At 67.9% G+C, this 55,080-nt stretch carries 60 protein-coding genes, 3 tRNA genes and 2 pseudogenes (1 of these 65 only partly in view); 39 read left to right on the top strand and 26 right to left on the bottom strand.

Going from position 1 to position 55,080, the window contains the following annotated elements; all coding sequences use genetic code 11:
- The 4 genes from FS507_RS09095 to FS507_RS09080 form a co-directional block, all read left to right on the top strand.
- Positions 1-538: the final stretch of an ABC transporter permease gene (locus FS507_RS09095; RefSeq protein WP_145942468.1), read on the top strand. 1,100 nt of this gene lie to the left of the window's left edge; 538 of the gene's 1,638 nt are visible here — the last part of the coding sequence; the start codon falls outside the window, past its left edge; it ends in the stop codon at positions 536-538.
- A gap of 192 nt (positions 539-730) precedes the next feature.
- Complete coding sequence (locus FS507_RS09090; RefSeq protein ID WP_145942467.1) at positions 731-2,365, top strand: ATP-binding cassette domain-containing protein; 1,635 nt, start codon at positions 731-733, stop codon at positions 2,363-2,365.
- Between the two features lie 50 nt (positions 2,366-2,415).
- Entirely contained in the window at positions 2,416-2,850 is a 435-nt protein-coding gene (locus FS507_RS09085) for a hypothetical protein (protein WP_260853259.1), read from the top strand.
- Positions 2,847-3,035, top strand: a complete 189-nt coding sequence (locus FS507_RS09080) for a hypothetical protein (protein ID WP_145942466.1) — start codon at positions 2,847-2,849, stop codon at positions 3,033-3,035. Before FS507_RS09085 ends, FS507_RS09080 begins: the two co-directional genes overlap by 4 nt.
- A 120-nt stretch (positions 3,036-3,155) precedes the next feature.
- Here the strand turns inward: FS507_RS09080 and FS507_RS09075 are convergent, their stop codons facing one another.
- Entirely contained in the window at positions 3,156-4,370 is a 1,215-nt protein-coding gene (locus FS507_RS09075; RefSeq protein WP_145942580.1) for a Dyp-type peroxidase, read from the bottom strand.
- Positions 4,357-4,947, bottom strand: a complete 591-nt coding sequence (locus FS507_RS09070) for a copper chaperone PCu(A)C (RefSeq protein WP_145942465.1) — start codon at positions 4,945-4,947, stop codon at positions 4,357-4,359. Before FS507_RS09070 ends, FS507_RS09075 begins: the two co-directional genes overlap by 14 nt.
- 168 nt (positions 4,948-5,115) lie before the next feature.
- Between FS507_RS09070 and FS507_RS09065 the strand changes: the two genes are divergently transcribed.
- Complete coding sequence (locus tag FS507_RS09065) at positions 5,116-6,594, top strand: PepSY-associated TM helix domain-containing protein (RefSeq protein WP_145942579.1); 1,479 nt, start codon at positions 5,116-5,118, stop codon at positions 6,592-6,594.
- Here FS507_RS09065 and FS507_RS09060 read toward each other — a convergent pair.
- Positions 6,575-7,936, bottom strand: a complete 1,362-nt coding sequence (locus FS507_RS09060; RefSeq protein WP_145942464.1) for an L-serine ammonia-lyase — start codon at positions 7,934-7,936, stop codon at positions 6,575-6,577. The two genes, FS507_RS09065 and FS507_RS09060, sit on opposite strands and share 20 nt — an antisense overlap.
- Before the next feature lie 2 nt (positions 7,937-7,938).
- Positions 7,939-9,156 (bottom strand): M20 family metallopeptidase, encoded by a 1,218-nt coding sequence (locus FS507_RS09055; RefSeq protein WP_145942463.1) that lies wholly within the window; start codon positions 9,154-9,156, stop codon positions 7,939-7,941.
- A gap of 130 nt (positions 9,157-9,286) precedes the next feature.
- Here FS507_RS09055 and FS507_RS09050 point away from each other — a divergent pair, with 130 nt between their 5' ends.
- Both FS507_RS09050 and FS507_RS18485 read left to right on the top strand, forming a co-directional pair.
- On the top strand, positions 9,287-10,216 hold the full coding sequence (locus FS507_RS09050; RefSeq protein WP_145942462.1) for an Lrp/AsnC family transcriptional regulator: 930 nt from the start codon (positions 9,287-9,289) through the stop codon (positions 10,214-10,216).
- Positions 10,217-10,411: 195 nt separating this feature from the next.
- Positions 10,412-11,785, top strand: a complete 1,374-nt coding sequence (locus FS507_RS18485; protein ID WP_145942461.1) for a DUF3100 domain-containing protein — start codon at positions 10,412-10,414, stop codon at positions 11,783-11,785.
- A gap of 54 nt (positions 11,786-11,839) precedes the next feature.
- Here FS507_RS18485 and FS507_RS09040 read toward each other — a convergent pair.
- From FS507_RS09040 to FS507_RS09015, 6 genes and pseudogenes are all read right to left on the bottom strand, one after another.
- Positions 11,840-12,595: pseudogene (locus FS507_RS09040) on the bottom strand (ABC transporter ATP-binding protein); the annotation flags it as partial.
- Positions 12,592-13,578, bottom strand: a complete 987-nt coding sequence (locus FS507_RS09035) for an ABC transporter substrate-binding protein (RefSeq protein ID WP_145942460.1) — start codon at positions 13,576-13,578, stop codon at positions 12,592-12,594. The pseudogene FS507_RS09040 and the gene FS507_RS09035, both read right to left, overlap by 4 nt.
- Positions 13,575-14,693, bottom strand: a complete 1,119-nt coding sequence (locus FS507_RS09030) for a FecCD family ABC transporter permease (protein ID WP_260853256.1) — start codon at positions 14,691-14,693, stop codon at positions 13,575-13,577. Before FS507_RS09030 ends, FS507_RS09035 begins: the two co-directional genes overlap by 4 nt.
- Positions 14,694-14,758: 65 nt before the next feature.
- A complete protein-coding gene (locus FS507_RS09025; protein ID WP_186314625.1) occupies positions 14,759-15,388 on the bottom strand; it encodes a TetR/AcrR family transcriptional regulator in 630 nt (209 codons plus the stop codon).
- Entirely contained in the window at positions 15,385-16,113 is a 729-nt protein-coding gene (locus FS507_RS09020; protein ID WP_145942458.1) for an ABC transporter permease, read from the bottom strand. The genes FS507_RS09025 and FS507_RS09020 overlap by 4 nt, the downstream gene beginning before the upstream one ends.
- Complete coding sequence (locus tag FS507_RS09015; RefSeq protein ID WP_145942457.1) at positions 16,110-16,829, bottom strand: ABC transporter ATP-binding protein; 720 nt, start codon at positions 16,827-16,829, stop codon at positions 16,110-16,112. Before FS507_RS09015 ends, FS507_RS09020 begins: the two co-directional genes overlap by 4 nt.
- Positions 16,830-16,920: 91 nt before the next feature.
- Between FS507_RS09015 and FS507_RS09010 the strand changes: the two genes are divergently transcribed.
- Positions 16,921-17,268, top strand: coding sequence for an ArsR/SmtB family transcription factor (locus FS507_RS09010; protein ID WP_440130344.1), 348 nt, complete (start codon positions 16,921-16,923; stop codon positions 17,266-17,268).
- A 78-nt stretch (positions 17,269-17,346) separates the two neighbouring features.
- A complete protein-coding gene (locus tag FS507_RS09005; RefSeq protein ID WP_145942456.1) occupies positions 17,347-18,180 on the top strand; it encodes an alpha/beta fold hydrolase in 834 nt (277 codons plus the stop codon).
- 113 nt (positions 18,181-18,293) lie between these two features.
- On the opposite strand, the gene FS507_RS09000 is transcribed toward FS507_RS09005, so the two are convergent.
- Positions 18,294-18,563, bottom strand: a complete 270-nt coding sequence (locus tag FS507_RS09000; protein WP_145942455.1) for a hypothetical protein — start codon at positions 18,561-18,563, stop codon at positions 18,294-18,296.
- Between the two features lie 267 nt (positions 18,564-18,830).
- Here FS507_RS09000 and FS507_RS08995 point away from each other — a divergent pair, with 267 nt between their 5' ends.
- The 8 genes and pseudogenes from FS507_RS08995 (at position 18,831) to rhuM (ending at position 25,548) form a co-directional block, all read left to right on the top strand.
- Positions 18,831-19,136 (top strand): urease subunit gamma, encoded by a 306-nt coding sequence (locus FS507_RS08995; protein ID WP_145942454.1) that lies wholly within the window; start codon positions 18,831-18,833, stop codon positions 19,134-19,136.
- Between the two features lie 8 nt (positions 19,137-19,144).
- Positions 19,145-19,873 (top strand): hypothetical protein, encoded by a 729-nt coding sequence (locus FS507_RS08990; protein ID WP_145942576.1) that lies wholly within the window; start codon positions 19,145-19,147, stop codon positions 19,871-19,873.
- Positions 19,874-19,882: 9 nt separating this feature from the next.
- Positions 19,883-20,281, top strand: coding sequence for an urease subunit beta (locus FS507_RS08985; RefSeq protein WP_145942453.1), 399 nt, complete (start codon positions 19,883-19,885; stop codon positions 20,279-20,281).
- Positions 20,278-21,999 (top strand): urease subunit alpha, encoded by a 1,722-nt coding sequence (gene ureC, locus FS507_RS08980; RefSeq protein WP_145942452.1) that lies wholly within the window; start codon positions 20,278-20,280, stop codon positions 21,997-21,999. Before FS507_RS08985 ends, ureC begins: the two co-directional genes overlap by 4 nt.
- Complete coding sequence (locus FS507_RS08975) at positions 21,999-22,715, top strand: urease accessory protein UreF (RefSeq protein ID WP_145942451.1); 717 nt, start codon at positions 21,999-22,001, stop codon at positions 22,713-22,715. The genes ureC and FS507_RS08975 overlap by 1 nt, the downstream gene beginning before the upstream one ends.
- 15 nt (positions 22,716-22,730) lie before the next feature.
- Positions 22,731-23,375, top strand: coding sequence for an urease accessory protein UreG (gene ureG / locus FS507_RS08970; RefSeq protein ID WP_145942450.1), 645 nt, complete (start codon positions 22,731-22,733; stop codon positions 23,373-23,375).
- The gene (locus FS507_RS08965; RefSeq protein WP_145942449.1) at positions 23,372-24,394 is read left to right on the top strand and encodes an urease accessory protein UreD; all 1,023 of its coding nucleotides are present in this window, start codon (positions 23,372-23,374) and stop codon (positions 24,392-24,394) included. Before ureG ends, FS507_RS08965 begins: the two co-directional genes overlap by 4 nt.
- Before the next feature lie 56 nt (positions 24,395-24,450).
- Positions 24,451-25,548, top strand: a pseudogene (gene rhuM / locus FS507_RS18480) (RhuM family protein).
- A gap of 74 nt (positions 25,549-25,622) precedes the next feature.
- Here the strand turns inward: rhuM and FS507_RS08955 are convergent.
- Positions 25,623-26,042 carry a type II toxin-antitoxin system VapC family toxin gene (locus FS507_RS08955; RefSeq protein WP_145942448.1) on the bottom strand — a complete coding sequence of 140 codons (420 nt, stop codon included), beginning with the start codon at positions 26,040-26,042 and terminating at the stop codon, positions 25,623-25,625.
- A complete protein-coding gene (locus tag FS507_RS08950; RefSeq protein WP_145942447.1) occupies positions 26,039-26,290 on the bottom strand; it encodes a type II toxin-antitoxin system Phd/YefM family antitoxin in 252 nt (83 codons plus the stop codon). The genes FS507_RS08955 and FS507_RS08950 overlap by 4 nt, the downstream gene beginning before the upstream one ends.
- A gap of 53 nt (positions 26,291-26,343) precedes the next feature.
- On the opposite strand from FS507_RS08950, the gene FS507_RS08945 reads away from it, so the two are divergent.
- The 3 genes from FS507_RS08945 to FS507_RS08935 all read left to right on the top strand — a co-directional run bounded on the left by FS507_RS08945 (position 26,344) and on the right by FS507_RS08935 (position 27,177).
- Complete coding sequence (locus FS507_RS08945) at positions 26,344-26,541, top strand: helix-turn-helix transcriptional regulator (protein WP_145942446.1); 198 nt, start codon at positions 26,344-26,346, stop codon at positions 26,539-26,541.
- 100 nt (positions 26,542-26,641) lie between these two features.
- Positions 26,642-26,911 carry a hypothetical protein gene (locus FS507_RS08940; protein ID WP_145942445.1) on the top strand — a complete coding sequence of 90 codons (270 nt, stop codon included), beginning with the start codon at positions 26,642-26,644 and terminating at the stop codon, positions 26,909-26,911.
- On the top strand, positions 26,902-27,177 hold the full coding sequence (locus tag FS507_RS08935; protein ID WP_145942444.1) for a hypothetical protein: 276 nt from the start codon (positions 26,902-26,904) through the stop codon (positions 27,175-27,177). The genes FS507_RS08940 and FS507_RS08935 overlap by 10 nt, the downstream gene beginning before the upstream one ends.
- A gap of 144 nt (positions 27,178-27,321) precedes the next feature.
- On the opposite strand, the gene FS507_RS08930 is transcribed toward FS507_RS08935, so the two are convergent.
- Complete coding sequence (locus tag FS507_RS08930; RefSeq protein WP_145942443.1) at positions 27,322-28,503, bottom strand: aminotransferase class I/II-fold pyridoxal phosphate-dependent enzyme; 1,182 nt, start codon at positions 28,501-28,503, stop codon at positions 27,322-27,324.
- Between the two features lie 37 nt (positions 28,504-28,540).
- Between FS507_RS08930 and FS507_RS08925 the strand changes: the two genes are divergently transcribed.
- Genes FS507_RS08925 through FS507_RS08910 form a run of 4 tightly spaced genes read left to right on the top strand, consistent with a single transcriptional unit; the run spans position 28,541 to position 33,096 of the window.
- Entirely contained in the window at positions 28,541-29,869 is a 1,329-nt protein-coding gene (locus FS507_RS08925) for an adenosylmethionine--8-amino-7-oxononanoate transaminase (protein ID WP_145942442.1), read from the top strand.
- Positions 29,866-30,528: a dethiobiotin synthase gene (gene bioD / locus FS507_RS08920; protein ID WP_145942441.1), complete on the top strand. Its 663-nt coding sequence runs from the start codon at positions 29,866-29,868 to the stop codon at positions 30,526-30,528. Before FS507_RS08925 ends, bioD begins: the two co-directional genes overlap by 4 nt.
- A 59-nt stretch (positions 30,529-30,587) precedes the next feature.
- Entirely contained in the window at positions 30,588-32,294 is a 1,707-nt protein-coding gene (locus tag FS507_RS08915; RefSeq protein ID WP_222121400.1) for a purine-cytosine permease family protein, read from the top strand.
- The gene (locus FS507_RS08910) at positions 32,266-33,096 is read left to right on the top strand and encodes an NAD-dependent deacylase (RefSeq protein WP_145942440.1); all 831 of its coding nucleotides are present in this window, start codon (positions 32,266-32,268) and stop codon (positions 33,094-33,096) included. Before FS507_RS08915 ends, FS507_RS08910 begins: the two co-directional genes overlap by 29 nt.
- On the opposite strand, the gene FS507_RS08905 is transcribed toward FS507_RS08910, so the two are convergent.
- Complete coding sequence (locus tag FS507_RS08905; protein WP_145942439.1) at positions 33,024-33,602, bottom strand: gamma carbonic anhydrase family protein; 579 nt, start codon at positions 33,600-33,602, stop codon at positions 33,024-33,026. The genes FS507_RS08910 and FS507_RS08905 overlap by 73 nt on opposite strands.
- Before the next feature lie 30 nt (positions 33,603-33,632).
- On the bottom strand, positions 33,633-34,346 hold the full coding sequence (locus tag FS507_RS08900; RefSeq protein WP_145942438.1) for a glutamine amidotransferase-related protein: 714 nt from the start codon (positions 34,344-34,346) through the stop codon (positions 33,633-33,635).
- A gap of 29 nt (positions 34,347-34,375) precedes the next feature.
- On the opposite strand from FS507_RS08900, the gene FS507_RS08895 reads away from it, so the two are divergent.
- On the top strand, positions 34,376-34,852 hold the full coding sequence (locus FS507_RS08895; RefSeq protein ID WP_145942437.1) for a flavodoxin family protein: 477 nt from the start codon (positions 34,376-34,378) through the stop codon (positions 34,850-34,852).
- Here FS507_RS08895 and FS507_RS08890 read toward each other — a convergent pair.
- Positions 34,828-35,148, bottom strand: a complete 321-nt coding sequence (locus tag FS507_RS08890) for a hypothetical protein (protein WP_075815324.1) — start codon at positions 35,146-35,148, stop codon at positions 34,828-34,830. The genes FS507_RS08895 and FS507_RS08890 overlap by 25 nt on opposite strands.
- 67 nt (positions 35,149-35,215) lie before the next feature.
- Between FS507_RS08890 and FS507_RS08885 the strand changes: the two genes are divergently transcribed.
- Positions 35,216-36,169, top strand: coding sequence for an NAD(P)H-dependent flavin oxidoreductase (locus FS507_RS08885; protein ID WP_145942436.1), 954 nt, complete (start codon positions 35,216-35,218; stop codon positions 36,167-36,169).
- Positions 36,170-36,187: 18 nt separating this feature from the next.
- On the opposite strand, the gene FS507_RS08880 is transcribed toward FS507_RS08885, so the two are convergent.
- On the bottom strand, positions 36,188-36,757 hold the full coding sequence (locus FS507_RS08880; protein ID WP_145942435.1) for a TetR/AcrR family transcriptional regulator: 570 nt from the start codon (positions 36,755-36,757) through the stop codon (positions 36,188-36,190).
- 64 nt (positions 36,758-36,821) lie between these two features.
- Between FS507_RS08880 and FS507_RS08875 the strand changes: the two genes are divergently transcribed.
- Positions 36,822-37,562 carry a hypothetical protein gene (locus tag FS507_RS08875; protein ID WP_145942434.1) on the top strand — a complete coding sequence of 247 codons (741 nt, stop codon included), beginning with the start codon at positions 36,822-36,824 and terminating at the stop codon, positions 37,560-37,562.
- A gap of 47 nt (positions 37,563-37,609) precedes the next feature.
- The gene (locus FS507_RS08870) at positions 37,610-37,915 is read left to right on the top strand and encodes a GlsB/YeaQ/YmgE family stress response membrane protein (RefSeq protein ID WP_145942433.1); all 306 of its coding nucleotides are present in this window, start codon (positions 37,610-37,612) and stop codon (positions 37,913-37,915) included.
- 76 nt (positions 37,916-37,991) lie between these two features.
- On the opposite strand, the gene FS507_RS08865 is transcribed toward FS507_RS08870, so the two are convergent.
- Positions 37,992-39,227 (bottom strand): HNH endonuclease signature motif containing protein, encoded by a 1,236-nt coding sequence (locus FS507_RS08865; protein ID WP_260853253.1) that lies wholly within the window; start codon positions 39,225-39,227, stop codon positions 37,992-37,994.
- A gap of 72 nt (positions 39,228-39,299) precedes the next feature.
- Between FS507_RS08865 and FS507_RS08860 the strand changes: the two genes are divergently transcribed.
- A complete protein-coding gene (locus FS507_RS08860) occupies positions 39,300-39,701 on the top strand; it encodes a DUF488 domain-containing protein (RefSeq protein WP_260853252.1) in 402 nt (133 codons plus the stop codon).
- Between the two features lie 3 nt (positions 39,702-39,704).
- Here FS507_RS08860 and FS507_RS08855 read toward each other — a convergent pair whose 3' ends face one another.
- Positions 39,705-42,131 carry an ATP-dependent RNA helicase gene (locus tag FS507_RS08855; protein WP_145942432.1) on the bottom strand — a complete coding sequence of 809 codons (2,427 nt, stop codon included), beginning with the start codon at positions 42,129-42,131 and terminating at the stop codon, positions 39,705-39,707.
- The gene (locus FS507_RS08850; RefSeq protein WP_186314623.1) at positions 42,124-42,816 is read right to left on the bottom strand and encodes a DUF805 domain-containing protein; all 693 of its coding nucleotides are present in this window, start codon (positions 42,814-42,816) and stop codon (positions 42,124-42,126) included. Before FS507_RS08850 ends, FS507_RS08855 begins: the two co-directional genes overlap by 8 nt.
- A 115-nt stretch (positions 42,817-42,931) precedes the next feature.
- Between FS507_RS08850 and FS507_RS08845 the strand changes: the two genes are divergently transcribed.
- From FS507_RS08845 to FS507_RS08835, 3 genes are read left to right on the top strand one after another with little or no spacing between them, the layout of a single operon-like run.
- Positions 42,932-44,410: an FAD-binding oxidoreductase gene (locus FS507_RS08845; RefSeq protein ID WP_145942430.1), complete on the top strand. Its 1,479-nt coding sequence runs from the start codon at positions 42,932-42,934 to the stop codon at positions 44,408-44,410.
- Between the two features lie 58 nt (positions 44,411-44,468).
- On the top strand, positions 44,469-45,836 hold the full coding sequence (locus tag FS507_RS08840; protein WP_145942572.1) for a class I SAM-dependent methyltransferase: 1,368 nt from the start codon (positions 44,469-44,471) through the stop codon (positions 45,834-45,836).
- Positions 45,837-45,852: 16 nt separating this feature from the next.
- The gene (locus FS507_RS08835; RefSeq protein ID WP_186314622.1) at positions 45,853-46,455 is read left to right on the top strand and encodes a septum formation family protein; all 603 of its coding nucleotides are present in this window, start codon (positions 45,853-45,855) and stop codon (positions 46,453-46,455) included.
- Here the strand turns inward: FS507_RS08835 and FS507_RS08830 are convergent.
- Together FS507_RS08830 and FS507_RS08825 are read right to left on the bottom strand one after the other, a co-directional pair.
- Positions 46,452-47,039, bottom strand: a complete 588-nt coding sequence (locus tag FS507_RS08830) for a hypothetical protein (RefSeq protein WP_260853251.1) — start codon at positions 47,037-47,039, stop codon at positions 46,452-46,454. The genes FS507_RS08835 and FS507_RS08830 overlap by 4 nt on opposite strands.
- A 35-nt stretch (positions 47,040-47,074) precedes the next feature.
- Complete coding sequence (locus FS507_RS08825) at positions 47,075-48,157, bottom strand: histidinol-phosphate transaminase (RefSeq protein WP_145942427.1); 1,083 nt, start codon at positions 48,155-48,157, stop codon at positions 47,075-47,077.
- A gap of 84 nt (positions 48,158-48,241) precedes the next feature.
- Here FS507_RS08825 and FS507_RS08820 point away from each other — a divergent pair.
- The 4 genes from FS507_RS08820 (at position 48,242) to FS507_RS08805 (ending at position 49,601) form a co-directional block, all read left to right on the top strand.
- Positions 48,242-48,333, top strand: a tRNA-Ser gene (locus tag FS507_RS08820).
- 178 nt (positions 48,334-48,511) lie between these two features.
- A tRNA-Arg gene (locus FS507_RS08815) sits at positions 48,512-48,584 on the top strand.
- A 106-nt stretch (positions 48,585-48,690) separates the two neighbouring features.
- On the top strand, positions 48,691-49,452 hold the full coding sequence (locus FS507_RS08810; RefSeq protein ID WP_186314621.1) for an SDR family oxidoreductase: 762 nt from the start codon (positions 48,691-48,693) through the stop codon (positions 49,450-49,452).
- Between the two features lie 76 nt (positions 49,453-49,528).
- Positions 49,529-49,601, top strand: a tRNA-Arg gene (locus FS507_RS08805).
- Positions 49,602-49,722: 121 nt separating this feature from the next.
- On the opposite strand, the gene FS507_RS08800 is transcribed toward FS507_RS08805, so the two are convergent.
- Positions 49,723-50,517 carry an alpha/beta fold hydrolase gene (locus FS507_RS08800; RefSeq protein WP_145942425.1) on the bottom strand — a complete coding sequence of 265 codons (795 nt, stop codon included), beginning with the start codon at positions 50,515-50,517 and terminating at the stop codon, positions 49,723-49,725.
- A 44-nt stretch (positions 50,518-50,561) separates the two neighbouring features.
- On the opposite strand from FS507_RS08800, the gene FS507_RS08795 reads away from it, so the two are divergent.
- On the top strand, positions 50,562-51,908 hold the full coding sequence (locus tag FS507_RS08795) for a hypothetical protein (RefSeq protein WP_145942424.1): 1,347 nt from the start codon (positions 50,562-50,564) through the stop codon (positions 51,906-51,908).
- On the opposite strand, the gene FS507_RS08790 is transcribed toward FS507_RS08795, so the two are convergent.
- A complete protein-coding gene (locus tag FS507_RS08790) occupies positions 51,855-52,526 on the bottom strand; it encodes a response regulator (protein ID WP_145942423.1) in 672 nt (223 codons plus the stop codon). The genes FS507_RS08795 and FS507_RS08790 overlap by 54 nt on opposite strands.
- 10 nt (positions 52,527-52,536) lie before the next feature.
- Complete coding sequence (locus FS507_RS08785) at positions 52,537-53,769, bottom strand: sensor histidine kinase (RefSeq protein WP_145942422.1); 1,233 nt, start codon at positions 53,767-53,769, stop codon at positions 52,537-52,539.
- Positions 53,770-53,882: 113 nt separating this feature from the next.
- On the opposite strand from FS507_RS08785, the gene FS507_RS08780 reads away from it, so the two are divergent.
- Complete coding sequence (locus FS507_RS08780; RefSeq protein WP_145942421.1) at positions 53,883-54,410, top strand: hypothetical protein; 528 nt, start codon at positions 53,883-53,885, stop codon at positions 54,408-54,410.
- Complete coding sequence (locus FS507_RS08775) at positions 54,410-55,030, top strand: alpha/beta-hydrolase family protein (RefSeq protein WP_145942420.1); 621 nt, start codon at positions 54,410-54,412, stop codon at positions 55,028-55,030. The genes FS507_RS08780 and FS507_RS08775 overlap by 1 nt, the downstream gene beginning before the upstream one ends.
- Positions 55,031-55,080 lie beyond the last annotated feature (50 nt).

Below are 55,080 nucleotides of genomic sequence, written 5' to 3'. Positions count from 1 at the left end.
GATGATCGCCGTCTACGCCCTGTTGTCCGTCCAGTCGTTGCGGAGCCAGGAACAGGGCTTCCATACCGAGACGGTACTGTCCACCGCGGTGTCCAGGCGCTCCTGGCAGCTGTCCTGGACCGGGGTGACGGCTGTCGGGGCACTCTGGCTGTCGGCGCTCGCCGGCCTGGGGGAGGGGATCGGTGCCGCCGCCGGGCTCGGCGATGCCGGTCTCATCGGACGGACCCTGCTGGGGCACATGGCTCAGGTCCCGGCGGTGTGGGTCCTGCTCGGCGTCGCCGTCCTGCTGTACGGGGCACTTCCGCGGTTCGTGGGTCTGGCGTGGGCACTGTTGGGCTACTCCACCCTGCTGGTGCTTTTCGGGGAGATGATCGAGTTGCCCGAGGGCGTCCTCGACACGTCCGTGTTCCGGCATGTCGGTCAGTACCCCGCCGAGGCGTTGTCCTGGGCCGCCGTCGGCGCGCTGACGGCACTGGCGGCGTTGTTCACGGCGCTGGGCACTCGCGCGTTCGGGCGACGGGACCTGGTCACCACCTGACCCGCCTGCTACGGTGAACGACATGACTGACATGGGATTCTCGATCGCCAGGATCTGGGGCCACCGCTGACGGCGGTGGGGACTCCTGTTCTCTGACTGACTTCTCCACCGTCGTCCCGACGATGATTCATCGCCGGGCGGCGGATCTTGTGCTGCCCGGCTCCGGACCACGACACTGGAGTACACGGACACATGTCCCGTCAGAACAACCCCGAAGAACACCAATCCCATATCCGCGCCGTTGACCTCGGCATATCCGTCGCGGGGCGCCAGATCCTCACCGGCGTCACCGCCACCGTCTCACCCGGCAACCGCCTGGTCATCGTGGGCGAGAACGGAGTCGGCAAGACCACCCTGCTGCACACCCTCGCCGGAGTGCGCGAGCCGGACGAGGGCACGCTGACACGCACCGGCACCGTCACCCTGGTGCAACAGGCCATGGACGACGAGTCCGGCCAGACCGTCGGTGACCTGATCGCCGACGCCACCGCCGAGGCCGACCGCGCCCTCACCGACCTCGACGCAGCTGCCGGCGCTCTCGCCGAGGGTACCGCTGCAGCTGAGCAGACCTACACCCGTGCCCTCGACCGCGCGACCAGTCTCGACGCCTGGGACGCCCGACGCCGTGTCGACGTCGCCCTGGCCGGCCTGGACGCCTGCACCGACCGTAGCCGCGCACTGCGCACCCTCTCCCACGGGCAGCGCTACCGCGTGCGGCTGGCCTGTGCCCTGGGACGCGACGGCACCCTGCTGCTGGACGAACCCACCAACCACCTCGACGCCGGTGCACTCGCCTTCCTCACGTCCTGCCTCCTGGAACGTCGAGGCCCGGTGGCGGTGGTGACCCACGACCGCGCCCTGCTGCGCGACCTCACCGCCGACGGACAGGGCACGTTCCTCGACCTCGACCCGACCTCCGACGGCACACCCCGGGTCACCACGGGAACCTACGACGAGTGGGTGTCCCGTCGCCGCGCCGAGCGGGAGCACTGGGAGCAGGAGTACGCCGCACAGGTCGCCGAGCACCGTCGTCTCGAATCTGCCGTCGACGATGCCCGTGGCCGCCTGATCACCGGGTGGCGTCCGGAGAAAGGACACAACAAGCACGGGCGTGCCACCCGCGCTGCAGGCACGGTCCAGACCCTGCACCGCAGGCAGGAGGCTCTGGCCGACCATGCCGTCGACATTCCCGAACCACCCCTGTCGCTCCGGTGGCCGGACGTGTCCGTCGCGCCGGGACGCACACTGCTGACCTGTGACGGGGTGTCCGTGGACGGACGGTTGCGCGGTCCGGTCTCGCTGGAGATCTCCGGCGGGGACCGGCTCGTGCTCACCGGGCCGAACGGTGCCGGAAAATCCACCCTCGTCGATGTCCTGCGGGGGCAGGTCGAGCCGACCGGTGGGTGGTGCCACATCCACGACGGGGTGCGGGTCAGCGTCCTTACCCAGCATGAACCGACATGGTCGGAGTACGCCGGGCAGCACACCCGTGCCGCCGAGGTGTACGAGCGGGTCGCCGGGTCGGGTGGCCCTGCACTGTCGTCGCTCGGGCTACTGGACCGGACGGCACGGTCCACTCCGGTGGAGCGGCTGTCGCAGGGGCAGCAACGTCGTCTCCACCTGGCGCTGTGCCTGGCGTCGCGTCCGGACCTGCTCGTCCTCGACGAGCCGACGAACCACCTGTCCGCCACCCTCGTCGACGAGATGACCGACGCACTGCGGACGACGGAGGCCGCCGTCATGGTGGTCACCCACGACCGGCAGATGCTGCGGGACCTCGTCGGGGAGACGGGGGACGGAGCGTGGCCGGTGCTCGCGCTGGAGTGATGCCTGCGCATGGTTAGGACAGCGGACCGCGGAACCGCTAGCCTGGGACCATGTCCACAATCAGCCACGCCCCGGCAGCGGAGGTCGGCACCGGTGAGGGTCGAGACACCACGGCACCGGTGTCCTCCGCTGACCGGTTCATGCTCCGGTTGCTCCGTGTCAGGGAGATCGACCGGATCGACATGGAGGCGGTGGCCGGTGCCCACCGGGCGTTCCGTTGGGCGATCGTGTTCTCCGCCGTGCGGTGCACGATCACCTACCTGCTGGTGCCCATCCTGATTCCCGTGGTCAGTGTCGCGGGCATGGTCGCCACTCCGCTGAACATCACGCTGTGCCTGTTGGCGCTGGTGAACGGGATCGTGAGCATGCGCCGCTTCTGGCGTACCGACCACCCGGGTAAGTGGATGTACACATGGTTCATGGCGGTCGTGTTCCTGATCCTCATCGGGACACTCGTCTACGAGTTCATTGGATTGGTGGCGTGATGAAACCCGAGTCAGAGGCTACTGAGGCTCTTGAAACCCCGGAGAACATGGAAAACATGGAGGCGCTGGAGGATCAGGCTGAGCAGCCGGAGATTCCCGGCTCCTCCACCGCAGACGTGGTGACGCTGCTGTTCATGGCGGCGATGATCATCGCCACGGTGGTGTGCTTCATCTTCCTGATGTGAGTGCTCAGGGCACTGCCCGTACGTGGGACGGTGCATGACAGAATCCGGCTCCTGCCGCCACCGAAAGCCGAAAAGTGTCACGCACCGTCAGCCGTGATCCACGTGGTGAGACCACATCCGTCATCCCAGCAGGTCCTCACCCCAGTAGCTGTCCCCGGACGTTCCTCCCGGGACGTGGAACACCGCCGAACCGACGTGGGTGATCCACTCATTCAACCGGTCGCCCTCGGCGAGGCGTCGCTGGACAGGAATGAAGGATGTACCCGGGTCACGCTGGAAACAGGTGAAGATCAGTCCGGTGTCGGAGAGGTCGATCAGGTCGGCGTCCTGCAGACCTGCCGCTCCGGCGGTGACGGGAAGATCGTAGTTGTAGGCGCGCCGCAGCATACGTTCCGCATTACCGTTGCGTGAGGTCGCCAGAGCCACATGTGAGTGGGCGTCGATGAGGGGTAGGCCGTCGTCGCCGATCTTGTTCACGTCGACGTCGGTGAACTCGTCGCCGCCGCTCAGTGGTGCTCCCTCGACGATGGTGCGCCCCATCGCGACTTCACGGGTGCCGCGGTCCACGGACTCCCATTCGGGCATGTCGAAGGCGATGCGACGGACGATCATGCAGGTCCCGCCGTCGTCATTCCACACCTGGGAGTCGAACTCCTTCTCCGAGCGCGGGTTGATACTGCCGTCCTTGAAACCGAAGAGGTTGCGGGGGGTGCCGTCCTGCACGTCCAGGAACCCGGTCTGGCTCCAGGACGGTCGGGCGTAGTCGGCGCCGCCGCGGACGAGGACGCGTAGCGCGTGGGAGACGGTCGTGCGGTCGTCGCCGCAGATCTGCAGGACGATGTCGCGCTCGCCCCAGGTGGCGTCGAGCCTGTCACCGGTGAAGTGTGGCAGCGGTTTCAGCCATGAGGGGGCTTTGTCGGAGATTCCGGCGGCAGCGTAGAGCCCCGGGCCGAAACCGCAGGTGACGGTGAGGTTGCCGGGGTTGGAGGCGAGTTCCGGTTCCAGGTCGGCGAGCACGGGCGTGCCGGCGCAGAGACGTCGCGCGTCTCCGGTCCAGATGCGGAGCAGGCGTTGGACGGCCCTGCGGTCGACGCCGTCACGCAGTGAGAAGGCGACGGTGGTGTTGTGTGCCTGGAGGGGCGTGGCGATGCCGGCCTGGTGGTCACCGTCGAAAGGGACGGTGGCCGCCTCCGGTTCTGTGGCGGCAGCGTCCTGTCCGTCGGAGCAGGACGTCGTGACGGCGGCGGTGCCGAGGATACCGATCGTGCCCAGTCCACCGAGGAAACCGCGGCGGGTCAGGCCCCGCGCCACCGTGTGAGGATCAGTGCCCGGCATGCTCGTCGTGCTCGCCGTCGGTGGCGTCTGCGTCGTCTGTGCTGTCACCGGTGCCGTAGTCCTCGTGGGCGGACTGCTGCACGCGGACGGGGATGTCGCTGATCTCGTAGGTGGTGCCGTCCTCGCCGGTGAGGGTGAGGGTGAGTGCGTCGCCGGCGGCGATCTCGTCGTTGTTCTCCATGATCATGATGTGGGTGCTGCCGGGTTCCATCGCGACGCTGCCGTTGGCGGGGACGACGAGGCCGTCGTCGGTCTCTTTCATGATGCCGTCGACGGTCTCGTGGAACTGGTAGACGCCGTCGAGGTCACCGGTGACGCGGGTGAGGTGGATGTCCTCGTCCGTGGAGTTGGTGAGCTCGCCGAAGACGGCGGTCATGGAGGTCTCGGTGTCCTTGGCGCCGACGTAGCCGTCGGAGAAGGCGATGGCGTCGCTGCTCTGCCCGGTGTCCTGTCCGGTGGTGGTCGCCGCGTCGCTGTCGTTGCCGTCGTTGCTCCCGCTACCGCAGGCGGTGAGGCTGAGGGCGAGGACGGAGGCGAGGGAGGCGGCGGTGAGGCGGCGCTTCATGGTGTCGGGCATCGAACACTCCTGAAAATCACGAGAGAGTCTGAATTACTGGTCAACCTACTAGTCGGTTCTATCGTCAGAAGAGTTCCGGTACGTCACCGGGATCACGTCCGGGGGTGGGGGAGCCTGCCCGGTGACACCCCCGACCGGAACCGTCCGGACCGTGGATCCGACAACTCCATCGTGACCAGCACCGTGACCACGACAGAGTCCACAGCGACTCCAGGGCCCCCAACTTCTCCGCGCGCTGCGGACCGCCAGCAGAACCATCTGCTCAGACGACTGCATTTCTTCGCGGGGGTGGTGTGCGCGCCGCTGATCCTCGTCGCGGCGGTCACCGGCCTGCTCTACGCATTCGCACCGACGGTGGAGCAGGTGACGAACCACTCGATGCTCACCGCCACGGCGCCCGACGGTACCGACGGCACAGAGAAGCTCCCCGTCAGCGAACTGGTGGCCACGGCGCAGGAGGAGCATCCCGACCTGGCCTTGTCCGGCGTGCGGATCGGCGGTGACGGCGAGACGACCCGGGTACTGTTCAACGACCCCGGCCTGCCGGAGTCCACCGTGCAGGCGGTGTTCCTGGACCCCTGGACAGGCGAGGTGAAGGGCGACACCACCCAGTACGGCAGCTCCGCCTCGCTGCCGTTGCGACAGTGGATCGCCGAGGGCCATCGCACGGCGTGGCTCGGGGAGCCCGGACGGCTGTACTCTGAGACGGCCGCGAGCTGGCTGGGAGTCCTCGCTGTCGGTGGCGTGGTGATGTGGTGGCAGCGACAGCGGAAGAGTCAGGTGGCGGCGTCGAAGCTCAGGAACATGGTGCGTACCGGCGGCCGCGGCCGGACCCGGACGATGCGTCTGCACGGGGCGACGGGGACGCTTGTCGTGGCGGGCATGGTGTTTCTGACTGTCACCGGACTGACCTGGTCGTCTGTCGCCGGTGGCACGATCGGGGACCTCCGGGAGAAGTTGAGCTGGGGGACACCGGCGGTGGAGGCCACCTTGCCGGGTGCACAGCCGGTGGCACCGTCCGGTGGTGGGGCGCACGCCGGTCACGAGGGACACGGGGGTCATGCGATGCCGGCCGGCGTCCGGGTCAGCGGGCTGAACGCAGGATCGGTCGACCGGGTGGCGACGACGGCGGAGGCGGAACTGCGTGCTCCGGTGACGATCACGCCTCCGGCTGTGGAGGGCCAGGCGTGGACGGCGTCGGAGGACCGGGCCGCCTACCGGTTGTCGAATGACGCGGTCGCGATTGACTGGGCCACCGGCCGGGTGACCGACCGGCTTGATTTCGCGGACTGGCCGCTGGCGGCGAAGCTCACGGGCTGGCTTATCCAGCTGCACATGGGCACCCTGTTCGGCCTGCCGAACCAGCTGGTGCTGGGGCTGCTGGCCGCAGCGATCATCGCGATGGTCTGCTGGGGGTACATGATGTGGTGGAAGCGTCGACCCGCCGGAGGTTTCGCGGGTCCGCCGCGGAGGGCACCGTGGTCGCGACCGACGGCGGGAACGCTGGTCCTCGTCGCTGCGCTGGTTGCCTACGGTGTCGTTGCGCCGTTGTTCGGGATCACTTGCCTGGCTTTCGTCCTGGTCAGCGTGCTCTGGGGCGCGGCGCGCCGCAGGGGTGGCACTCCACTCAGCACTCCACCACGTTGACGGCGAGGCCGCCGCGGCTGGTCTCCTTGTACTTGTCGTTCATGTCGGCTCCGGTCTCCCGCATCGTCTGGATGACGGCGTCGAGGGAGACGACGTGCGAGCCGTCGCCCGCCAACGCGAGACGTGCGGCGGTGACGGCGGTGGATGCGGCGACGGCGTTGCGTTCGATGCAGGGGATCTGCACCAGTCCGCCGATGGGGTCGCAGGTCAGACCGAGGTGGTGCTCCACGGCGATCTCGGCGGCGTTCTCCACCTGTGCTGCGGTACCGCCCCGGACGGCGCAGAAACCTGCGGCAGCCATGGCGCAGGCCGAGCCGACCTCCGCTTGGCAACCACCCTCGGCCCCGGAGATCGAGGCGTTGGCCTTGATCAGTGAGCCGACGGCCGCTGCGGTGAGCAGGAAGGTGCGCACGTCGGTGTCGGTGGCGTCGGGCGTGGTCTTCCACCAGTAGTGCAGGACGGCGGGGATGATGCCGGCGGCACCGTTGGTGGGGGCCGTGACGACGCGTCCGCCTCCGGCGTTCTCCTCGTTGACGGCCAGCGCGTAGACGTGCAGCCATTCATCGATGGCGGAGGCGGGGTCGTCCTCCAGGCGGCGACGCATGGCTGCGGCGCGGCGTCGGACGTGGAGGCGCCCGGGGAGGACGCCGTCGGTGTGCAGGCCGGCGTCGACGCAGGTGCGCATCGCCGACCAGATGGCGTCGATGCCGGCGGTCACGTCGTCGGGGGAGCGGCGCGTGCACTCGGCGGTCCAGGCGACGTCGGCGATGGTGCGGCCGTCCGTGCACAGTGCGAGGAGTTCGCTGGCGTTGCGGAAACCGGGGCCGTCCGCGCTGGTGGGAGGCTCAGTTCCACTCTCGTCCCCGACACGTTCGATGAAGCCGCCTCCGATGGAGAGGTACGTCTCTTCCACGGCCGGTGAGGGTGCGCCGTCGGTCCACGCCTGCAGGACCATGGTGTTCGGGTGACGGAGGTCGCGGGACGCAGGGTTGAAGACCACGTCGTCCCGGCTGAAGAGGACGGGGGTCCTCCCGTTGAGCAGGAGTTCTGTCGGGATCTCAGGGTGCTCCGACCATGCCCCGCGGACGTCGTCCGGGTCGCACGTCTCCGGCTGTGCGCCGCGGAGCCCGGCGACCACGGCGTCCGGGGTGCCGTGCCCGCGTCCGGTGGCGGACAGTGACCCGTAGAGTTGGACGCTGACCCGGGCGATCCCGGGCAGGTCGGCGGTGCGGCCCGCGAAATCCGCGCCCGCGCGCATCGGCCCGACCGTGTGGGACGAAGACGGCCCGATGCCGATGGAGAACAGGTCGAGGGCGGAGACGTACACCGTCGTTGACGTCATGGTCAGGACTCTACCGTGGTGGCCCCGGCGGGACGAGCGGCCTGGCGGGCGAGCAGCTCCTCCCGGGTCGCCGGGGTGAGCGCCACGGCGGCGGCGGCGAGTGCGAGGCCCTTCGCCGAGACGATCGCGGCGTCGTCCCCGGCCGGGGTGGCGGCTGCGGCAGCGAAGCCGGTGGTGTGCGGCGGGGCGTCGGTGCCCAGGAGTGCGATCATCGGGTGGATGGAGGGGACGACCTGGGAGACGTTGCCCATGTCGGTGGAGCCGCCCGCGCTGTCCGGCTGTGCCGTGACCTCACGTCCCAGATCCGTCAGGGCGGTGTTCCAGGCGTCGGCGAGGAGGGGGTCCTGGATGAGGCTGGCGTAGCGGGGCTCGGTGTCCACCACCGACCAGGAGCAGCCCGACGCCAGGGCACCCGCTTCGAAGCAGTTCATCACCCGGCGTTTGGCGTCCTCGAGGACGTCCATGTCGAAGGCACGGACCTCAGCGTCGATCTCGGTGTGGTCGGGGATGATGTTGGTGACGTGGCCGCCTTCGGTGACCACGCCGGCGACGCGGACGGACTTGTCCAGCTGCTGGCGCAGCAACCCGATGGAGGTCAGGGCCACTGTCGCGGCGTCGAGGGCGTTGACACCGTTCTGCGGTGCGGCCGCGGCGTGGGCGGGGACGCCGGTGTAGGTGACCTTGAAGCGGTCGACGGCCTGGCTGGTGAAGTCGCCGCACCGGGCGTCGGTGCCGCCGGGGCCGCCGTGGACCATGAGGGAGATGGTCGCGTCCTCCCAGGCACCTTCGCGCAGCATGAGCACTTTGCCGCCGCCGTGTTCCTCGGCCGGGGTGCCGAGGAGCTTGACGCGGATGCCGGCGGCGTCGGCGATCTCGGCGAGCCCCAGGGCGGCTCCGAGACCGGCGGTGGCGATGATGTTGTGTCCGCAGGCGTGGCCGATGCCGGGGAGGGCGTCGTACTCGGCGCAGACGGCGACGACGAAGTCCCCGCTGCCGTAGGTGGCTTCGATGGCGGTGTCCAGGCCGTAGACCCCGACGGTGACGTCGAAACCGGCGGTACGCAGTTCCTCGGCGACGAGCTCGGCGGAGTCGTGTTCCTCGAAGGCGAGTTCGGGGTTCGCGTGGAGGGTGTGGCTGATCTCGAGCAGGCGGTCGCGGTGGTGGTCGATACGTCCGGTGACGGCGTCCGTCGCGGTGGTGAGGGTGGTGAGATCAGTCATTCGGGGCTCCTTGAAAAGAGGGTCGGTGGTCACCGTGGTGGGCGCGCACGCCAGGCGTAGTGTGAGCATAAGGTAGTGAGACGCTGGAACCTTCAGGCCGTAGAGCAGGAAATCGACGGAAAATGGTCAGATGACGCAGGAAATGACACTGGACGCTCTGGATGAACGGCTAGTTCACGCCGTTCAGGTGGCTCCTCGTGCAGCGTGGGCGGCATTGGCACCCGTTGTCGGTGCGGACCCGGTCACCCTCGCCCGCCGGTGGGCGCAGCTCCGGCGGCAGGGGGCCGTCTATGTGACGGGGTACGGGTGGGACCCCGACGCGGTGTTCTCCCTCATCGAAATCGAGTGTCAGCCGGGGCGGACCATGCAGGTGGCGGAGGCGTTGGTGGAGGAGCGTGGGGCGTTCACGATCGACCTCACCGCCGGTGCCCGTGACATCATGCTCAGCCTGCTTACCCCGGATACCTCGGCGTTGGCGCACTGGACGCTTGAACACATCCAGGAGCTGGACGGGGTGCGTCGTGTGCGCACGCACCTGGTCTCCCAGATCGTCGCTGACGCCCGTGAGTGGCGCCTGCGGGCCCTCTCCCGGGACGAGGTGGCGACGATCACCGGGCGCACCGCGTCCGGTCGCGCCGGTGCAGCGATGCCGCGGCTGGCCCCGGATGAACTGGAGAAGGCCCGCGAGGTCGTGGCGGCGATGACGGCCACGGAACGTTACAAGGTCCGCGTGGACGTCGCACGGTCGCGGACGCCGTGGCCGGTGTCGGTGTGGTACTTCCTCCAGGTGCCGGCGGACAAGGTGTCCAGGGTCGGGCCATTGCTCAGCAAGATCGATGAGGCCCGCCTGGTGGTCACGGCGACGGGTGAGTACAACGTGATCATGGCGGCGTGGCTCCGCTCACTGCTCGAGGTGAACAAGCTGGAGGCGGTGCTCGAGGAGAGGCTGCCGGGAGTCCGGATCGTCGACCGGTCAGTGGTGCTGCGGTCCCTGAAGCACCTCGGTCATGTCCTCGACGACAACGGTGACGCCACGGGAAGGACAGTCCCGATGCCCTGACGGAGCTCATGTCAGATCCTGCGATCTCGGACCCCTTGACGTCATTTCCTGCATCTGCACGTGTTTGTGTGTTGGGTCACGTACTTTCGCGCCATCCCCGCACCGGGGACGGACAGGCGGCACGTGACGACCTCGGGACGACACCCCTCCGGGCGCCGACTGACCGGTGAACTCACCACGAGAAGAGAACCTGACATGAGTAACAAGCCTCTGGAGGTCCCGGCCCCCACGAGTGAGCCCAGTCCGCCACGCATCATCGCCCCGACGCTCCGAAGTCCCGGGCTCTGGATCCTGGCCGGGCTCATCATCGTCATCGCGGCGATCGCCCAACTCATCGGGCCCGTGGAGATCTCACTGGGTTTCGCCGCACTGTCCCTGCTCCCGATGATCTGGGCGTTGGCGATGGGGGTGGGGATCTCGACACAGCGGATCCGCCCGATGCCGCTGGACCTCCAGCATGTGGCCAACGCCGTCATGGCGGTGGCGGTGCTGGTGCTCGTCGCCCGTCTCTCCTTCACACTGGGGCCGAACATCCCGTTCCTGCTGGACGCCGGGCCGGCACTCCTCCTGCAGGAGATCGGCAACATCGTGGGACCGATCTGCCTCGCGCTGCCCCTGGCGGTGATGCTGCGGATGGGGTCCGCCACGGTGGGCGCCACGTTCTCGATCGACCGTGAAGGTGCCTTCGCCATGGTGACCGAGCGGTTCGGACCGAACTCGCAGCAGTACCGGGGTGTGCTGTCGATGTACATCTTCGGGTCCGTGTTCGGTGCCGTGATCATCAGCCTCATCGCGTCGTTGGCGTCCTCGCTGGGGATCTTCGACTGGCGTGCCCTGGCGATGGGTGCCGGCGTGGGGTCGGGGTCGATGATGGCCGCGGGGTCGGCCTCGGTGACGGCGGCACACCCGGAGTTCGCCGACCAGATTCTCGCGCTCAGTACGACGGCGAATCTCATTGCCGCGATCGCCGGGGCCTACCTGGGCATCTGGGTGGCCCTGCCGTTGGCCGACCGGTTCTACCGCTTCCTCACCCGCCGCCAGAGCGCGAAGGACGACAAGAAGGCAGACAGCGCCGGCAAGCTCCTGAAGACGTCGGCGGACCTGGCGACCGCTGTGACGGATGCGCCGATCGTGAAGATGCCCCTGTGGATCTCACTGTCGATGATCAGCGTCGCCGGAGTGGTCGTGTCCGTCGTCTCGACCGGCGGGTTCTCCTGGGACATGGTCATCACCTACCTCGCCATGGCGCTGCTGACCGCAGCCGGGCTCTGGGTCGCCAGGATCACGAAGGGGAAGGCACCGGCGATCATCATCGTGATCACGGTGGGCACGCTGCTGACGATTCCTGCCTCGCCCGTCGCGTCATGGCTGCTGCAGGTCTCTGAGAGCGTGGACTTCCTGGCGGTGATCACCATGATGCTGTCGGTGGCCGGTCTGAGTATCGGCAAGGACCTGCCGTTGCTCCGCCAGATCGGGTGGAAGATCATCCCGGTCGGGATCGTGGTCATCGTCGCGACCTACCTGGCGTCGACCGTGATTGCCGAAGGCGTGCTGCAGATCATCGGGTAGACGCGCCCTCGTCCCAGATTGTCTAGCTGAGGGGCTAGAAACATTCTGCGCGGTCCGGGGGAAGACCAGGGTGATCTCGCCGCCGATGTCGAACCTGGTCACCGGACGTTGATACACCGGCTCCAGGACGTCCGGGACGAGCACCTCGTCCGGGGAACCGTCGGCGACGACGTGGCCGTCCTCCAGGACGACGATGCGGTCGCAGTAGCGGGCGGCGAGGTTCAGGTCGTGGAGCACGACAGCGGAACCGGGAAGCCCGCTGACCAGTTCGAGGATGTCGTGCTGGTAGCGGACGTCGAGGTGGTTCGTCGGCTCGTCGAGAAGGATGTGGGGGGTCTGCTGGGCGAGCGCCCGGGCGATGAGGGCGCGCTGATGTTCACCACCGGAGAGACCGTCCAGGTCGCGCCGCGCGAGGTCGGTGAGTCCGACGGCGTCGAGTGCGCCGGCGACGACGGCCCGGTCGTGGCCGGTGGTGCGCGCCCCGAGCCCCTGGTGGGGCAGTCGTCCGAGCGTCACCAGGTCGGCGACGCTCACCGGCATGCCGGAGGACGTGGTGTCACGTTCCTGGGCGACGACGGCGATGCGGGTGGCGATGTCGCGTCGCCGTGTCGTGGCGAGGTCGTCGCCGTCGAGCAGGACGCGCCCGGCTGTCAGCGGTGCCGCACCGTAGAGGGCACGCAGCACTGTGGTCTTCCCCGAACCGTTGGGGCCGACGAGGCCGAGCGTGCCGGTGGGGGGCACGGTGAGGGAGACACCGTCGATGACGGGGCGTCCGGCGTAGGTGACCTGGATGTTCTCGGCCGTGATCACGGGTGCTCCCGCAGGTACTCGTTCAGCGTGTCCACGCCGTTGAGGGCGAGGGGTGTCGGGGGTTCGGCGTAGTTGAGCAGCATCGGCAGAATGCGCTGGTCGCGGCCGGCGGTGGTGCGGTCGATGCCGGGGAGACGGTTGACCTCGTCGACGATGTCCCGGCTGTCACCGGAGCTGTACAGGGCGACGATCACGTCGGGGTTACGGTCGACGATGTCCTCGGCAGTGACGTCGAAGACCCGCTCGCTCTGGTCGGCGTAGACGTTGGACGCCCCTGTCGCAGCGACCACGGGGGCGGCCATCGAGCCGGTGCCGTACGCATAGGTCACCCCTCCGCCGAGGGTGGGGTACAGGACGGCGACACTGCGTCCTGCGCCCGCGGTGTTCGACGCCTCCTGTGCGGTGTCCAGACGGCGTTGCAGATCGTCGACGAGAGCCGTGGCCTGGTCCGGACGGTTGAAGACGGTGCCGTAGAGCCGGATCTGGTCCCAGACGTCGTCCCAGGTGACGTCGCCGTCGATCGCACCGCAGAACGCGGGCTCCTCGATGAGCGGGATGTCGGAGCCAGCCAGGGTCTGGCGGTTGACCGTGTCGGTTTCGCCCAACACAAGATCGGCACCCGAGGCAACGACCTCTTCACGCGAGATCTGCAGGTGCCCGGAGTCGTCGGTGCGGTCGGTGATCGAGGGGATGCCGTCCAGGGTGGCGTTGGTGGCGTCATCGTAGTACTCGGTGGGGTACTGACCGGCCCGGTGGGTGACGTGGTCGAGGACGCCGAGGGCGCTGAGGGTGCTCACTGCGGAGGGTTTCAGCAGGGTGACGTTGTCCGGAACACCGTCGAGGGTGACGGTGTCACCGCAGTTGTCGACCGTCGTCGTTGCTGTCGCCACTGTCTCCTCGGCCTGCGAGCATGATGCCAGGAGCAGGGATGCCGCCAGGACGATCGTTGCGGTGGACAAGGTGGTTGTGGCAGTGCGTGTCATGCGGGAACTCCCTGGTGCATGCGGTGGACGAGGAGAAGAAGGAAGGGGGCACCGACGATGGCGGTGATGATGCCGACTGGGATTTCCTGAGGCGCGAGCAGTGTGCGCGAACCGATGTCGGCCCAGCACAGCAGGACCGCGCCGAGCAGGGCGGCGACGGGGACGTTCGAGCGGTGTGCACCACCGACGAGCCGTCGGGCGAGGTGGGGGACGACGAGGCCGACGAAGCCGATGGACCCGGCCATCGCCACGACCGTGCCGACGAGGAGACACGAGAGAATCAGGAGGACGACGCGCAGACGGTCCGGGTGGATGCCCAGCATGAGGGCAGTGTCGTCGCCGGCGGCCAGGGCGTCCACGCGAGGGGCGATGACCAGGAGCACCGCCGTCACCAGCAGGACGACGACAACCACGGCGGCCAGTGGGCCGGACCAGGACGCCAGGCCGAGGGAACCGAGCAGCCAGAACATCACCGACCGGGAGGATTCCGCCGAGTCGGAGGCGAAGATCATGAAGCTGGTCACCGCCGACAGGGCGTATCCGACGGCGACGCCGGCCATGATCAGACGGGTGGCGGTGAGGCGTCCTGCGGAGCGGGCGACGCCGAAGACGATGAGGGACGCCACGGTGGCCCCGAGGAAAGCGCTGGACTGGAGGGCGTAGTCGCCGAAACCGGCACCCACGCCGGTGAGTATGGCGGCGGCGGCACCGACGGATGCCCCGGAGTTCACCCCGAGGACGTAGGGGTCGGCGAGGATGTTGCGCACCGTGGCCTGCAGGATCGCCCCGGCGACGGCGAGACCGGCACCGACCGTCGCGGCGAGGACGGCGCGGGGCGCCCTGATCGTCCAGATGACGGCGTCATGGCGGGAGAGGTCTGTGCCGTCCGGCATGTCGAGAGCGGTGCCGAAGAGATGGTGGGAGAGGATGCGTGCGGAGTCGAGCGGGGAAATGGGGACCGGACCCACGCCGACGCTGAGTACGAGGGTCACCAGGAGTGCGACGGTGAGAACCGTCGTCCAGAGTGCTGTCCGGCGCCGCGCCGCGCCATGACCCAGGGGGTCGCGGTCCACGGTGCCGGTTGTCGTCACTGCGGAGTGGGCTCGGATGGTCACAGGGGATCACGCTACTGCCCCGGACATCTCATTCGCACGTTCAAATGAACGTTTGAATGAAGGTTTTACCTGGTGGAAATCTCCGGGGTGATGTTCGCCTGCAACGCAGGCGCGTAGGCGGCGACGACATCGTCGACACAGGTGCTCGCGAGAGGTTCGATCCGGGCCACATAACGCATCAGGGCCAGCCCGGTCAGTTGACTCGCGATCAGTGAGCCCCTCAGTTGCCCGTCCGGCCCTTCGAGCCGCGCGGTGAATCTCTCCGTCACCACGACCTGGGCGAAGTTGAGCAGCGGGGCGTTCTCCAGACTGCCGTCGAATGTGCTTCGGACAGCGGCGGTGAACACGTCACGGTGCGGATCCCAGGACTCGCAGAACGTCCGGACGAGCCGGGCCCCGAGCCCGTCCAACGGGCCGTCGAGGACACCCGTGATCTTCTCGAGCGGGTTGAACGGCAACGTCATGGTTGCCACGAGCAGGTTGGCCTTGTCGCCGAAATGATGGTTGATCAGGCTCGGGTCGACTCCCGCAGCGCCGGCGATGGAGCGGACCGACGTTCCGCGGAAGCCACGGTCGGCGAACTGGGACCGGGCGACGTCGATGATGGTCTGCCGGGTTCGCGCCGGATCTCCGCCGCGTGGGCGTCCCCGTCCCCGGCTCTGGCCCCGACCCTGCCCGCTGCGTTCCGCGCTCACGCTGTGCGCCGTCGCAGTGTCAGGGCGGCCAGGGCGACCGACGCCAGAGCGAAAGCCAGTACCATCGTCAGGTCGATGGCGAAGCCGCCGTTCCATCCGCCGGACTGTGTGAGGCGGGTGAAGGAGTCCGCGGAGTAACTCAGCGGCAGGACATCGGATATGCGGGTCAACACGGTGGCCATCGTGTCACGTGGGGTGAGCAGACCGCACAACAGCAACTGGGGTATCACCACCAACGGCATGAACTGCACGGCCTGGAACTCGGTCCGGGCGAATGCTGAGGCGAGCAGTCCCAGACCTGTCCCGAGCAATGCGTTCGCCACCGCGAAGACACCCAGGATCCACGGGGTGGCCACGTCAAGACCGAGCAGCCAGATGCCGACGGCGGAGGTGACCGCGGCCTGGACGAGTCCGGCGGTCCCGAAGGCGAGGGCGTAGCCGACGATGAACTCGCCGCGGCGGAGACGGGTGCTCAGCAGCCGTTCCAGCGTCCCTGAGGTCCGTTCCCGGACCATGGTCACCGAGGTCAACAGGAACATGATGATGAACGGAAACAGTCCCAGCATCTGCGGGCCCACGCGGTGGAACATCTCGGGGTTGGCGTCGAAAACGTACTTGAACAACCACAGAAGCAGGGAGGGAAGCACCAGGACGAGCGCCAGGCTCCGGGGATCGTGGAAGATCTGCGCGCCGACGCGGTGGGCGGTGGCGAGTGCGCGGTTCATGACGCATTCCTTTCTGCCAGAGTCAGGAACGCCTGCTCCAGGTCGTCCTGTCCGGTGTCTTTCCGGAGTTCATCCGGGGTCGCGTCGGCGATGAGTCGTCCTCCACGCATCAGCACGACCCGGTCGCAGCGTGCGGCCTCGTCCATGACGTGGCTGGAGACCAGGAGCGTCTTCCCGTCCTGTGCCAGACCGGTGAACAGCGCCCACAGGTCGCGGCGCAGGACCGGGTCGAGCCCGACGGTCGGTTCGTCGAGGAGGTACACCTCGGCGTCGCCGACGAACGCAGCGGCGAGTGACACCCGGGTGCGTTGCCCGCCGGAGAGGTTCCCGGTCAGGTCGTGTTCACGCCCGGTCAGTCCGACGGCCTCGAGAGCCTGCGCGACGGCGGTGTGGTCCGCCCCGCTGATCCGGGCGAAATAGCGGAGGTTCTGTTCCACGGTCAGGTCCGGGTAGACGGAGCTGGCCTGGGTCACGTAGGCGACCTTCTCCCGGTTGGGCGCGCTGCCGGCCGGCTGGCCCAGGACGGTGACATCGCCGGACCGGATGATCTGTACTCCGGCTATGGCGCGGATCAACGTGCTCTTGCCGCATCCGCTCGGGCCGAGGATCCCGGTGATGGAGCCGGTGGGCACACGGAGCTTGAATCCGGTGAGGACGTGGTGTTTCCCGCGCGTCACGTGAAGATCGGTGATCTCGATCGCGGTGTTATTAAACATGCGTTGAATATATCGTCCCCGGGGAGGGCGGCGCAATAGCCTGCTGGCAAAAGGATCCGCAGTGTACGACATTCCGCTACAGTGCAGAGACATGGGCAGTGCAGCGGAGAGAGACGGGGAGAGCGCAGGTCATGACCCTGATCTGTCCCGGATGCGGGCGCTCTCCGACGAGTGGGCGGAGACGTTCCGTCTACTCGGTGATCCGACGCGGCTGAGGCTGCTCACCGTCCTGCACTACGTCGGGCCCGGTACGCTGAGCATGTCTGAACTCGCCGAGCGTGCCGGGGTGAAGACGGCGACGGCGTCTGCGGCACTGCGGCTGCTCACCACTGCGAGCGTGATTACCGCGACCCGAGACGGGCGGATGATGCGTTACGCCCTCACCGATGAGCGTGTGCACCGGTTGCTGCACCACTTCGGCGGGACGCACGCGCACTGACCGGCGCACCCCACACGCGCCCGCAGAGCAAGTACTCTCGGTGGGGCAACCGAACTCTCACTGAGGAGGCTTACGGACATGAGCACGATCACCACGCGCGACGGTGTGAACCTGCACGTCGACGACAGCGGAGAGTCAGGTGACCTGGGGCGTACCGTCGTCCTGATCCACGGCTGGCCGCTGTCGGCGGAGTCCTGGTCGGCACAGACGTCGGTCCTGCGCAAGAACGGTTACCGGGTTGTCGCCTACGACCGTCGCGGTTTCGGACGGTCCGACAAGCCCGACTCCGGTTATGAGTACGACACCCTCGCCAAGGACCTGGAGGACGTGCTGACCGGTCTCGACCTCACTGATGTCACTCTCGTCGGGTTCTCCATGGGCGGTGGTGAGGTGGCACGTTACTTCAGTGTCGGCGACACCTCGCGCATCCGCAGCGTCGTCTTCGCCGGTGCGGTGCCGCCGTACCTGCTGAAGACGGACGACAATCCGGACGGCCCACTCACTGAAGAGGCGGCCAAGGAGATGGAGGACGGTCTGCGTGCAGACCGCGACGCCTTCTTCGAGGACTTCACCACCGGGTTCTTCTCCGTCGGGGACGACCTCAAGGTCAGTGAGGGGGAGAGGAAGGAGGCGGTGCGTCTGGCACAGCAGAGTGACCAGACCGCGGCGCTGGGCTGCATGGAGGCCTTCGGGACCACCGATTTCCGCGAGGACCTGCCGAAGATCGAGGTCCCCACGCTCATCATCCACGGCGATTCGGACGACATCGTGCCGTTCGAGGGATCGGGTAAGCGCACCGCCGAGATCGTGCCGCACACCCGCACCACCGTGATCGAAGGTGCGCCGCACGGGTTGAACGCCAGCCACGCCGCCGAGTTCAATGCATCGCTGCTGGAGTTCCTCGCGGACTGACACCATACGGGTGGTGTTTCTGCCGTTACCGCTGGTTGAGGTGACGTCGCAGTACATCGGCACGAGGTGGACGGTTGCTTCGCCGATGATCTGAAGGTTGCGTTCTATAGCATCTAACGCCATGTCGGCTTGGGCAGTGTCCTGGTCCGCGAGCGAGTGCATGTATCTAGGAGTGCCACGGCGTCGAGCTCGACAGTTCTCGCGATCTCACGCTTGAGAAGCTGCGACGGAAATATGTCGATGCCATCGGTCCGGAAGAGTTCCCTGGTCTCCTCCAGGAGGCCGGAGGCCCCGTACGTGTTCAGTAGTTCCTGGAAAGCGGCGCTGGGATCCGGCAGACTTAGTCCGCGCGGGGCATCCGGTGTCACGGGATTGTCCGACATCGGGTCTCGCTCGGTTCGGGGACAGAAGACCCCTCGGAAAATGGGCACCGTCCTGTGCACGCTCTCGGGCCTGAATGCGTGCACAGGATGGTGCCTACTTTTAACCTGCGTCTCGAGTGCGCCATCTGGGGGAGGACCCGCACCCCCGCCGTGTTTCCGCCGGGTAAAACCTCCAGCACGCCGTCCCCGGGGCCCGTCGCGTTTCGCTACCGTTGTACAAGTACGCCTACCGGCCGGTTCACACCAGCACGCACAGAAGGACGCATCGTGGAACTCAGTCCCCGGGAGCAGGAGAAGCTCCTCATCTTCACCGCTGCCGACGTCAGCCGCAGGCGGCAGGCCCGGGGACTCGTCCTCAACGTGCCCGAAGCCACCGCGCTGATCAGCGAGGCGGTCATCGAGGCCGCGCGGGACGGCAGGACCGTGGCCGAAGCCATGGAGATCGGTACGCAGGTCCTCGGCAGGGACGACGTGCAGGACGGCGTCCGTGAACGCCTGACACTGATCCAGGTCGAGGCCACGTTCCCCGACGGTACGAAGCTCGTCAGCGTCCACGACCCGATCGGACAGTGACAACCACCATGGAGTCACTCACCGTCCTCTACGCCAGCCCCGAGGCACCGACCCCGTCCGCCCTGCAGGACGCCACGGGGGTGCCGGTGGTCACCGGCCCCCGCGACCTTTCCCGCCACGCCGAACAGGCCCGTACGCAGGACGTTCCGTTGGTAGTCATCCCGGCGGGGACGGGGCGCGCCCTGACGTCGGTCACCCAGGCCGCCCAGGCGTTGCAGTGGGCGCGGCGTTCCGGGACGCAGGTCGCGCTCGGACCGTCACTGATCGACGCCACCCGCGCCGTCGCCGAGATGCGACGCCACCTGCGTGCTGCGGCGGCGTCGCATGACGGCGTCCTGTTCCGTGCCAACACCGTCGACCCGTTCGCCGACGCAGAACTGCTGCGCCGGGTGCGGCTCGCCCAGCAGTTCTCCGAGGATCTCCTGGTGGAAGTCACATTCGAGGGATCGTGGCCGTCACCGGACAGCGCACGCGAGCGCCTCCGTCTCCTCGGTGCCACGGATGTCGCGGAGATCCGTGCTGACCTGGGGTCCGACCTGGGGGCGGACCGTGGAGTCCCGTTGTTCCGACCGTCGTCCCTGGCCACCGCCGTACAACGGGCATCGCACACCGCGCTGCACGTGCTCCGTGACCATCATGACGACGGCATCGCCGCGGGTCTGCTGGCGGACCACGCCACCGGTTTCGCCCACTCGCACGGCGACGGGCACAGCCATTCCCACTCCCACCACCACTAGGAGAGCCCCATGTCCGGAACAGTCAGCTACGGCCCGGCCCCTGACCGGCCGTCGGTGGTCGAGCTGAACCTGGGGCGTGCCACCAGGACCCTCCGGGTGTCGAACACCGGTGACCGGGCTGTCCAGGTGGGCTCCCACTACCATTTCTTCGAGGTCAACCCGGCCCTCGACGTCGACCGTGAGGCTGCGTGGGGCATGCATCTGGACATTCCCTCGGGACTGGCGGTGCGCTTCGAACCGGGCGACTCCCGCGAGGTGACCCTGGTGGACTTCGGCGGTCGGCGCATCCTGCACGGTTTCGCGGGACTGGTCGAAGGGTGCCTCGACGATCCGGCGGTGAAAGCCCGCGCCCTGGAGAACCTGCCGGGCTTCCTCGCCACCAACGATGAGCTGGAGATCCTCCCGTGAACACCATCGACCGGTCCCGCTACACCGAGATCTACGGCCCGACAACCGGTGACACCGTCACCCTGGCGGACACGTGCCTGCGGGTGCGCATCGAATGCGACTATCTCGCCGGCTCCTACGGTGACGAGTCCGTGTACGGCGGCGGCAAGGCGGTGCGTGACGGCATGGCCCAGGACCCCACCGCCGTCGGGAACGCCCTGGACACCGTCATCACCGGTGCCATCGTCCTCGACGCGGTGGCCGGTGTCGTCAAAGGTGACGTCGGCATCCGCGACGGCCGTATCGTGAAGATCGGCAAGGCCGGTAACCCCAACACACAGGACGGTGTCGACCCCGACCTGGTCATCGGCCCCGGCACCGAGGTCATCGCCGGTGAGCACCGCATCCTCACCGCCGGGGGCGTGGACACCCACATCCACTACATCACCCCGCAGCAGGCCGAGCATGGCCTGGCCAACGGCATCACCACGTTCTTCGGTGGCGGCACCGGACCGGCCGAGGGCACCCTCGGCACCACCTGCACCCCTGGGGCGTCCGGTGTGCAGTTCATGCTGCGAGCCGCCGAGGGCATGCCGGTGAACACCGGCTTCCTCGGCAAGGGGTCCGGCGCGCTTCCGGACGCACTGGCCGCACAGATCCGGGGCGGCGCCGCCGGGCTGAAGATACACGAAGACTGGGGCGCGACTCCGGCGAACATCCGCAACGCCATGGACGTCTGCGACGACTTCGACGTCCAGCTCGCCATCCACACCGACACCCTCAACGAGGGCGGGTTCTTCGAGTCCACCGCCCGCGCGTTCAAGGGACGTCCCGTGCACACCTTCCATTCGGAGGGGGCCGGCGGCGGCCACGCGCCCGATATCCTGCGGGTCACGGGCATGCCGAACGTCCTGCCGGCCTCCACCAACCCCACGCTGCCGTACACGGTGAACTCGGTGGAGGAGCTGTTGGACATGGTGATGGTCTGCCACCACCTCTCACACGACATCCCGGAGGACGTGGCCTTCGCGGACTCCCGGGTGCGCGCAGAGACCATCGCCGCGGAGACCGTGCTCCACGACCTCGGCATCATCAGCATCTTCAGCTCCGACTCCCAGGCGATGGGGCGGGTCGGCGAGTCCTGGATCCGCGCGTTCCAGACCGCCCACCACTGCCGGGAGCAGCTCGGTGAACTGGACGGGGACGCCGGCACCGGTGCCGACAACAACCGGGTGCTGCGCTACCTGGCGAAGATGACGGTCAACCCGGCGATCGCCCAGGGCATCGGCGGTTACGTCGGCAGTGTCGAACCGGGCAAACTGGCCGACCTGGTGCTGTGGCCGGTCGATTCCTTCGCCGCGAAGCCCCGCCTGGTGCTGCGTCAGGGCAGGATCGCGTACGCGCAGATGGGTGATCCGAACGCTTCGTTGGCCACCCCGCAGCCAGTCCTCTACCGTGACCAGTTCGCCAACTACGGGACGGCCCTGCAGAGCACCCGGGTGACGTTCATGTCCGCCGCGGCGATCGCGGCGGGCGTCCCCGCACAACTCGGACTGTCCTCGACCGTCCTGCCGGTGACCGGTACCCGTGACATCGGCAAGAAGGACATGGTCCGTAATGACCGTCTCGCCGACATCGCCGTGGACCCGGACACCTACGAGGTCACCGTCGACGGCGTCGCCGCAACGATCGCCCCGGCGACCACACTGCCGCTGGCGCAGAAGTTCTTCCTGTTCTGATGCTCCCGTTCCTGCAGGCGTTGACCTACGCCGACTCCGCCTACCCGTCGGGACGCTACACCCTGTCCCACGGACTGGAGGGGCTGGTGCAGGCCGGACGGGTCCGCGGGACGCAGCAGGTCACGGACGTGCTGACCGACCATCTGCGCTACACCGCCGGTCCCGGTGACGGTGTGGTGACGGCGGCCGCGGTGATGACGGACGACCTCGCCACCCTGGTCACCCTGGACCATGAACTCGCCGCGACGAAGGTCACCGGCGAACTCCGGCGTGCGTCGTCCCGGGTGGGACGCCAGCTTCTGCAGGTCACTGCGCAGGTCGCTGACCGGATCGGCGAGGAACAGCCGGTGGTGCTCCGGGAGTACGCGGCATCGGTCGCAGCCAAGGAGGCTCCCGGGAACCAGGCTGTCGCCGCCGGTCTGATACACGCGTCCCACGGGTTGGATGCAGCAATCGCTGTCGCCACTGAACTCACCGGTCTCGCCGTCGGATGGGCCGGGGCGGCGCTGCGGCTGCGCCAGTGTGACCACATCGGTGCCCAGGTCGCCATCACCGCCGCACACCCTGTGATCGCGGAGGTCGCCGACCGGGCCGTCCGTACCGCCGCAGAGCTTCTCGCCAACGGCGACTGGAGCATGGTGGGACGGGCCAGCCCCGGCAGTGACCTGGCCTCCGCCGCGCACGAGACCGCCCCCGCACGACTGTTCATGAGCTAGAGAGGAAATCACCCCATGACTACCCCGAGCACCCCTGAGCCCGTCACCGGCACTGGTTCGCCGCTTCGTATCGGCATCGGCGGCCCCGTCGGCTCCGGCAAGACCGCCCTGATCGAGGCGCTGGTGCCCCGGTTCGTCGAGGCCGGACGCCAGGTGGGGGTGATCACCAACGACATCTACACCCAGGAGGACGCCATGCATGTCCGCCGGGAGTTAGACGGGGTGATCAGTCCCGACGTGGTCATCGGGGTGGAGACCGGCTCCTGCCCGCACACCGCGGTGCGTGACGACCCGACGATGAACCTCATGACCGCCGCTGACCTGCTCGACGAGCACCCGGAGATCGACACCCTGTTCTTCGAGTCCGGCGGCGACAACCTCACGCTCACCTTCTCCCCGGCGCTGGTGGACGTGTTCGTCTTCGTGCTGGACACCGCCGAGGGGCAGAAGATGCCGAAGAAGCGGGGGCCCGGCATCACCGAGTCGGACATCCTGGTGATCAACAAGACCGACATCGCCCAGTACGTGCGCTGCGACCTCACGGTGATGAACGCCGACGCCGTGGACGTGCGCGACGGGAACCCTGTCGTCCTCACCGACTGCTTCTCCGGTCAGGGTATCGCCGAACTGCAGCAGAAGCTGGAGGGGTTCCGGGCGTGACCTCGGCTGTGCCGGTCGGTCCCCGGCCCGACTCCCGTCTCGACCCGGTGGTGCTGACGCCGCCGGTGCCGTGGGAGTTCGCGTCTTTCGTCGACGGCACCGAGGACGCCGGGCATGCCAGGACCGACGGTGTGCAGCCGGTAGGACGCCCCGGCAAAGTCGGCGTCCTCGATCTGACTCTGGGCATGGACGCTGCGTCATCGGCGCAGAAGACCGGTGTGACCTCCCGGTACGTCAAGGCGCCGATGCAGTTCACCCGGCCGCTGTACATCGATCCCGCCGACCCCGGCGAGGCCTTCGTCTACGTCCGGTCGTCCGGTGGTGGGCTGGCGCAGAATGACCGGATCCGGCAGCGCGTGACCTTCGGCGACGGCGCGCGGGCGACGGTCACCACCCCGGCGGGCACGCCGGTGCACCGGATGAACGCCGGACTCGCCACGCAGTGGATCACTCTGACGGTGGGGGAGGATGCGGTGTGTGAGTACCTGCCCGGGCAGAACATCCTCTTCGCCGGGGCGCGGTTACTGCAGGTCACGGAGGTTGATCTCGCTTCCTCGGCGACGCTGCTCGCCGCCGACGTGATCCTCACCGGGCGCCTGGCCCGTGGCGAGCGGGATCTCTTCGACGTGCTGGGCCAGTGCTGGCGGGTCGAGCGGGGTGGGAGGCCGCTGCTCTCGGACACGCTGTGCGTGGTCGGTGCTGGTCAGGGCCGCTCCGAGATGCTGCTGTCGCGGTGGCCGGTGTGGGGGACCGTGCTCATCGTGCCGTCGGCGGGTTCGGCGGGTGCGTCTGTGAGGGAGCTGCTGGCGTCGGTCAGGGAACTGCTGGTGGAGCGGTGTGCGGATGTCGCCCCCGAGGACCTCACCGCCGCAGCGTCCACCATGGTCAATGACGCCGGGATCACCGTGCGTGTAGCGGGGGAGGACCCGGTCGCCGTGCGCGTCGTCGTGGATGCAGTGCACGATCACGCCCGCCAAGCCCTGCTGGGGCGGCCCGCCGTGGACCTGCGCCGGATGTGAGTGCTCCGCTACCATCGGCGGCAGTAGTGGACGGTACGTCAGCGGAGGGGAAGACCATGGCAGATGATGAGAACGGGGACGACCTGGTCATCGAGAACGTGGACGGGCGCGGGGAGTTCGTCATCTACACGACCGAGGACGGGGATGTGGAGGTCCACCTCCGGGTGGTCGACGGGACGGTGTGGCTGACGCAGCGCGAGATGGCGGAGCTGTTCGGGGTGAGCCGGGCAAACGTGGATGCACACCTGCGGAACATCTATGAAGAAGGCGAGCTGACCAGGGATCGAACCTGCAAGAAATTCTTGCAGGTTCGATCCGAGGGCGACCGCACGATCCGGCGAAGCATCGACCACTTCAACCTCGATGCCGTCCTCGCCGTCGGGTACCGGGTGAGGGGACGTCGCGGTGTCCAGTTCCGGACCTGGGCCAGTAGCGTCCTCACGGAGTACCTCATCAAGGGTTTCGCCATGGACGATGAGCGGCTCAAGGACCCGCGTAGCCGCGACTACTTCTCCGAGCTGCTGGAGCGCATCCGGGACATCCGGTCCTCCGAAGTGCGTCTCTACCAGCAGGTCCGTGATGTCTTCGCGCTCGCCGACGACTACGACAAGGATGATCCGCGTTCCGTGTCGATGTTCCGTCAGATTCAGAACAAACTGCACTACGCGGTCACCGGTCAGACGGCCGCCGAGATCATCGCCACCCGGTGTGATCCGACCGCAGACAACCTCGGCTTGACCAGCTTCGTAGGAAAGACGGTGCGCAATCAGGATGTCGGAACCGCCAAGAACTACCTGACGCGGGAGGAACTCGACGAGCTCAACCGTCTTGTCGATCAGTTTCTCAGCTAGGCGGAATCCCAGGCCCGACGCCGCAAGGTTATTCACATGGCGGACTGGTTGGAGAAGACGGACCAGTTCATCGAGTTCAATGACTACGAGGCGCTCAACGACGCCGGTCGGATCCGGATGAACGACGCCAGGCAGCTCGCCGGTGACCGGTATGCCGTCTATGACGCGCACCGTCGGGCACCCGGGGAGGCTCAGGCGGCAGCGGCGGAGTTGGCCGAGCTACAGAGTATTGAGCGACGCATTCTGGCTGACCGGGAACGCCTGGCACCGCGACGGATTGCGGACCTGGGGCCGAGCGACTGACTGTCGCACGGGGCGTCGGCATCTTAGGATCTGAGGATGGAGAGTCGACATGTTCCACGTCCGGAGTGGCAGGACTACTGTTCCCAGGGGTTGACCAGGGGAATCCCGGTCGGGGCGAAGTCCCGGGTTTTGCGGGTGGCCACCCCTAACCCGTGGACAAAGGCGGTCGCCGCGATCAGTGCGTCCCGCTCTGGAGCGGGGTCGGGGACATGGAGAGATGCTGTCCGAACTGCCGTCTCAATGTCGACCTCAAGAGTCCGTGAGGCGAAGACATCCAGCACATCATCCTCAAGCCAGTTCCGTAGGTGTCGGCCCTGGTCGATGTCGCGGCGTTCCACACGACGTACCCCGAGTTCAAGCTCCATGACAGTGATGACGCTGATGTAGAGATTTGTCGGACGCTGCGTCGCGATCCAGTGGCGGACGGAAGGATCGGCACGGCGCGGGGACTTCCTGAGTTCACTGAGCACGTTGGTGTCGAGGAGGTATCTCACAGTTCAGGGACCCTCAGTCCGAAAGAGACCGGGGCCGGGTCAAAGTCGATCTCGTCGGCATCCTCGTCGTTCATGCTGAGGCGCTCGAGTAGATCCTCGTTGTCTCCGGTGAGGTCGCGGTAGTCGTCGATGGTCAGGAGGACGTAGGCGGGACGGCCCCGGTCGGTGATGACCAGTGGTTCTGTGTCTGCGGAGCGTTTGGCGGAACTCACGTCCTGGTTGAACGCGCGGGAAGACATTGTCGTCATAGTTTCCACCTCCTCGATGTAGGAACAATGCTACAACGGCCGAGGCGACCAACGTGGTCCGCCGGTGGCGACGCTGGGAAGAACTCTCCCAGGCGGAGCTGGCCGAACGGGTCGGCGTGTCCAGGCAGACGATCGCGAACATCGAGAAAGGCAACTACTCAACCTCGGTCCATCTAGCACTGGCTATCTGCCACGAACTGGGCCGCACCGTGGAACAGATCTTCGGTGACGAGCAGGAACAGGAGAAGTGACCATGAGCTACGGGGACACCGTCATCCGCCGCGTCAACGACCTGGTCGACGACGAATACCAGGAACGGATCGTCCACCAGGCGTCCACCGTGGGAATGCAGTGCCAGCCCTGGTCCCTCCGGTCGCCATCGGCATGCTCGTCGACCGCCGTCACGGGGCAGTCATGTCGGATTCCTGGACCGTCACCGTTAAAGGGCTCAGGGCGAGGACGGTGCAGTCCATGCTTGCCGCTCGGCTCAACATCGGTGAATGTCTGAGCCTGGTCGCCCTACTCGTCGTCGGGTTCGTGTTGATCGACCACGGGATCTCGACCGTCGGTGGTGCCACCACGGCGATGCTGCTGGTGCTGCGTCTGCTCTCGTGTCACTGAACCGTGTGGCCGGAGTCGTCACGATTCCGGAAGACTCCGACGTACCGGGCGACGACTCCTGTTCAGCCGGCAACGTCCATGTCCGTAACCTCACCTTCGACTACGACGACGGTACACGGGCCCTCACCGAGATCACCCTCGACATCGCTGCGGGCGAGCATGTGGCGGTGGTCGGGACGCCCTGTTCACCACCGGTGCGGGTGCAGTTCTCGATGAGTTGCCGGACGGGCTGGGCACAATGGTGGGCGCGGGTGGTTATCCGCTGACCGATGTCCGGGCACAACGGATCGTGGTGATGGATTCGGGTCGCATCATCGAGCAGGGGACCCACGCTGACCTGGTCGTTGCTGACGGTATGTACGCCAGCCTGTGGAACGCGTGGAAGCGGACGGACTCTGCATGACCGACGCTCATCCGACGGCCCTCCCGTCTCCGTGGCTTCTCCGTCGGTCAGCAGTGAGGACATTCAACAGCGCGTCGATCTGCGCGTCGGTGTGCGTCGCCATGACCGTGATGCGCAGGATCGCCCGACCGCGGAGCACGGTCGGGTAGCGGATCGCGGGAATGTGAAATCCTTGCCGGCGCAGGTCGTCTGCCAGGGCCATCGCCGCACGTTCGTCGCCGACGGGCACCGGGATGATCGGGGCGCCCCCGGGGACGCCGAGTCCCCGGCGCAGACGGCGCACGTTGTCCTGCAGGCGCCGGACGTGCCCGGGGTCGGAGCGCACCAGTCGCACGGCAGCCAGTGCGGCGGCGACTGTCGGCGCGGGGGAGGCGGTGGAGTAGATGAAGGGGCGGGCCTGGTTCCGCAGCAGTTCGCAGGTGACGGTGTCGGCGCAGATGAAGCCGCCTTCGGCGGCCAGCGCCTTGCTCAGCGTGCCGACCAGGACGTCCGGTGCAGGGGAGTGGGGAGCGGCGCTGCCACGTCCGTCGGCGAGGGTGCCGATGCCGTGGGCGTCGTCGGCCAGGACCATGCAGCCGTGCTCCCGGGCCAGCGGGACGAGGTCGCTGACCGGTGCCACGGTGCCGTCCATGGAGAACACGCCGTCCGTGACGACGAGGCCGTGCGGTGTGCTGCGCGCGTCGAGCAGTCGGCGTAGCGCACGCATGTCCCGGTGCGGGTAGACGCGTACCTCTGCCCCCGTGCTCTTCGCCGACCGGCAGCCGTCGATGATGCTGGCGTGGTTGCGCTCGTCGGAGAAAACGGTGACTGTGTCGTCCGCCAGGACACTCAGGGCCGACAGGTTCGCGGCGTAGCCGGTGGGGAACAGGACGCAGTCCGGGTACCCCAGCCAGTCGGCGAGCTCCTCCTCGAGCTGCCGGTGCAGGGTGGTGGATCCGGTAGTCAGCCGTGAGCCGCCGGCGCCGGTGCCGAAGGTGCGGGTGGCCTCGACTGCCGCCGCCACCACGGCGGGATGGTGGGAGAGGCCCAGGTAGTTGCTGGAGGAGAACAGCAGGCGCCGGTCACCGCTGATGTCGACGACGGGGTGCTGTCCGCTGGCGAGGTCGACGGTCGAGCGGCCGAGTCCCGCATCGCGCCAGGTCCGCAGGCGCTCGGCGAGGTGGGTCCGTAGACCGGTGGGGGAGGTCACGGTGGCTCCTTAATTGAACGGTGTATAGCCTGGTGGTGTGAACAGTGTAGAACATCCGACGGACAGCTGGGACGCCTGCCGGGTCGTGGAGGCCGACCGACGGCACGTGTGGCACCCCTATGCCCCGCGACACACGGCGGCGCAGAATCTGCCGGTGGCGTACGCCTCCGGCACACGGTTGCAGCTGACGGACGGGCGCGAGGTCATCGACGGCATGAGCTCCTGGTGGGCAGCCTGCCACGGTCACGGGCACCCGCATCTCCGCGCCGCAGCCCACCGGCAGATCGACCGGATGAGCCACGTGATGTTCGGCGGTCTGACCCACCGGCCGGCTGCGGAACTCGCCGAACGGCTCACCGCCTTCGCTCACGGTCCCGGCCTCGTGGGAGACCCGCTGACGTCGGTGTTCTTCTCCGATTCCGGGTCAGTCGCGGTCGAGGTCGCCCTGAAGATGGCGCTGCAGTACCAGCGGGGTGTCGGACGCCCCGGTCGCACCCGCTTTTTGACCTGGCGCGGCGGATACCACGGGGACACACAGGGGCCGATGGGCGTCTGCGATCCCGACGGCGGCATGCACGCGCTGTGGACCGGTGTGCTCACCCCGCAGGTGTTCGTCCCCGCGCCGCCGCCCCGCGGCAGCGCTCCGGACGTCATCGACGCCTACCTCCGCCGTATGCGCACCACTGTCGAGGAGAACGACGTCGCCGCGGTCATCGTCGAGCCTGTGGTGCAGGGTGCCGGTGGGATGCGGTTCCACGACCATGCGCTGGTGACCGGTCTGCGACGCCTGTGCGACGACACCGGGACACTGCTCATCCTCGACGAGATCGCCACCGGGTTCGGACGCACCGGTGACGCGTTGGTCAGCACGGCCGCGGGCATCGTCCCCGACATTCTCTGTCTGGGTAAGGCGCTGACCGGTGGGTTCATGAGTTTCGCCGCCACGCTGTCCACCGACCGTGTGGCCGCGGCGGTGGATTCCGTCCCCGGCGGGGGAGCGCTGATGCATGGCCCGACGTTCATGGGCAATCCACTGGCCTGTGCCGTCTCTCTCGCGGCACTGGACCTGGTCGAGTCCGGGTACTGGCGGGAGCAGGTGCCGAGGATCGCCGCACTGTTGCGTCGAGGACTGGCGCCGCTACGGGACGTCCCGGGTGTCGCCGACGTCCGCGTCCTGGGGGCGATCGGCGTGGTGGAGATGACGGCCCCGGTGGACACGGCGACCGTCACCGCCGGTCTTGTCGCACGTGGGGTATGGCTGCGTCCCTTCGGGCGGATGCTCTACACCATGCCCCCGTTCACCTGTACCGACCACGAGGTCGGGCAGATCACCGACGCCATGTGCGCGGCGGTGGGTGCACGATGATCCTCCTGGTCACGGGCACCGGCACCGACGTCGGGAAAACGATCGCCACCGCGGCCCTGGCGGTCTGCATGCAGGAGGCGGGACACCCCGTCAGTGTGGTGAAACCCGTGCAGACCGGTGAACCTCCGGGACACGGGGACCTGCGTACCGTCACCGTGTTGACGGGGATCACCGACACACACTGCTTCGCCACCTGCCCGGAGCCACTGGCACCCGTCGCGGCCGCGCGACGGGCGGGTGTCGTCCTGCCCGGTCTGGATGAGACCGTGGATGCACTGCGGGGGCTCGACGGCCCGGGCCGGGTCGTCCTCGTCGAGGGTGCCGGAGGACTGCTGGTCAGCCTCGGCGACTACACCCTCGCCGACCTCGCGGTCCGGCTCGGCGCGCCGGTGGCCGTGGTGACGACGACGGTCCTGGGCAGCCTGAACCACTGCGCCCTCACCCTCGAGGCCCTGGAACGGCGCGGCGTCGACTGCCTCGGGGTCATCGGCGGCTCCGTCCCCGCTGACCCCGACACCGCGACGGCGACGACGCTCGACGCGCTCCGGTCGGCGCACCAGGCACAGTGGCTCGGCGGGATCCCCGCAGGGGTGTCGTCGCTGGACGTGGCGGCCTTCCGGGCGGAGGCGGTGCGGTGGTTGGAACTCCCGGAACTGTAACTTCCGGGAAACGCCTACGGGACCCTGCCGGAAAAACGGCGACCGTAGCGTCCTGTTCCATGACGCACACAACCCAGACAACCCAGACAGCCCAGGCGCCGGCACCGTCCCGTGCCCCTCAGGTGGCGCCCCCGGCCAGCCCGGTGGGGACCGAGGACTTCTCGTTACGGTTCGCCCCACGTCACTACCGTAGGTGGACACCGGCGGCCGTCGCGGCAAGTGCCCTGGGCGGCATCGCCTACCTCGCCGACTTCTCCATCGGCGCGGCCATCGGGGTGGAGCACGGCACCACCAACGCGGTCGGCGGCATCCTCATCGCCGCACTGCTGATCTTCATCTCGAGCTTCCCGTTGGCCTACTACGCCGCCCGCTACAACGTCGACCTCGACCTGATCACCCGTGGCTCCGGCTTCGGTTACAAAGGGTCGATCATCACCAACCTCATCTTCGTCTCCTTCACCTTCATCCTCTTCGCCACCGAGGGGGCGATCATGGCGCAGGGGCTCAAGGTCGGCCTCGGCATTCCGTTGTGGGCCGGGTACGCGGTCAGCTCACTGATGATCATCCCGCTGGTGATCTACGGTATGAAACTGCTGTCGAAGCTGCACTCCTGGACCAACCCGCTGTGGCTGGTCATGATGTTCGTGCCGTTGATCGTCCTGGTCGTCCAGGAGCCGTCTTCGGTGGGGACGTTCCTGGAGTACACCGGCGAGAACAACGCGCCCGTCTCCTTCGCCGCGATGATGCTCGCCGCCGCGGTCTGTCTGTCACTGACCGCCCAGATCGCGGAGAACATCGACTACCTGCGGTTCATGCCCCCGAAGACCGACGCCAACCGCCGTTCCTGGTGGGCCGCGGTGATCTGCGGTGGACCGGGCTGGGTCGTGCTCGGTGCGGTCAAGCAGATTCTCGGCGTGTTTCTCGCGGTCTACATGATCTCGGTCGTCGGCCAGGGCGCGGACATCGCCGTGGAACCGGTCAACCAGTTCATGACCGAGTACCGCCAGATGATGCCCGGCTGGCTCGCCGTCACGCTGGCGGTGATCCTGGTGGTCATCTCCCAGATCAAGATCAACACCACCAACGCCTACTGTGGTTCCCTGGCCTGGACGAACATCTACTCGCGAACCACCAAACGCTACCCGGGGCGCGTGTGGTTCGTGGTGCTCAACGTGTCGATCTCCCTGGCACTGATGGAGTTCAACATGTTCAGCGTGCTGAGCTTCGTGCTGAGTTTCTACTCCAACCTGGCGATCGCCTGGATCTTCACCGTCGCCGCCGACATCGTGGTCAACAAGTACATTCTCGGGATCTCCCCGAAGCGCCCGGAGTTCCGTCGTGGCATGCTCTTCGACTACAACCCGGTCGGCATCGCGTCGGTGCTGTTGTCCGGTGGGGTGTCCATCGCGATGTTCTTCGGGGCCTTCGGGGACGCGGTCGCACCGTTCTCACCGCTGTTCGCCGCGGTCATCGCGGTGGTCGTCACCCCGTTGACGGCTGTCCTGACGAAGGGGCGCTGGTACCTGCGTCGCGACTCGGACGGCATCGACCTTCCGATGGAGGACGCCGACGGCAACCCCACCGATGCACGGTTGACCTGTGCGGTCACCGGCGAGTCCTGTGAACGTCCCGACATGCTGGCCTCCGCGGTCCCGGGGCCGGACGGGGAGACCCGGTACATCTCGTCGCTGGCGCTCACCCTGGACGGCTCGGGGGAGCACGTCCTACCCTTGGAGAATGACACTCCCCGCCGAACTACCCGATGAGCTGGTCGCCGCAGTCCGCGACGCCCGACGCATCGAGGTCTTCACCGGCGCGGGGATGAGCGCCGACTCCGGGCTCGACACCTTCCGGGACGCCATCACGGGCCTGTGGAGCAGGGTGGACCCCCAGGCCCTGGCGAGCATCGACTCCTGGTCCCGCGACCCCGACCCCATGTGGGCCTGGTACCTGTGGCGCGCCGCGAAAGCGCGCGCCGCCGTCCCCCACGAGGGGCACCGGGCGGTGGCGGCATGGCAGGACATGCCCGGCGTCGCCGTGCACGTGACCACGCAGAACATCGACGACCTGCACGAACGAGCCGGGAGCAGGGACGTCTCCCACCTGCACGGCAGCCTGTTCTCCTTCCGCTGCACGCTCTGCGGTGCCCCCGCTCCCGAACCGGAACTCCCGTCCCTCACCGGCGACCCCGTCGCGCGGCTCCGTCCTCCGGAGTGCAGTATCTGCGGGAACATGGTGCGGCCCGGCGTGGTCTGGTTCGGCGAGGCCCTGCCGCAGGCGGACTTCGCCGCCGCCGAGGAATCCATGCAGACCTGCGACCTCGTGGTGATCGTCGGGACGAGTGGCGTGGTCTACCCGGCGGCGGGCCTGCCGCGGATCGCCGCGTCCCGGGGCGTCCCCGTGGTGGAGGTCAGTCCGGACGACACGGAACTCACGGCCGTGGCGACCTGGTCACTGCGCACCACTGCGGCGGGCGGTGGGTCTGCCGCAGCTGATCAGCTGAAGCGTACCTCGTCGAGGCTCAGTGCATCCTCCGGCGGCATCTGGCCCTTCGCGATGTCGACGTAGTGCCCGGCATGGGTGATGAGCCCGTCCCGCTCTTCCTGCGACAGTTCACGGCGCACCTTCGCCGGCAACCCGGCGGCGAGCACGCCGTCCGGCACGTCCTGCCCCTCCAGGACGGTGGCGCCGGCGGCGACGAGTGTCCCGCTGCCCACCGTGGAACCGCTGAGGAGCGAGGACGACATGCCGATCAGTGTGCCGTCACCGACGCTGCTGCCGTGGACGAGGGCCTGGTGCCCGACAGTGACGTCGTCGCCGAGGACGTTCGAGACACCGCTGTCGACGTGCAGGACGCTGTTGTCCTGGATATTCGTGCGTGCACCGATCCGGATCGCCCCGACGTCGGCGCGGATGACGACACCGTAGAACACGGAGGAATCGGGACCGACCTCGACGTCGCCGACGAGCACGGCGGTCGGTGCGATGTAGGCGGACGTGTGGACACGCGGCACCCGTCCGTTGAACGGCAGGATCAGAGGGCCACTGGTGCGGGGGTTCTGGTAGTTGGTCATGTTCCCCACTCTAACTACCGGTCGGCCTGCTCAGTCGATCAGACCGACCATCCGCAACCAGTCGACCACCATCTTGCGTGACGAACCGACGAGCCGCGGGGCGAACTCCGCGGTCTGCGTCCGCAGCCCGTCGACATCGACACCGTGACGGTCCAGGTCGGTGTGGTGGCCCAGCAGCCACCTCTCGAACGTGCCCGAGTCGATCTCCGGGTGGAACTGCAGTCCGAGGGCGTGGTTCGAGCGGAACGCCTGGACCGGGGTGACGTCGTCGTACGCGAGGCGCTGTATGCCGGCGGCTGCTGCCGCCGCGCCGTCGGGCAGTTCGATCCGGTCGCCGTGCCAGTGCAGGACCGGCTGGCCCTCCAGGGCGCGCAACGGGCCGGACGCCCCGGCGTCGGTGAGCGTCACCGGCGACCACCCGATCTGCATCGGCCCGACGGCGGGAACGACGCGTCCACCCAGGGCGAGTGCGAGCAGCTGCGCGCCGAGGCATACGCCCAGCACGGGACGGCCCGCGGCGTGCCGGGACCGGATGAGTTCGATCTCGTCGGCGAGATACGGGTAGTCGCCGTCCTCCGCATTCACCGGACCACCCATCACGACCAGCAGGTCGGCCTCCAGCGGGCCGGGCGGGAAGTCCACACCGGCGTCGACGTATGTCGGTTGCAGGAGAGTCTCCCACGAGCCGGCGTCCTCGAAGGAGACGTGCCGCAGGACGATGGTGCTGAGGTCGTTGTCTGCCATGGCACCCACGATACGTGCATCATGGGGGTATGGCTTATGTGTTGATTGTCCACCACAGTCCCACCGACAAGCTGCGCACGATCGCGACGACCGTCGTCGAGGCCGCCCGCGACGCGGCAGCCCAGGTCAGCGAGGAACTCGACGAATCACTCGAGGTCAGGGAGCGTAACGCCCTGGAACCCGACGGTGACGAACTGTACAACGCGGCGGCGGTGATTCTGGGCACCACCGCGAACTTCGGGTACATCTCCGGCGCGCTGAAGCACTACTTCGACTCGACGTACATCCAGAACCAGGAACGCGAGAAACTCTTCTCCTACTGGATCCGGGGCGGCTACGACACCACCGGTGCGGAGAAGGCGATGGAGACCATCGCCACCGGCTTCGGCTGGACCTCAGCCGCAGAGCCGGTCACCTTCACCGGCGACATCGAGCCTCATCTCGACGACCTGCGTGCCCTGGCGGAGAACACCGTCGGTGCCTACTTCTTGTCCGCCAGCAGGTAGGACGCGCCGGCGACACCGGCGGTGACGGTGAGCACGGCGGGCCAGGAACCCATCTTCTTCGCCAGCGGGTGTGAGAGGCCGAATCCGGCGACGTACGCGGTCGACAGTCCGGCGGTCAGGGCAGGACCCCCCTTGGCCAGCCAGGTGCGCCCGGCGTAGACGCCGGCGGCGGCGAGCAGGACTCCGCCGAGGGGGCGGATCCCGGTCTCCCGTGCGCTCACCCACCCTCCGATCAGACCGAGGGTGGTGACGGCGGCGGTGTTGACGTCCTTGGCTTTCTTCAGTGTCATGTCCATGCCTGCCAGGCTACCCTTGAGGGGTACACCGACAAGCCGGACGGGAAAAGGAAGAAGGAGGACCACCGTGACACAGCTACCCGACACGTTGCTGACGAGACTGTGGGGCATCGACCTGCCGATTATCGGCGCGCCGATGGCAGGACGCGCCGGTGGCGACCTCGCCGCCGCCGTGAGCAGGGCCGGTGGACTCGGGATGATCGGGGTGGGTGCGTCGACATCGCCGGAGTGGATCCGGGAACAGGCCGAGATCGCCGGCAGGGGAGGAAACTTCGGCATCGGACTGATGGTCTGGGCGCTGACGGACGAGGTCTTCACCGCGGCGTTGGACGCCAACCCGACCGTGGTGTCGCTGGCCTTCGGTGACCCGTCGCCGTGGGTGGCGCGCGCGCACGCCGCCGGGGTCAGCGTGGTGGCGCCCGTCAACGACATGCCCCAGGTCCGTCAGGCTCTCGAGGCTGAGGTGGATGTGCTGTGCGTCCAGGGGACGGATGCCGGCGGGCACACCGGGCGTATCGGGACGATGCCGTTGATGCAGCAGGTGCTGAACTACACCGCGGCGCATGCACCCGGTGTGCCGGTCGCCGTGGCCGGCGGGGTGGGGTCCGGACGTGGCCTCGCCGCCGTTCTCGCCGCCGGTGCGGATGCCGCGTGGATCGGGACGGCGCTGCTGGCGTCCCCCGAATCCGCGGGTTCGGACGAACTCAAGGCAGCGGCGGTGGCCGCATCATCCCGCAACACCGTGTTGACCGGGATCTACGACCGTGCCGAGCAGGTCGGCTGGGATATCGAGGCCTGGCCGACGAGGACGGTGCGCAACGACTTCGTCGACCGGTACGCCACCGACGATGCCGCGACGGATGAGGAACTTGTCGCGGCGAGGGCTCCCGGCGGACCCTACGCGGACGATCTCAAACTGCACGCCGGACAGGGCGTCGGGCTGGTGCGGCAACGGGAGCCCGCCGGGGAGACTGTGGCCCGCATGGCGCAGGAGGCTCACGACCTGCTGAAACGGTTCTGACTCTGCTCTGACTCCGCATCAGTCCGGCAGGTCGGCGACCATCGCCGCCACGGTGGCACGTGCGGACTCCTCACTGATGCGTCCCGCCATCAGCAGTGAGCCCAACCCGTGTCCGAGCGCCATCGCCGTGTCGACGATGCTTCCGGCGGTGTCCTCCCCGAGCTCCGGGATGGCTTCCAGGCATGCCCCGGTGAACTCGACACCGGTCGCGGCGAGGTGGCGACGGTACGCCGACGCGGCGGGCTCGGTGCCGGTGACGGCCATGAGCTCCATGGACACGCTGATGCGGTGGAAGGCGCAGGTCTCCTCGTCGACCGGCAGGGTGGCGGCGAAGTACCCCTCGATGACGGAACGCAGGGAGGTGCTCCTCCTGCGCTGTTCACGCCACCGGCGGATACTCCGGTCCGACAGTCGTTGCAGGGAGGCTGAGAGAAGCGTGTTCTTGTCCGTGCCGTAGTACTGGACCAGGCGGAGCGAGACACCGGCCTCGGCGGCGACGGCCCGCATGCTCACCGCCGGAATTCCTTCTCTGCCGATGAGCCGGTCCACGGCGTCGAAGATCTCGTCCCGGCGGGTCGTTGTACGCATGTACCAGATCGTATCCTGTGACTGGTGTGACGAATGCGCAGGGTCGCGTAGGGTGGAAAGTGCCATGACTGCTGCACCTGAGCACGCCCCTTGTCTTGATGTCGACCTGACAGCCACCCCGTGGCTGTACCCCGGACCGTGGCCCACCTCGTCCGGGACGCTGACTGCCGAAGGGTACTTCCCCGGTGAGGTCGGCCTGGTGGGAATCGCCGACGACCTTGACCGCACGCCTGTGGTTGCCGTCGGCTCGAATGCTTCGCCGGGGGTGATGCGCACGAAGCTTCGGAACAACGGGGTGTCCCCGGTGGTCCCGTTCATCCGGGCCTGCGTCCCCGACACGACGACGGCGTTCACCGCACACGTCAGCCCGCGTGGTTACATTGCCGCCGCCCCGTTCCGTCAGCCCGGTACACACACGACGATGTGGGTGAGTTTCCTCGACAACGAGCAGCTCGAGTGTGTGGACGAGACCGAGTCGCCGAACTACGACCGGATCCACGTCGATGACACGCTGATGCTGGACAACAGTGAGGAACTGGCCGGCTACGACATCTACCGCAGTAGCTGGGGGCTGATCCCGGACATCCAGCACCACACCGGACGTGACATCGCACCCGTGCCGTTCGCGCGCCGTCAGGCGCAGTGCCGGGTGTTCCGGCACGTGCGGGACGGGCTCGTCGGCGCGGTTCCGTCACTGCCCGACGGAAGCAGTGAGGCCGTGGTCAAGACCCTGTGGGAGGACAGGGCCCTGGCGGGTCGGGTGTCCGAGGAACTGCACGTGGTCGCCATGGATGACGGGTACTGATCGCCCCATCAGCCACATTTATGCTGAATTGGGGTAAGAACGGTGTCATGGACACCAACACTCTCATTCTTGCGGCCGGATCTGCTCCTCCCCTGAGCTTCATCGGTTGGATCGTCATCGGTGGTCTCGCCGGATGGATCGGATCCAAGATCATGGGTACCGACGCCCAGATGGGCATCATCCTCAACATTGTCGTCGGCGTGATCGGCGGCCTCCTCGGAGGCTGGCTGCTCACGCTGCTCAACGTGAACGTGGCGGGCGGCGGCTGGATCTTCAGCTTCCTCACCTGCCTGCTCGGTTCGGTCATCCTTCTCCTCCTTGTCGGTCTGGTCACCGGCAACAGGAAGCGGTAGCTGTCTTCGAACAGCCCCTGTAGCCCCTGCACCTACGGTGCGGGGGTTTTCTGACGTCGGGCGGTCAGTCGGGCGGTCAGTCGGGCGGCTCGTCCGGTTCGGCGGTACGCTCCTGCCTGTGCCGCCAGGCCCGGGCCAGTGGTCCGGTGGCGTGGGTGGTGTAGCTTCCCCCGTCGGGACTGACCCAGTCGATGGTGAACCCGTCGTCCCGGGTGGAACAGGTCCACGTTCCCTCGGTCTTCAGGCGGTGGTGGGCGCGGCAGAGTTTCTGACCGTTGCGCACACTGGTGGGCCCGTTGCTGGTGGGGTCGGTGAACGGGGAGTTCTCGATGTGGTCGTTCTCACACAGGTTCGCCGGAACGGTGCACTGAGGGAACCTGCAGGTGGCGTCGCGTCCCTCGAGGTAGTTCCGGTCCTGCAGAAGGAAAGGGTAGCCGTCGGATTCCGGGTGCTCGGCGGGGTCGACCGGAATTTCCCTGACGGTGGTCGCAGCCTCTTCGAAGCGGTCCGCTGTCCGGGCATTGATCCAACCGACATCGGCGACATATCCGGCACCGGTTCCGTGGATACCGTCGAGCGTCGCCCGGTAGAGGTTCACCCGGATCGTCATGGTCTCCGGGGTATTGCCCAGAAGCTCCATCAGGATCTGTGCCTTAAGCTGGGACGGGGTCGGTAGGGGAGTGCGTTCGTCCTCGTCGATCAGAGTGCGCTCCCGGCGCAGTCCGGCGAGCAGTTCGCGCATCCTCTTCTCCAGCCCGGCATCGATCGCCGCGCTGGTGGTCTCACACCCGGCAGTGAAGATGAAGGTGTTCCCCCGACGCCGCAGGGTCGCGGAGTCTTCCTCGGCGATGGCGGTCTCGGCGGCGAGCCCGGGGGCGATGTCCAGGATCGCCTCGTCGACGCGGTCCCGGAGCTCAGTCAGCGACACCGGCGTCACAGCATCCCGCAGCCACGGGGTGACGTGCATGTTCACCGCTGTATCCAGGTGGCCGAGGATCTCGTCCTGACGGGCGACCGGGACGGTGACCAGCTGCCGGTTGAGGCGGCCCCAGATCAGGTCGAGGTGTTCGGCGGTGACGACACCACTACCGACGACGGCGGCGAAGAGCTCGATGTTCCGGGAGGCGAGTTCACCCGAATGGGCGAACCGCAGTGCATCCGCGCGGGACCGCCCGCGAAGTGCTGTCGCGGCGGCCAGGCGCGCGTCCCGGGGGATTTTCATCAGGTGGGCGACAAGCACCATCTCCCCCTTGTTCAGGTGAAGTTGAATGGCGTCAATGTCCGTCCCGACCGTCCCCGTCGCTGTCGTCACTGTCCCCGCCCCCTCTATGTTCGTTCCTTGAAGCGTATACTGGGACACGGACACAGTCAACAGTATGTTCGAATGGCAGGGAGAAAAATGGGCAGTCTCGACATTGCACGTGTGTACGACGTCCGCAACGGTGACCACGTCGCCGGAGCGAGGTTCCTTGTTGACCGCCTATGGCCCCGCGGGGTGTCGAAGGACAGCCTTCCACTGTCAGGGTGGCCCAAGGAACTCGCTCCTTCCGCACAGCTCAGGAAGGATTTTCATGGGGACGCCCTGAGCTGGACCCAGTTCGGCGACGCCTACCGGTCTGAACTTGACCAGCGGCATGCGGACGGTGAGCTGGACGATGCGCTTACCGACATCCGGGACGAGTTGAAACAGCGGGACGTCCTTCTCCTGTTCGCGGGGAAAGACACCGAACATACGCACGCACGGGTGCTCCGTGACTGGCTGGACGGGCACATGGATGAAGAGTGACCGTCACGGATTCTCCGGCCAGGAGTGCTTCGGATAGCGCCCGCGCAGGTCCCGTCGTACGTCGCTGTACGCACCGTCCCAGAAACCGCCGAGGTCGTCGGTGATGGCCACCGGTCGGCCCGCCGGGGACAGCAGCTGGAACTGGATCCGTCGTCCCGCGATCTCCGGAGAGCGGCGCAGGCCGAAGCAGTCCTGGAGCTTCGTCGCGACCACCGCGGGGGTGTCGGTCGTGGCATCGCTTTCCGGGTAGGTGATCCGGACGGTACGCCCGCCCGGGAGCGTCAGCGACTCGGGTGCGAGCTCGTCGACCGGCTGGTCCCAGGGGACCAGGCCGCGAAGCAGACCCGCCAGGTCCGGACGCCTGCCTGCTGCCAGGTCGGGAACCACGAAGTCCACGAACTTTCCGTCGCCGTGGCGCACGTCGGGATACCCGGGGACCCCGTGGTTGTGCAGGTACTGGATGCGTCGTCGCAGATCACGGGCATGCTCGGACCATTCGAGGACGTCCAGGCCGTGGGCCTGCAGGCCGGACCGCACCGCAGTGGCCCGGTCGTCGGCGCTGATCTCTTTCGCCGGCACCGGAGTGGAGGACAGCTCGATCGCGCCGAGACGTCGGACCCGACGAGCCTGGAGTTTCCCGGCGACGCCTCCAGGAAGCCACGTGCACGTCACCTCGTCGGTGAGCAGGGGCGCCGCCGCGGCGAATGCGAGGTCGCGAGGCAAGGGGACTGCCGTGTGGACGACGGCGTCGGTGGCTCCGCCGGGACTCCTCGACAAGTCGGCGACCGCAATCCATTCGCCGGAGGGAGCCCGACCGTCCCGCCACACCACGCCGGTGCCCGAGGCCGTCAGGTAGCGGGAGGAATCGTCGACCCGTCGGGCGATCAAACCGGGGAATGCGCAGGCCAGGGTATAGGCTACGGCGTCGTCCCCGGACAGGTCCGGGGTCTTTGTGGCGGTGGGGGAGAGCAGCCGTTGGAAACGCCGTGCCACCGGGTCCTGTAGCCGGACGGCGCGGACGGCGGCGGCGAGGTCGGGTACGCGGGTGCCGTCGTCCACCACGCTGAGCACGGCAGCGACGGTACGCACGTCCACCCGGCGGCATGCCTCGAGTCCTCCGCGGGCGATCCGCGGGTCCGTCGGGATCGCCGCGAGTCGGCGTCCGACGTCCGTGACATGACCCCGCGCGTCCACCGCACCGATGGACTGCAGCGACCGTTCCGCCGCCTCCGTCGCCGCCGACGGGAACGGATCGGGCAGCGGCAGGTCCGCACCCCGGGGAGATCCCCAGCATGCGACGTCCAGCAACGCGCCGGTCAGGTCGCTGGTCGTGACCGCCGGCGGCGCATGCCCGGGAGCCTTGGCGAACTGTTCGGCGGTGATGCACCGGTACACCGTCCCCGGCCCTTCGCGTCCGGCCCGTCCGGCGCGCTGGGTGCAGGACGCCTGGCTCGCCGTCTCGGTGACGAGGACGGACATGCCCCGGGTCGTGTCGCGCCGGGACACCCGTGCCAGGCAGGAATCCACGACGACCCGGACCCCGGGGACCGTGAGGGAGGATTCCGCGACGTCTGTCGCGACGATCACGCGGCGTTGCGCGTCGTCATGCCCACCGACGACGCGGGACTGCTCGGCCGTCGACAACCGCCCGTGCAGCGACGAGGCGGGAATACCCCGGGACGACAACCCGGCGGACACGGTCTCGGTGTCTCTGATCGTGGGGACGAAGGCGAGTACGTCACCCCCTGAGCTCGCCGTGTCGTCCAGAGCCTGTCGAACCGTGGCCTCCACCAGATCGGCGACGGCGTGGCGCGCCCGACGGTCCCGGTTGACCATGGACGTGGCGGAGTCGGCGTACCTGATGTCGAGCGGGTGGATGGGGGAGGGGACGTCGACCAGCGGTGCCGGGCCGCCCGACCCACCGAGCAGCGTCGCGAAGCGCGACGCCTCCACCGTCGCCGACATGGCGACGACGGTGAGGTCGTCCCGTAGCTCCCGCACCTGGGCGAGCATGGCGAACACGAGGTCAGACTCGAGGTGCCGTTCATGAATCTCGTCGATGACGACCGCGGCGACCCCGTCCAGGTCGGGGTCGGCGAGCAGCCGCCGGAGCAGGACGCCCGGGGTCACCATCTCGATCACCGTGTCGGTGCCGGTCTTCCGGTCGCCGCGCACGGCGTAGCCCACCTCGCCGCCGAGTTCGGTCCCGCGTAGGGCGGCGATCCTGGCGGCGGAGCCGCGTGCGGCGACGCGCCGAGGCTGGGTGACGATGACGCGCCCCGGTGAGGTCTCCATGACGTGTTCGAGCACGTACTGGGGAGCCAAGGTGGTCTTGCCCGTGCCCGGCGGGGCCTGGACCACAGCGGTGCCACCGGCACGCAGGGCATCCAGCAGGGCGGCCCGTCCGGCGGCGAAAGGAAGGTCAGTCATCGGTGACAGGATAGTCCGCACGACACGAGTAGATCAGCGAGGACAGGTAGACCACGGCGAAGACGCCTCCGAATGTGGCTGCGCAGGACATGTAGCCCCAGGCGCCCTGAACGTTGTGCAATGAGGCACCGGCGGACTGCTCTGCGAGGTAGACGTTGTTGAGTCCTGCAACGAAACAGACCGTGGTGGCCAAGAGAAGAGCGATCTGGAGAAGCATCACGAAGAATGCGAACGACGGGGCGTTGCTCCGTTGCTGGGGGTCCAGGACGTCGGGATCTTCCCACACAGGTCTCATGCGTTCCGGCGAGCTCGGTTGCGCCGCCAGTACGAGCAGGGTGATGGCGCCGACCAGGGGGACGAAAGCGACGAATGCCCACGGTCCCGCATATCCGGCATCGTGGAGTCTCCGCCAGACCAGTGACAACGCCGGGAGGAACAGGACGGCATAGAAGATTCCGGTCAGTATGAGCGATACCCGTGTCGTCGGGACGCCGGTGATGTCTTGCATGATGCCGAATACGATATACATCACTGCAAACGCCAGTACCGGGAACCAGAACTCACGGCGGGAGGACCGTCCTTTGAAACGGGCCCAACGGGTGAAGAACCGCTTGACCGCGCGAGTGAAAGACGCGCTACAGTCTGCGCGTGACAGTGACGGTTCGACCGTCGTGGCGTGACCCATGATGGTTTTCCTGACCTGACGCTGAGAGGTTGTGCCTGGGACGCTGGATGTGGGGGTCATTGAACGGGTGGACCCATCCACACACTAACGCCGGTGAGGTCTACAGTGGCTACTTATGAGCCTGAAGGAGAAAGCTGTGACCGTCGCCGGCAGGATCACCGACGCGGTACGCATAGGAAATGGACTTGACCAGCGGGATCTCGCCCCGGTCGGATGGTACGCACACGAGCAGGCCGTGGAGCGACTGAAGGCCAGTTTCGACGCGGTTCCCGCCGGCCGCCGCGTGCGGTTGGCGAAGAAGACGTCCAACCTCTTCCGCGGACGTTCGGGTGAGGCGGTCGGACTCGACGTGTCGGGACTGCACGGCGTCATCGCCGTCGACCCCGTTGAGGGCACCGCGGATGTCCAGGGAATGTGCACCTACGAGGATCTGGTGGATGTCCTGCTGCCGTACGGACTGGCACCGACGGTCGTCCCGCAGTTAAAGACCATCACCCTGGGTGGTGCGGTGACCGGCATGGGCGTGGAGTCCACGTCCTTCCGCAACGGCCTGCCGCACGAGGCCGTACTGGAGATGGACGTCCTCACCGGCACCGGGGACATCCTCACCTGCTCACCGACCCGGAACACCGACCTGTACCGCGGCTTCCCCAACTCCTACGGTTCGCTGGGGTACAGCGTGCGGTTGAAGGTGCGGTGCGAACAGGTGGAACCCTATGTCGACCTGCGGCACGTGCGCTTCGACGATGTCCAGTCGCTCACCGACGCCCTCGACCGCATCGTCGTGGACAAGGAGTACGACGGTGAACGCGTCGACTATCTCGACGGTGTGGTCTTCAGCCTGGAGGAGAGCTACCTCGTCCTGGGACGGGCGACCAGCGAACCGGGCCCCACCAGTGACTACACCCGCGAACGCAGCTACTACCGCTCCCTCCAGCACCCGTCCGGCGTCCTCCGCGACAAGTTGACCATCCGCGACTACCTCTGGCGGTGGGACGTCGACTGGTTCTGGTGCAACCGGGCCTTCGGCACCCAGAACCCCACCATCCGTACCCTGTGGCCCCGTGACCTGTTGCGGTCGAGCTTCTACTGGAAGATCATCGGCTGGGACCGCCGCTTCGACATCGCCGACCGGATCGAAGCACACAACAACCGGCCCGCGCGCGAACGTGTCGTCCAGGACATCGAGGTCACCCCCGACAACCTGCCGGAGTTCCTCACATGGTTCTTCACCCACTGCGAGATCGAACCGGTGTGGCTGTGCCCCATCCGGCTGGCCGACGACTCGGGTGAACGGACACCGTGGCCCCTGTACCCGCTGTCACCGGGCGACACCTGGGTGAATGTGGGATTCTGGAGCTCGGTGCCCGTCGACCTCATGGGGAAGGACGCCCCGACCGGGGCCTTCAACCGGGAGGTGGAGAGGGTCGTCTCCGACCTCGGTGGACACAAGTCGTTGTACTCCGAGGCCTTCTACTCTGAGGAGCAGTTCGCCGCCCTGTACGGCGGCGACCGTCCCGCACAACTGAAGGCGGTCTTCGATCCGGACGACCGGTTCCCCGGTTTGTACGAGAAGACCGTGGGCGGCGTCTGACGACACGCCGCGACACGTACGACAAGCACGATTACGCACGATGACCAAGAGGAGAGAGATGAGCAGGGGATTCACGCCGCTGACAGTGGGACAGATCGTGGACAAGGTCATCACACCGCCGGCGCCGTTCCGGGTGACCGCCTTCGACGGATCCACCGCCGGGCCGGCAGACGCAGACCTGCAACTGGAGATCACGTCGCCGGACGCGCTGGCCTATATCGTCACCGCGCCCGGTGACCTGGGACTGGCCCGTGCCTACATCACCGGAAGCCTCCGGGTCACCGGTGACGAGCCCGGGCACCCGTACCTCGTCTTCGACCACCTCCAGCACCTCTACGACCAGATCCGACGTCCCTCGGCGAAGGACCTGCTGGATATCGCCCGTTCGCTGAAGGCGATGGGGGCGATCAAGCTGCAGCCCGCACCGGAGCAGGAGACGCTGCCCGGGTGGAAGCGGGCCATCCTCGAGGGGCTGTCCCGGCACTCTCCGGAACGTGACAAGGAGGTCGTGAGCCGCCACTACGACGTGGGCAACGACTTCTACGAGCTCTTCCTCGGCGACTCGATGGCCTACACCTGCGGCTACTACCCCGAGTTCGAGGGAGAGCACCAGATCACGGGTCCGTCCGGTGACTGGGGATACGACAACTGGGAGAAGGGGACGGCAGCCAACGGGCCGCTGACCCAGGCGCAGGACAACAAACACCGTCTCGTCTTCGACAAGCTGCGGCTCAACCCGGGTGACCGACTGCTGGACGTCGGCTGCGGGTGGGGCGGCATGGTGCGGCACGCCGCCCGTCAGGGCGTCAAGGCCATCGGTGTCACCCTCTCCCGGGAACAGTACGAATGGGGCAAGGCCAAGATCGAGGAAGAGGGCCTCCAGGACCTCGCCGAGGTCCGGTGCATGGACTACCGTGACGTGCCCGAGTCCGACTTCGACGCGGTCAGCGCCATCGGCATCCTCGAGCACATCGGCGTGCCCAACTACGAGGACTACTTCACCCGCCTCTTCGCCAAGCTTCGCCCCGGCGGCCGGATGCTGAACCACTGCATCACCCGTCCGCACAACAGGAAGACGAAGACCGGCCAGTTCATCGACCGCTACATCTTCCCCGACGGGGAGCTCACCGGCTCGGGCAGGATCATCACGATCATGCAGGACACGGGTTTCGACGTCGTCCACGAGGAGAACCTCCGGCCGCACTACCAGCGCACACTGCACGACTGGTGTGAACTGCTGGCAACCAACTGGGACCAGGCCGTCCATCTCGTCGGTGAGGAGACTGCCCGCCTGTTCGGTCTCTACATGGCGGGGTCGGAGTGGGGCTTCCAACACAATGTCGTCCAGCTTCACCAGGTCCTCGGAGTCAAACTGGACGAGGCGGGGAATTCCGGGGTGCCGGTCCGTCAGTGGTGGAAGCCCTGACGGTAACGTCGGCAGGATGAGGACGATCACCAGAGGCGCTGCGGTGGCGGTGCTGTGTACGCCGTTGCTGCTCGGTGCGTGCACCATCGGCGACGCGGGGCAGGCCGACGAGACGACGACACCCGTCGTGGACACCGAAGCGCCGCCGGACAAGCCCGTGCCGGAATCCGGTCCTGAAACCGGGTCTGAATCTGAGGCGCCGGAAGACCCCGACCAGCCCGATGCCGAGCCGGTGGAGACCGATCCTGACGCCCCGGGCGCCCGGGGCCTGGCGATCGGCGACTGCGTGGCTGACATGGACCAGCTCGACGGTACCGGCGACATCGATGTCGTCGACTGCGGCGGACCCCATGCCGGCGAGGTGTACGCGCAGGTGGATATCGCGGGTAAGAACCTCTTCCCCGGCAATGAGCCGTTGGGGCAGGAGGCCGGCGCGATCTGCGGGGGCGACGCCTTCACCGGCTATGTCGGTATCGGATTCCCCGAGTCATCGCTGGACGTCGTCACGATGATGCCGTCCAAGGAGAGCTGGGCGCAGGAGGACCGGACGGTGACCTGTGTCGTCACCGACCCCACCCTCGAGCAGATCGACGGGACCCTCGAACAGAGCTGGCGCTAACGCTCCAGCAGGGTCACCAGTTTCTGCCGGTTGGACTCCTCCAGGTGCGCGACGGTGAGTGCCCAGGCGTCTGCACCGGGGAGACGGAGCCGTCGGTCGATGTCCTCGCCGAGGGCCTCGACCACGGCCCCGATGTCGGGGCCGGTGCGGGGAGGGATCATCGTCACAGCCTCCGGCGAGCCCCATACCGCCGGGTCGGCGATGAACAGGTGCCCCTGCGCCGCAGCATAGCCCAGGGCTGCCTCGCGCAGATCGGACAACTGTTCGTCGGAGACGTCCCCGGCCGCCCAGGCGTCCTCGACGAGGGGGACGCGGTCGACCGGCCGGTGGGATTCGACGATGCCTTCCACCAACGGGGTGGGCAGGGTGACCAGGGCCCGTGACGCCGCCGAGTAGACGTCCGCCGCATCGAGATACGGGCGTCCGACGACGATGGTGCGGGCCAGCTCGCGGCTTGCGGTCATGAAGGACAGCAGGGTGGTCAGTTGCTCTGCCGGGGCCGAGTTGAAGCTCCGGACGTCCCGGACCGCCGGAGAGGCTGCCGGGCGGGTGGCGAACAGCGGGGAGAACGGTGGTGTGTACATGGTGCCCATCCTCGCCCGGGGGTGTTTCCGGGCGGTTACCGTCGTGGGAAGAACTCCGGCGCCAGGGCGTCCAGCGCCTCGACGACGACATCGGTCTCGGCGGCGTCGGTCACGGTGACACGCACGCCCTCCCCGTCGAAACAACGCACGGCGATGCCGTACCCGGCGATCGCCTCCTCGAAGGCGCGTGCCCGCTCCCCGAGGTCAAGCCACACGAAGTTGGCTTCTGACCCGATCCGCCAGTCCTCCGGGATGTGCTCCAGGACGCGGGTGCGCTGGGCCACTGTCTCGTCCGTGCGGGCGAGCAGTTCGTCCTTCGCCCCGATGCTCGCCACCGCGGCGGCCTGCGCGACGGCGTTGACGCTGAACGGGATGCACACCTTGTTCACCGCCTCGATGAACTCGGCGCGACCGACCAGGTAACCGACACGCAGGCCCGCCAGTCCGTAGGCCTTAGAGAACGTCCGCGCGACCGCAAGATTCGGGTAGTCGGCGAGCAGGCCCAGCCCGTCGGGGAACCCGTCTTCGCGGACGTACTCCACGTACGCCTCGTCCAGCAGGACCTGGACCTCGGACGGGACGGCGTTGAGGAAGGTGATGAGTTCCTCACGTGTCACCGTCGTGCCCGAGGGGTTGTTGGGGTTGCAGACGATCACCAGACGCGTCTTCTCCGTGACCGCTGCGGCCAGGCCGGGGAGGTCGTTGCGGTGGTCCGGGGTCAGCGGAACCTCCACGGCCTCGGCGCCGGCAACCCGGGCGAGGATGGGGTAGGCCTCGAAACTGCGCCACGGGTAGACGACCTCGTCGCCGACCTCGCCGCCGCGGCACGTCGCCTGGACGGCCTGCTGGATCAGGGCGGAGGAGCCGGCACCCACGGCGATGTTCTCGGCGTCCAGGAGCAGCGACGACGGGCCTGCCAGCCAGTCGGCGATGGTGCTGCGCAGTTCATAGGCGACCATGTCCGGGTAACGGTTCGCGCTGGCCAGCGCCTCCGCTGCCGCGCGGGTGACCCCCGGCAACGGGCCGAGCGACGACTCGTTGCTGGACAGCTTCAGCGGAAGTCCGTTGGGGCTGCCGGGGACGTACGGGGGCAGGGTGGAAAGGTCGGCACGGATCATGGGTTTCAGCCTAGTCTCCGGGTGATTTTGATCTGATGCGGGGGCCTGATGTATCGTTCGATGCGTCGTCACACGTGACGGCATGGAGGCGTGCCAGAGCGGCCGAATGGGACTCACTGCTAATGAGTTGTCTGCTTAACGGCGGACCGGAGGTTCAAATCCTCTCGCCTCCGCCACTTCAGTTTCCTCAGGCTTTTCGTGAGGACGTGTCGTCAGCCGTCCGGTTCTTGTGGTGAGTTACCGGACATTCAGGGCGCGGTCCCGCTATACGGGGTGTGTGGTGTACCCCGGGATCGCGTGACACGTCCCGTCTGGTGGTGTGCCGGGGATTCTGGAGTCGCTGGAAACAGCGTCGCGCCCGTAGCTCAACGGATAGAGCATCTGACTACGGATCAGAAGGTTGGGGGTTCGAATCCCTCCGGGCGCACGCTTTTCTTGGGTTGAGCCCCCTGTCAGCGATGTTTCGGCATCGCGGACAGGGGGCTCACTCGATTCCGCTCCGTGGGCGAGGGGAGCGCTGCTACCGTCGCCCTATGACCCCTTTCACCACACTGATCACCGGTGCCAGCTCCGGGCTCGGAGCCGAACTCGCCCGCCAGTCCGCCGCCCTCGGCCACGACCTCGCCCTCTGCGCCCGCAGGACGGACCGGCTCGACGAACTGTCCGCCGAGATCACCTCGTCCTGCCCCGGCGTCTCGGTGCGTACCTATGCGCTGGACGTGACCGACCCGGACGCGGTGCGCACCGTCTTTCAGCAGGCGGAGGACGATGCTGCCGGGGGTCTCGACCGCATTGTCGTCAACGCCGGCCTGGGTAAGGGACGCAAGATCGGGTCCGGGCAGCCGGAGGCGAACCGGGAGACCGCCACGACCAACGCCCTGGGTGCTCTGGCGCAGGCGGAGGCGGCCATGGAGATCTTCCGCGCGAAGAACGCCGGTCACCTCGTCCTCGTCTCCTCGGTGACCGCCCTGCGCGGTAACCGTAAGGCCATGACGACCTACGGGGCGACGAAGGCATTCGTGGCGAACCTGGGAGAGGGGCTGCAGTCGGAGATGCTGGCGTCCGGCGTGCCCGTCGACGTGACCGTCCTACTGCCCGGGTACATCCGCTCGGAGATGAACGAGAAGGTCGAGCAGAAGACCCGCTTCATGGTCGACACGCAGACCGGGGTGCGCTCCATGATGGCGGCGATCGAGTCACGGAAGCGCCGGTCGCTCGTGCCGGGCTGGCCCTGGCGGTTGATCGGCCCGGTGCTCAAGGTCATGCCGCTGAAACTCGTGTCCAAGGTGGTGTAAACGGATGCCAACCTGGTGCTTTGGCGCTTTCCAGGTCGGCGTGTAGGCTGTAGTCTCGTTGCAGAGATGCAGCGGCGCGCCCGTAGCTCAACGGATAGAGCATCTGACTACGGATCAGAAGGTTGGGGGTTCGAATCCCTCCGGGCGCACACGGGAAGCCCCCGGGCCAGAGAAATCTGACCCGGGGGCTTCGTTTCGTTCCCGGCACAGAGACCTCCGGTTGGTTTTTCCCGACAGGACCAACCCCAGGCCTCTGTCCGGGCGTCCACCTCAGCGACGGAACTTCGCGGCGGTGTGCATGAAGGCGCCGATGACGTCGGGCCACCGGGCCACGTCCTGCGGAGAGTAGGCGGTCAGCAGCTGTGACCCCGGCAGGAGAGCATGGAGTTCCTCGGCCACGGCCACCGGATGCGCCGGGTCGCCGATCCACGCCAGGATGAGGGTCGGGATACGCCGTTCGCCGAGGGCGGCGATGCGGTCCCGGGAGGGCAGGTCATTGCCCGCGGCGCCACGGAAAACCGTGGGCAACAGGGCCTCCGGGACGTCCGGCATGGTGAACGGCACTTCCGTGCTGCGTGCCGGCGGGGCGGGTTCGGCACGGGTGGTCTCGGCATAGGCGGCCAGCCCGTGGTCCTCGACGAACCGGGCGGAGCGTTCGTACATGCCGGCCCGGTCACCGCGCAGTTCCCATGCCGTCGGGGGAATGCACAGCGTCATGGAGGCGTAGCTCTTCCCCGCCGCCGCAGAGGTCAGGATCGTCGCCGCACCCATGGACTGACCGACGGCGTGGACCGGCGCGTCGGGGGAGAACTCCTCGCTGACGTGCTCCAGGTCCTTCGCCAGCGCGGCCCACCGGTAGGCCGCGGGATATTCGGGCCCCGGTGACCGGCCGTGTCCGCGGGCGTCATAGCGCAGGACGCGCAGCGCGTCCTGACCTGCGGTGAGGTCGAGTCCGAGGGCGACGTCGCGGGCGCGGCTGGACGTCAGCCCGTGGAGCTGGACGACCGGGGTGCCGTCGACGGGGCCCCAGATGTCGTGGGCGAGGGTGTCTAATGCGTGACTCATGCAGGAAATCCGTACGTAATCCCACGGCCCTATCGTCCGTGGGTATGAGACTGACAACTGTAGCCCGTATGGAGCTCGCCGCAGGGCAGGTGCACGTGTTCGAACCCACCGTGGCCGCCGCCCCAGGCAGTGACGCTGCCGGGAGCACCCCCTCCTTCGACCAGGCCAGGCATGCTGCCGCGGGGTCCCGTCCGGGAAGTTGGATGGCCGTGGCCTTCGCCGTGCCGCCGGTGGGGCGGGGACGCCTCGCCGAGGCATGGCGGCGGGTGGTGCAGCGTCACGGGACATTGCGCACCGTCCTGCGGCAGGAGGGCGCGCAGGTACGGGTTCACCCCGTGGAGTTCACCGGGGGACGGTGGGAGCGTGTCGGCGACGGCACCTCGGACCCCCGCACCGTCCTGAGGGGCGTGTTCGACGTGGCCTGCGAGCCTTTCGGGACACCGTCCCACCGCCTGGCGGTCGTGGACCACGGCGACGGCACCTGCACAGCGGTGATCGGCCTGGACCACAGTCACGCGGACGCCTGGTCGTTGCTGGTACTGGTACGTGACATGCTCGCCGCGTTGGACGACGGCGACGAGCTCGCACCGGTGCCGTCCTTCGCCGAGCACACCCGGGCCCTGGAGGCCCTGCCACCGGCCCCGGACGACATTCGTGACCGGTGGCGCAGGATCATGGACACCCGTGACGGGGAGATGCCGGTCTTCCCGCTGAGCCTCGGCGACATCTCCGAGCCCCGTGACGAGGTCGTGGAGGTCATCGACGTGCTGGACGCGGACGGGGTGGCCCGCCTGGAGGCCGTCGCCGCCCGACGGGGCGTCCGGCTGCTGCCGTTGGCTGTCAGTGTCCTGACCAGGGTCAACCGGGACATGCATGCCGGTGCTCTGCGTGCCGTGTTCCCTGTCCACTCCCGTCGGGGGCCGGCGGACGACCCGGCACGGTGGGCGGACTCGGTGGGGTGGTTCATCACCAACTCTGTGCTGGAGTGCGACTCCACCGACCCGTCCGACTGCGACACGGCCGTGCGCGAGGCCATCGCACTGGGCTCCTACCCGCTGGAACCGTTGCTGCGGCCGTGGGGAGGGATGCCCGACACCCCGGGCATGTTCGCGCTGTCGTGGTTGGACAACCGTCGGCTGCCGGTGCAGGTGCCGGCGGAGGCCCGTCCCCAGCACGTGTCCGCGTGGATCCGGACCGCCGGGGTGATGGTGTGGTTCGTTCTCAACGACGACGGTATGCACCTGCGCGTACGCTACCCGGGGACACCGTCGGCGGTGATGAACGTCGGGGAGTGGGCACAGCGGGTCGCCACGGGGTTGCGCGCGGTCGCAGGCGGGTCAGACGACCCCGTTCTCGTAGGCGAAGACCACGACCTGAGCCCGGTCGCGTAGCTGCAGCTTCTGCAGCACCTTCCGGACGTGCGTCTTCACCGTCTCCTCCGAGATGAACAGGGCGGTGGCGATCTCGGCGTTGGAGCGTCCCGTCGCGATCTGTTCGACGGTCTCGAGCTCCCGGGGCGTCAGCGACGCGATGTCGGTGGACGCCCGACGGGGTGGGGTGCGCGGCGAGCGTGCGACGGCGTCGGCGATGAGGCGGCGGGTGACCGTCGGGGCGAGCAGCGCCTCGCCGGTGACGGACAGCCGGACGGCCCGTGCGAGCTCGTCGGCGGGCGCGTCCTTCAGCAGGAACCCCGAGCAGCCGATGCGCAGCGCCTCGTAGACGTAGTCGTCGAGGTCGAACGTGGTGAGCATGATGATCCGTGGGGCGGGGTCCAGGCCGAGGGACAGGATGCGTCGGGCGGCCTCGAGCCCGTCCATCACCGGCATGCGTACGTCCATGAACACCACGTCCGGGCGCAGACGGGTCACCTGCTCGACCGCCTGTGCGCCGTCGGCGGCGTCCCCGACGGCGGTGATCCCTTCACGTGAGTTCAGCAGGGCGGCGAATCCCTGACGCACCATCGCCTGGTCGTCGACGACAAGCACGGTGGTGTCGGATTGCGCGGTCATGTCCGACACGTTACCGGGCACCGAGGGGGACCCCGGCGGTGACGGTGAAACCGCCGTCCGCGGCGGGAAGCGCTGTGAAGGTGCCGCCGACGGTGCGCACGCGGGCGGACATGCCCTGGATCCCCGCGCCACCGCTGTGTTCCGGGGGGACGAGGGCACCGGCGGTGGCCGGCCCGTTGTCCACGGTGAGCGTCGCCCATCCGTCCTGCAGGGACAGGTCGACCAGCACCGTGCCACCGGGGGCGTGGCGGGAGGCGTTCGACAGGGACTCCTGCAGTACCCGGTGCAGGACGATCCCGGTCGTGTCGTCGAGCGTGGCTGCCGCAGGGTCGATCGTCCAGGTGATGTCCATCCCCGCCCGACGTGCCGCCTGCAGTGTCGGACCGATCTGGTCGGAGCCGACCGGCGTCGTCGCCCCGGACTCGGCGTCGCTGCGTAGCACGCCGAGCAATTCGCGGACCTGGTTGAGTGCTTCGCGTGCGGTGTCGGACAGGGAGTCGAACTCGGCATGGATCGCCGGGGTGACGCCCTGCAGACGGTAGGGGGCGGACTGCGCCTGCACCACGATCATGGACATCTGGTGTGCAACGACGTCATGCAGGTCCCGGGCCAGACGGTTGCGTTCCTCGGCCATGACCCGCATCTCGGACTGCTCACTGGTCCGGGTCTCCTCACGGCGCAGGTCCCGCCGGGACGCCAGCAACCAGCGGAGCAGCAGGCACACCACCGTCCACACCAGCGTCCCCACGATCCACCCGACGACGACCTCCCCGGGGTTGAACAGCATCAGCGCCAGGGTGCCGGCCAGGGCGACGGCGACGGCGTCACGTGAGCCGCGCACCACCACCACAGCCAGGGTGAACGCCAGGGCGAGGTGGAACGGCACCGGCCAACCGAGCATGAACGCCGGCTCGGTGCGCAGCGGCACACTCACCAGGCAGGCCAGCGCCACCGCCAGCCATGCCGGCCAGGGCCGCCACAGTGACGCCAGCACCGGCCACGTCCCCATCACCGCCAGCAACGGGACGATCGCGGCGTGCAGTGAATGGGTCACGAAGTACGTCGGCCAGGCGACGGCGAAGAGGATCGCCGTGAAGACGACCACGAGGAACAGGACGAGCGGGGGAACACCGGCATGGGCGGCGGCACGGTCCAGCACGTTCCGCACCGGACGGACCACCGGGGCCAGGCGGGAGGTACGGGACGTGCGGGTCGGGGAGGCCGGGTTCTTCGTGCGTCTCATGGAAGAGACGCTAGTCGGCGGGCGGGTGACCCGGATCCCCCTGGAGAGTGAGATCCACAATCACTCCACAGAGGGATCCCCGCGGTGGACCCCGCTCCCTAGCGTTCCGGACCATGACACGCAGCAGAAGGATCCTCGCCTCCGCCTCCCTGGTGGCTGCCGCCCTGGTCGTCGGGGCCGCCGTCCCGCCCGTCGGTTCGGCGGCCGAGCCGAGCCCCGCCGTACGCACCGTCGGCGCGATCGCCGCCGCCGACACGCTCGCCGCGGGTGTGACGGGGACGTCCTACTTCCCGGAGGACCTGGTCGCCGAACTCGGTTACCGGCCGGGCACACAGGACGGGCACGCCACCAACCCTGGCGGGGACTGCTCGTCGCCGGTGCCGCTGCCGGCCTCCTTCGAACCGGCGTGCATGACCCATGACCTCGGGTACGACCTGCTGCGGGTCGCGGACCGCACCGGCGAGACGATTCCGGAACACACACGCCGCGACCTCGACCGGCAGATGGCCGAGCAGATGCGGGCATCCTGCGACGGGGCCGCCGGATGCCGGGCGATGGCAGGCGTCGCCCACGCCGCCGTCGCGGCCAACACCCTGCGGCAGCACAACGGCGCCCCGGTCGAGGAGTGGTTCCCGTGGTGATGCAGCAGGACAGGGTGCAGGCGCCGGCGACATCGGAAACCCCCCGCGCCCGACGACGCTGGGTGCTGCTCCTGATCGGGCTCATCCTGTGGCAGGCAGCGGGACCGCTGGCAGGGGCGGCATGGTGGGCCTTCGACGAGGGGCCGCTGATGCAGCACCCCCGCGACATCCTCACCGAGACCTCCCCGGTGGGCGCGGTGCGTGTCTTCGGCGACCACCCCGGGAAGGACGCCGATGTCGCGGCGAGGGAGACCGTCGACGCGCTCGTCGCGGACGGGGGATTCGCCAAGGACGTGGTGATGATCGCCCTGCCGACCGGCTCCGGCTGGGTCGACCCGGACCAGGTCGACGCCGTGGAGGACTGGGCCGACGGCGACGTCGCCACCGTGTCCGTCCGCTATGCCCGCACCCCTTCGGCGGTGGCCTACCTGATGCGGCCCGACCTCGCGGCGGCCTCCGCGACAGCGTTGCTGCAGGAAGTGCTCGACCGGATTGAGGGACTACCGGAGGACCGGCGTCCGGACGTGATCGTGCAGGGGCAGAGCCTCGGTGTGGGGGCGGGTACCGCGGCCGTGGAGAACGTGACCGCGCCGGTGGCGGCCCAGTTGTGGCGTAGATGATGGTTGGTGTGGGAGCCGGTGTGACCCCCTAAGTGGCTGACCCCGAGCCG

This window comes from Corynebacterium glyciniphilum AJ 3170 (assembly GCF_007673095.1).
Taxonomy (GTDB): domain Bacteria; phylum Actinomycetota; class Actinomycetes; order Mycobacteriales; family Mycobacteriaceae; genus Corynebacterium.
Note: the sequence above shows the minus strand (reverse complement) of the source record. Positions and strands in the feature narration are given on the sequence as shown.

Coding starts and splice junctions, on each gene's coding strand:
- FS507_RS09090 (WP_145942467.1), top strand. CDS start 731: ATGTCCCGTCAGAACAACCCCGAAGAACACCAATCCCATATCCGCGCC.
- FS507_RS09085 (WP_260853259.1), top strand. CDS start 2,416: ATGTCCACAATCAGCCACGCCCCGGCAGCGGAGGTCGGCACCGGTGAG.
- FS507_RS09075 (WP_145942580.1), bottom strand. CDS start 4,370: ATGCCGGGCACTGATCCTCACACGGTGGCGCGGGGCCTGACCCGCCGC.
- FS507_RS09070 (WP_145942465.1), bottom strand. CDS start 4,947: ATGCCCGACACCATGAAGCGCCGCCTCACCGCCGCCTCCCTCGCCTCC.
- FS507_RS09060 (WP_145942464.1), bottom strand. CDS start 7,936: ATGACGTCAACGACGGTGTACGTCTCCGCCCTCGACCTGTTCTCCATC.
- FS507_RS09055 (WP_145942463.1), bottom strand. CDS start 9,156: ATGACTGATCTCACCACCCTCACCACCGCGACGGACGCCGTCACCGGA.
- FS507_RS09050 (WP_145942462.1), top strand. CDS start 9,287: ATGACGCAGGAAATGACACTGGACGCTCTGGATGAACGGCTAGTTCAC.
- FS507_RS18485 (WP_145942461.1), top strand. CDS start 10,412: ATGAGTAACAAGCCTCTGGAGGTCCCGGCCCCCACGAGTGAGCCCAGT.
- FS507_RS09035 (WP_145942460.1), bottom strand. CDS start 13,578: ATGACACGCACTGCCACAACCACCTTGTCCACCGCAACGATCGTCCTG.
- FS507_RS09020 (WP_145942458.1), bottom strand. CDS start 16,113: ATGAACCGCGCACTCGCCACCGCCCACCGCGTCGGCGCGCAGATCTTC.
- FS507_RS09015 (WP_145942457.1), bottom strand. CDS start 16,829: ATGTTTAATAACACCGCGATCGAGATCACCGATCTTCACGTGACGCGC.
- FS507_RS09010 (WP_440130344.1), top strand. CDS start 16,921: ATGGGCAGTGCAGCGGAGAGAGACGGGGAGAGCGCAGGTCATGACCCT.
- FS507_RS09005 (WP_145942456.1), top strand. CDS start 17,347: ATGAGCACGATCACCACGCGCGACGGTGTGAACCTGCACGTCGACGAC.
- FS507_RS09000 (WP_145942455.1), bottom strand. CDS start 18,563: ATGTCGGACAATCCCGTGACACCGGATGCCCCGCGCGGACTAAGTCTG.
- FS507_RS08990 (WP_145942576.1), top strand. CDS start 19,145: ATGGAGTCACTCACCGTCCTCTACGCCAGCCCCGAGGCACCGACCCCG.
- FS507_RS08985 (WP_145942453.1), top strand. CDS start 19,883: ATGTCCGGAACAGTCAGCTACGGCCCGGCCCCTGACCGGCCGTCGGTG.
- FS507_RS08975 (WP_145942451.1), top strand. CDS start 21,999: ATGCTCCCGTTCCTGCAGGCGTTGACCTACGCCGACTCCGCCTACCCG.
- ureG (WP_145942450.1), top strand. CDS start 22,731: ATGACTACCCCGAGCACCCCTGAGCCCGTCACCGGCACTGGTTCGCCG.
- FS507_RS08950 (WP_145942447.1), bottom strand. CDS start 26,290: ATGACGACAATGTCTTCCCGCGCGTTCAACCAGGACGTGAGTTCCGCC.
- bioD (WP_145942441.1), top strand. CDS start 29,866: ATGATCCTCCTGGTCACGGGCACCGGCACCGACGTCGGGAAAACGATC.
- FS507_RS08915 (WP_222121400.1), top strand. CDS start 30,588: ATGACGCACACAACCCAGACAACCCAGACAGCCCAGGCGCCGGCACCG.
- FS507_RS08910 (WP_145942440.1), top strand. CDS start 32,266: ATGACACTCCCCGCCGAACTACCCGATGAGCTGGTCGCCGCAGTCCGC.
- FS507_RS08905 (WP_145942439.1), bottom strand. CDS start 33,602: ATGACCAACTACCAGAACCCCCGCACCAGTGGCCCTCTGATCCTGCCG.
- FS507_RS08900 (WP_145942438.1), bottom strand. CDS start 34,346: ATGGCAGACAACGACCTCAGCACCATCGTCCTGCGGCACGTCTCCTTC.
- FS507_RS08895 (WP_145942437.1), top strand. CDS start 34,376: ATGGCTTATGTGTTGATTGTCCACCACAGTCCCACCGACAAGCTGCGC.
- FS507_RS08890 (WP_075815324.1), bottom strand. CDS start 35,148: ATGGACATGACACTGAAGAAAGCCAAGGACGTCAACACCGCCGCCGTC.
- FS507_RS08880 (WP_145942435.1), bottom strand. CDS start 36,757: ATGCGTACAACGACCCGCCGGGACGAGATCTTCGACGCCGTGGACCGG.
- FS507_RS08875 (WP_145942434.1), top strand. CDS start 36,822: ATGACTGCTGCACCTGAGCACGCCCCTTGTCTTGATGTCGACCTGACA.
- FS507_RS08870 (WP_145942433.1), top strand. CDS start 37,610: ATGGACACCAACACTCTCATTCTTGCGGCCGGATCTGCTCCTCCCCTG.
- FS507_RS08860 (WP_260853252.1), top strand. CDS start 39,300: ATGGCAGGGAGAAAAATGGGCAGTCTCGACATTGCACGTGTGTACGAC.
- FS507_RS08855 (WP_145942432.1), bottom strand. CDS start 42,131: ATGACTGACCTTCCTTTCGCCGCCGGACGGGCCGCCCTGCTGGATGCC.
- FS507_RS08850 (WP_186314623.1), bottom strand. CDS start 42,816: ATGGGTCACGCCACGACGGTCGAACCGTCACTGTCACGCGCAGACTGT.
- FS507_RS08845 (WP_145942430.1), top strand. CDS start 42,932: ATGAGCCTGAAGGAGAAAGCTGTGACCGTCGCCGGCAGGATCACCGAC.
- FS507_RS08840 (WP_145942572.1), top strand. CDS start 44,469: ATGAGCAGGGGATTCACGCCGCTGACAGTGGGACAGATCGTGGACAAG.
- FS507_RS08835 (WP_186314622.1), top strand. CDS start 45,853: ATGAGGACGATCACCAGAGGCGCTGCGGTGGCGGTGCTGTGTACGCCG.
- FS507_RS08830 (WP_260853251.1), bottom strand. CDS start 47,039: ATGTACACACCACCGTTCTCCCCGCTGTTCGCCACCCGCCCGGCAGCC.
- FS507_RS08825 (WP_145942427.1), bottom strand. CDS start 48,157: ATGATCCGTGCCGACCTTTCCACCCTGCCCCCGTACGTCCCCGGCAGC.
- FS507_RS08810 (WP_186314621.1), top strand. CDS start 48,691: ATGACCCCTTTCACCACACTGATCACCGGTGCCAGCTCCGGGCTCGGA.
- FS507_RS08800 (WP_145942425.1), bottom strand. CDS start 50,517: ATGAGTCACGCATTAGACACCCTCGCCCACGACATCTGGGGCCCCGTC.
- FS507_RS08795 (WP_145942424.1), top strand. CDS start 50,562: ATGAGACTGACAACTGTAGCCCGTATGGAGCTCGCCGCAGGGCAGGTG.
- FS507_RS08790 (WP_145942423.1), bottom strand. CDS start 52,526: ATGACCGCGCAATCCGACACCACCGTGCTTGTCGTCGACGACCAGGCG.
- FS507_RS08785 (WP_145942422.1), bottom strand. CDS start 53,769: ATGAGACGCACGAAGAACCCGGCCTCCCCGACCCGCACGTCCCGTACC.
- FS507_RS08780 (WP_145942421.1), top strand. CDS start 53,883: ATGACACGCAGCAGAAGGATCCTCGCCTCCGCCTCCCTGGTGGCTGCC.
- FS507_RS08775 (WP_145942420.1), top strand. CDS start 54,410: ATGCAGCAGGACAGGGTGCAGGCGCCGGCGACATCGGAAACCCCCCGC.